The 53,381-nt window shown below is 36.6% G+C and carries 83 protein-coding genes (1 of these 83 running past the window's edge); 11 read left to right on the top strand and 72 right to left on the bottom strand.

All coding sequences use genetic code 11. From position 1 onward, the window contains the following. From NST14_RS30245 to NST14_RS30225, 5 genes are all read right to left on the bottom strand, one after another. Positions 1-10 carry the start of a hypothetical protein gene (locus NST14_RS30245; protein ID WP_100635115.1) on the bottom strand. It extends 188 nt beyond the left edge of the window, so 10 of the gene's 198 nt are visible here — the first part of the coding sequence; its start codon is at positions 8-10; its stop codon lies beyond the left edge, outside the window. 14 nt (positions 11-24) lie between these two features. Then, complete coding sequence (locus NST14_RS30240; protein ID WP_100635116.1) at positions 25-222, bottom strand: hypothetical protein; 198 nt, start codon at positions 220-222, stop codon at positions 25-27. 1,095 nt (positions 223-1,317) lie between these two features. Then, positions 1,318-1,689 (bottom strand): ArpU family phage packaging/lysis transcriptional regulator, encoded by a 372-nt coding sequence (locus tag NST14_RS30235; RefSeq protein WP_000441077.1) that lies wholly within the window; start codon positions 1,687-1,689, stop codon positions 1,318-1,320. 62 nt (positions 1,690-1,751) lie between these two features. Continuing rightward, positions 1,752-1,961, bottom strand: a complete 210-nt coding sequence (locus NST14_RS30230; RefSeq protein WP_073340231.1) for a hypothetical protein — start codon at positions 1,959-1,961, stop codon at positions 1,752-1,754. A gap of 320 nt (positions 1,962-2,281) precedes the next feature. Further along, the gene (locus NST14_RS30225) at positions 2,282-3,400 is read right to left on the bottom strand and encodes an RNA-guided endonuclease InsQ/TnpB family protein (protein WP_061685242.1); all 1,119 of its coding nucleotides are present in this window, start codon (positions 3,398-3,400) and stop codon (positions 2,282-2,284) included. Positions 3,401-3,494: 94 nt separating this feature from the next. Between NST14_RS30225 and NST14_RS30220 the strand changes: the two genes are divergently transcribed. Further along, positions 3,495-3,662, top strand: coding sequence for a ribbon-helix-helix domain-containing protein (locus tag NST14_RS30220; RefSeq protein WP_073340224.1), 168 nt, complete (start codon positions 3,495-3,497; stop codon positions 3,660-3,662). Between the two features lie 174 nt (positions 3,663-3,836). On the opposite strand, the gene recU is transcribed toward NST14_RS30220, so the two are convergent. The 28 genes from recU to NST14_RS30080 all read right to left on the bottom strand — a co-directional run bounded on the left by recU (position 3,837) and on the right by NST14_RS30080 (position 16,687). Continuing rightward, a complete protein-coding gene (recU, locus tag NST14_RS30215) occupies positions 3,837-4,466 on the bottom strand; it encodes a Holliday junction resolvase RecU (protein WP_270704679.1) in 630 nt (209 codons plus the stop codon). Between the two features lie 2 nt (positions 4,467-4,468). Next, positions 4,469-4,645: a hypothetical protein gene (locus NST14_RS30210; RefSeq protein WP_341119578.1), complete on the bottom strand. Its 177-nt coding sequence runs from the start codon at positions 4,643-4,645 to the stop codon at positions 4,469-4,471. Between the two features lie 17 nt (positions 4,646-4,662). Further along, positions 4,663-4,995 carry a hypothetical protein gene (locus tag NST14_RS30205; protein ID WP_098672027.1) on the bottom strand — a complete coding sequence of 111 codons (333 nt, stop codon included), beginning with the start codon at positions 4,993-4,995 and terminating at the stop codon, positions 4,663-4,665. Positions 4,996-5,473: 478 nt separating this feature from the next. Next, positions 5,474-5,851 (bottom strand): hypothetical protein, encoded by a 378-nt coding sequence (locus NST14_RS30200; protein WP_000273554.1) that lies wholly within the window; start codon positions 5,849-5,851, stop codon positions 5,474-5,476. Between the two features lie 393 nt (positions 5,852-6,244). After that, positions 6,245-6,466, bottom strand: a complete 222-nt coding sequence (locus NST14_RS30195; RefSeq protein ID WP_001216585.1) for a hypothetical protein — start codon at positions 6,464-6,466, stop codon at positions 6,245-6,247. A gap of 501 nt (positions 6,467-6,967) precedes the next feature. Further along, positions 6,968-7,180: a hypothetical protein gene (locus NST14_RS30190; RefSeq protein ID WP_046952021.1), complete on the bottom strand. Its 213-nt coding sequence runs from the start codon at positions 7,178-7,180 to the stop codon at positions 6,968-6,970. Positions 7,181-7,459: 279 nt separating this feature from the next. Continuing rightward, the gene (locus NST14_RS30185) at positions 7,460-7,972 is read right to left on the bottom strand and encodes a dUTP diphosphatase (protein ID WP_100635075.1); all 513 of its coding nucleotides are present in this window, start codon (positions 7,970-7,972) and stop codon (positions 7,460-7,462) included. A gap of 13 nt (positions 7,973-7,985) precedes the next feature. Beyond that, positions 7,986-8,153 (bottom strand): hypothetical protein, encoded by a 168-nt coding sequence (locus NST14_RS30180; protein ID WP_163258469.1) that lies wholly within the window; start codon positions 8,151-8,153, stop codon positions 7,986-7,988. Positions 8,154-8,163: 10 nt separating this feature from the next. Further along, positions 8,164-8,412 carry a glutaredoxin family protein gene (locus NST14_RS30175; protein WP_341119575.1) on the bottom strand — a complete coding sequence of 83 codons (249 nt, stop codon included), beginning with the start codon at positions 8,410-8,412 and terminating at the stop codon, positions 8,164-8,166. A gap of 87 nt (positions 8,413-8,499) precedes the next feature. Beyond that, positions 8,500-8,994: a hypothetical protein gene (locus tag NST14_RS30170; RefSeq protein WP_284992854.1), complete on the bottom strand. Its 495-nt coding sequence runs from the start codon at positions 8,992-8,994 to the stop codon at positions 8,500-8,502. Beyond that, positions 8,991-9,125, bottom strand: coding sequence for a Fur-regulated basic protein FbpA (locus NST14_RS30165; protein WP_200730688.1), 135 nt, complete (start codon positions 9,123-9,125; stop codon positions 8,991-8,993). The genes NST14_RS30170 and NST14_RS30165 overlap by 4 nt, the downstream gene beginning before the upstream one ends. Positions 9,126-9,133: 8 nt before the next feature. Further along, on the bottom strand, positions 9,134-9,556 hold the full coding sequence (locus tag NST14_RS30160; RefSeq protein WP_284992855.1) for a hypothetical protein: 423 nt from the start codon (positions 9,554-9,556) through the stop codon (positions 9,134-9,136). Then, positions 9,553-10,119: a nucleoside permease gene (locus tag NST14_RS30155; protein WP_341119573.1), complete on the bottom strand. Its 567-nt coding sequence runs from the start codon at positions 10,117-10,119 to the stop codon at positions 9,553-9,555. The genes NST14_RS30160 and NST14_RS30155 overlap by 4 nt, the downstream gene beginning before the upstream one ends. Positions 10,120-10,129: 10 nt before the next feature. After that, positions 10,130-10,396, bottom strand: coding sequence for a hypothetical protein (locus NST14_RS30150; protein ID WP_341119572.1), 267 nt, complete (start codon positions 10,394-10,396; stop codon positions 10,130-10,132). Next, entirely contained in the window at positions 10,393-10,638 is a 246-nt protein-coding gene (locus NST14_RS30145) for a helix-turn-helix domain containing protein (protein WP_141543462.1), read from the bottom strand. Before NST14_RS30145 ends, NST14_RS30150 begins: the two co-directional genes overlap by 4 nt. Further along, the gene (locus tag NST14_RS30140; protein ID WP_109631666.1) at positions 10,595-10,858 is read right to left on the bottom strand and encodes a hypothetical protein; all 264 of its coding nucleotides are present in this window, start codon (positions 10,856-10,858) and stop codon (positions 10,595-10,597) included. Before NST14_RS30140 ends, NST14_RS30145 begins: the two co-directional genes overlap by 44 nt. 15 nt (positions 10,859-10,873) lie before the next feature. Beyond that, a complete protein-coding gene (locus NST14_RS30135; RefSeq protein WP_227572148.1) occupies positions 10,874-11,632 on the bottom strand; it encodes an ATP-binding protein in 759 nt (252 codons plus the stop codon). Then, positions 11,616-12,455, bottom strand: a complete 840-nt coding sequence (locus tag NST14_RS30130; RefSeq protein WP_341119570.1) for a replication protein — start codon at positions 12,453-12,455, stop codon at positions 11,616-11,618. The genes NST14_RS30135 and NST14_RS30130 overlap by 17 nt, the downstream gene beginning before the upstream one ends. Next, positions 12,456-12,677 (bottom strand): hypothetical protein, encoded by a 222-nt coding sequence (locus NST14_RS30125; protein ID WP_098255101.1) that lies wholly within the window; start codon positions 12,675-12,677, stop codon positions 12,456-12,458. Beyond that, a complete protein-coding gene (locus tag NST14_RS30120; RefSeq protein WP_276105320.1) occupies positions 12,677-12,853 on the bottom strand; it encodes a hypothetical protein in 177 nt (58 codons plus the stop codon). The genes NST14_RS30125 and NST14_RS30120 overlap by 1 nt, the downstream gene beginning before the upstream one ends. A gap of 14 nt (positions 12,854-12,867) precedes the next feature. Next, on the bottom strand, positions 12,868-13,680 hold the full coding sequence (recT, locus tag NST14_RS30115; protein WP_341119567.1) for a recombination protein RecT: 813 nt from the start codon (positions 13,678-13,680) through the stop codon (positions 12,868-12,870). Positions 13,681-13,694: 14 nt separating this feature from the next. Next, positions 13,695-14,630: a YqaJ viral recombinase family nuclease gene (locus tag NST14_RS30110; protein ID WP_341119566.1), complete on the bottom strand. Its 936-nt coding sequence runs from the start codon at positions 14,628-14,630 to the stop codon at positions 13,695-13,697. Between the two features lies 1 nt (position 14,631). After that, positions 14,632-14,832 carry a hypothetical protein gene (locus NST14_RS30105; protein WP_341119564.1) on the bottom strand — a complete coding sequence of 67 codons (201 nt, stop codon included), beginning with the start codon at positions 14,830-14,832 and terminating at the stop codon, positions 14,632-14,634. Positions 14,833-15,037: 205 nt separating this feature from the next. Beyond that, the gene (locus tag NST14_RS30100; protein ID WP_001992059.1) at positions 15,038-15,178 is read right to left on the bottom strand and encodes a hypothetical protein; all 141 of its coding nucleotides are present in this window, start codon (positions 15,176-15,178) and stop codon (positions 15,038-15,040) included. Further along, positions 15,168-15,290 (bottom strand): hypothetical protein, encoded by a 123-nt coding sequence (locus NST14_RS30095; RefSeq protein ID WP_001992058.1) that lies wholly within the window; start codon positions 15,288-15,290, stop codon positions 15,168-15,170. The genes NST14_RS30100 and NST14_RS30095 overlap by 11 nt, the downstream gene beginning before the upstream one ends. Before the next feature lie 16 nt (positions 15,291-15,306). Continuing rightward, entirely contained in the window at positions 15,307-15,564 is a 258-nt protein-coding gene (locus tag NST14_RS30090; RefSeq protein WP_341119563.1) for a hypothetical protein, read from the bottom strand. Between the two features lie 13 nt (positions 15,565-15,577). Further along, a complete protein-coding gene (locus tag NST14_RS30085) occupies positions 15,578-16,414 on the bottom strand; it encodes an ORF6N domain-containing protein (protein WP_341119562.1) in 837 nt (278 codons plus the stop codon). Between the two features lie 63 nt (positions 16,415-16,477). Then, positions 16,478-16,687 carry a helix-turn-helix domain-containing protein gene (locus NST14_RS30080; RefSeq protein WP_229180596.1) on the bottom strand — a complete coding sequence of 70 codons (210 nt, stop codon included), beginning with the start codon at positions 16,685-16,687 and terminating at the stop codon, positions 16,478-16,480. 163 nt (positions 16,688-16,850) lie between these two features. On the opposite strand from NST14_RS30080, the gene NST14_RS30075 reads away from it, so the two are divergent. Beyond that, positions 16,851-17,183 (top strand): helix-turn-helix domain-containing protein, encoded by a 333-nt coding sequence (locus NST14_RS30075; RefSeq protein ID WP_229180595.1) that lies wholly within the window; start codon positions 16,851-16,853, stop codon positions 17,181-17,183. An 11-nt stretch (positions 17,184-17,194) separates the two neighbouring features. On the opposite strand, the gene NST14_RS30070 is transcribed toward NST14_RS30075, so the two are convergent. From NST14_RS30070 to NST14_RS30060, 3 genes are all read right to left on the bottom strand, one after another. Next, positions 17,195-17,320 carry a hypothetical protein gene (locus NST14_RS30070; RefSeq protein ID WP_262737428.1) on the bottom strand — a complete coding sequence of 42 codons (126 nt, stop codon included), beginning with the start codon at positions 17,318-17,320 and terminating at the stop codon, positions 17,195-17,197. 150 nt (positions 17,321-17,470) lie between these two features. Further along, a complete protein-coding gene (locus NST14_RS30065; RefSeq protein WP_229180594.1) occupies positions 17,471-17,626 on the bottom strand; it encodes a hypothetical protein in 156 nt (51 codons plus the stop codon). 6 nt (positions 17,627-17,632) lie between these two features. Beyond that, the gene (locus tag NST14_RS30060) at positions 17,633-18,796 is read right to left on the bottom strand and encodes an AimR family lysis-lysogeny pheromone receptor (RefSeq protein WP_229180593.1); all 1,164 of its coding nucleotides are present in this window, start codon (positions 18,794-18,796) and stop codon (positions 17,633-17,635) included. A gap of 487 nt (positions 18,797-19,283) precedes the next feature. On the opposite strand from NST14_RS30060, the gene NST14_RS30055 reads away from it, so the two are divergent. The 6 genes from NST14_RS30055 (at position 19,284) to NST14_RS30030 (ending at position 24,073) form a co-directional block, all read left to right on the top strand. Next, positions 19,284-19,631 carry a helix-turn-helix transcriptional regulator gene (locus tag NST14_RS30055; protein ID WP_001992053.1) on the top strand — a complete coding sequence of 116 codons (348 nt, stop codon included), beginning with the start codon at positions 19,284-19,286 and terminating at the stop codon, positions 19,629-19,631. 193 nt (positions 19,632-19,824) lie between these two features. Further along, positions 19,825-20,256 (top strand): DUF3862 domain-containing protein, encoded by a 432-nt coding sequence (locus tag NST14_RS30050; protein WP_341119553.1) that lies wholly within the window; start codon positions 19,825-19,827, stop codon positions 20,254-20,256. Positions 20,257-20,808: 552 nt separating this feature from the next. Further along, positions 20,809-21,867, top strand: coding sequence for a replication protein (locus NST14_RS30045; RefSeq protein ID WP_341119551.1), 1,059 nt, complete (start codon positions 20,809-20,811; stop codon positions 21,865-21,867). Positions 21,868-22,013: 146 nt separating this feature from the next. Continuing rightward, entirely contained in the window at positions 22,014-22,544 is a 531-nt protein-coding gene (locus NST14_RS30040) for a DUF3967 domain-containing protein (RefSeq protein WP_341119550.1), read from the top strand. A 159-nt stretch (positions 22,545-22,703) separates the two neighbouring features. Beyond that, positions 22,704-23,687 carry a ParM/StbA family protein gene (locus NST14_RS30035; protein WP_341119548.1) on the top strand — a complete coding sequence of 328 codons (984 nt, stop codon included), beginning with the start codon at positions 22,704-22,706 and terminating at the stop codon, positions 23,685-23,687. Continuing rightward, entirely contained in the window at positions 23,684-24,073 is a 390-nt protein-coding gene (locus tag NST14_RS30030; RefSeq protein ID WP_341119546.1) for a hypothetical protein, read from the top strand. Before NST14_RS30035 ends, NST14_RS30030 begins: the two co-directional genes overlap by 4 nt. A gap of 67 nt (positions 24,074-24,140) precedes the next feature. Here NST14_RS30030 and NST14_RS30025 read toward each other — a convergent pair whose 3' ends face one another. Together NST14_RS30025 and NST14_RS30020 are read right to left on the bottom strand one after the other, a co-directional pair. Next, positions 24,141-26,693: an ATP-binding protein gene (locus NST14_RS30025; RefSeq protein WP_341119545.1), complete on the bottom strand. Its 2,553-nt coding sequence runs from the start codon at positions 26,691-26,693 to the stop codon at positions 24,141-24,143. 1 nt (position 26,694) lies between these two features. Further along, positions 26,695-27,048, bottom strand: coding sequence for a hypothetical protein (locus NST14_RS30020; protein WP_341119543.1), 354 nt, complete (start codon positions 27,046-27,048; stop codon positions 26,695-26,697). An 84-nt stretch (positions 27,049-27,132) separates the two neighbouring features. Here NST14_RS30020 and NST14_RS30015 point away from each other — a divergent pair, with 84 nt between their 5' ends. Further along, positions 27,133-27,612, top strand: a complete 480-nt coding sequence (locus NST14_RS30015) for an HNH endonuclease (RefSeq protein WP_341119541.1) — start codon at positions 27,133-27,135, stop codon at positions 27,610-27,612. Between the two features lie 9 nt (positions 27,613-27,621). On the opposite strand, the gene NST14_RS30010 is transcribed toward NST14_RS30015, so the two are convergent. The 29 genes from NST14_RS30010 to NST14_RS29870 all read right to left on the bottom strand — a co-directional run bounded on the left by NST14_RS30010 (position 27,622) and on the right by NST14_RS29870 (position 47,900). Then, positions 27,622-27,975 carry a glycosyltransferase gene (locus NST14_RS30010; protein WP_341119540.1) on the bottom strand — a complete coding sequence of 118 codons (354 nt, stop codon included), beginning with the start codon at positions 27,973-27,975 and terminating at the stop codon, positions 27,622-27,624. 126 nt (positions 27,976-28,101) lie between these two features. Next, positions 28,102-28,452 carry a hypothetical protein gene (locus NST14_RS30005; protein ID WP_341119538.1) on the bottom strand — a complete coding sequence of 117 codons (351 nt, stop codon included), beginning with the start codon at positions 28,450-28,452 and terminating at the stop codon, positions 28,102-28,104. Positions 28,453-29,021: 569 nt separating this feature from the next. After that, positions 29,022-29,843 carry a GH25 family lysozyme gene (locus NST14_RS30000; protein ID WP_341119537.1) on the bottom strand — a complete coding sequence of 274 codons (822 nt, stop codon included), beginning with the start codon at positions 29,841-29,843 and terminating at the stop codon, positions 29,022-29,024. Positions 29,844-29,846: 3 nt separating this feature from the next. Further along, positions 29,847-30,056 (bottom strand): hypothetical protein, encoded by a 210-nt coding sequence (locus NST14_RS29995; RefSeq protein WP_341119535.1) that lies wholly within the window; start codon positions 30,054-30,056, stop codon positions 29,847-29,849. A gap of 2 nt (positions 30,057-30,058) precedes the next feature. Beyond that, positions 30,059-30,340 (bottom strand): hypothetical protein, encoded by a 282-nt coding sequence (locus tag NST14_RS29990; protein ID WP_341119533.1) that lies wholly within the window; start codon positions 30,338-30,340, stop codon positions 30,059-30,061. A 53-nt stretch (positions 30,341-30,393) separates the two neighbouring features. Then, positions 30,394-30,864 carry a hypothetical protein gene (locus NST14_RS29985; protein WP_341119531.1) on the bottom strand — a complete coding sequence of 157 codons (471 nt, stop codon included), beginning with the start codon at positions 30,862-30,864 and terminating at the stop codon, positions 30,394-30,396. Continuing rightward, the gene (locus NST14_RS29980) at positions 30,864-31,163 is read right to left on the bottom strand and encodes a hypothetical protein (protein WP_341119529.1); all 300 of its coding nucleotides are present in this window, start codon (positions 31,161-31,163) and stop codon (positions 30,864-30,866) included. Before NST14_RS29980 ends, NST14_RS29985 begins: the two co-directional genes overlap by 1 nt. 11 nt (positions 31,164-31,174) lie before the next feature. After that, on the bottom strand, positions 31,175-31,948 hold the full coding sequence (locus NST14_RS29975) for a hypothetical protein (protein ID WP_341119528.1): 774 nt from the start codon (positions 31,946-31,948) through the stop codon (positions 31,175-31,177). Between the two features lie 15 nt (positions 31,949-31,963). Next, positions 31,964-34,060, bottom strand: a complete 2,097-nt coding sequence (locus NST14_RS29970; protein WP_341119526.1) for a glycosyl hydrolase family 28-related protein — start codon at positions 34,058-34,060, stop codon at positions 31,964-31,966. Between the two features lie 12 nt (positions 34,061-34,072). Next, the gene (locus NST14_RS29965) at positions 34,073-34,813 is read right to left on the bottom strand and encodes a DUF2612 domain-containing protein (protein ID WP_341119524.1); all 741 of its coding nucleotides are present in this window, start codon (positions 34,811-34,813) and stop codon (positions 34,073-34,075) included. Beyond that, positions 34,806-35,993 (bottom strand): baseplate J/gp47 family protein, encoded by a 1,188-nt coding sequence (locus NST14_RS29960; RefSeq protein ID WP_341119522.1) that lies wholly within the window; start codon positions 35,991-35,993, stop codon positions 34,806-34,808. Before NST14_RS29960 ends, NST14_RS29965 begins: the two co-directional genes overlap by 8 nt. A gap of 3 nt (positions 35,994-35,996) precedes the next feature. Next, on the bottom strand, positions 35,997-36,356 hold the full coding sequence (locus NST14_RS29955; protein ID WP_341119520.1) for a hypothetical protein: 360 nt from the start codon (positions 36,354-36,356) through the stop codon (positions 35,997-35,999). Continuing rightward, the gene (locus tag NST14_RS29950; RefSeq protein ID WP_341119519.1) at positions 36,353-36,859 is read right to left on the bottom strand and encodes a Gp138 family membrane-puncturing spike protein; all 507 of its coding nucleotides are present in this window, start codon (positions 36,857-36,859) and stop codon (positions 36,353-36,355) included. Before NST14_RS29950 ends, NST14_RS29955 begins: the two co-directional genes overlap by 4 nt. Next, entirely contained in the window at positions 36,856-37,683 is an 828-nt protein-coding gene (locus NST14_RS29945; RefSeq protein WP_341119518.1) for a phage protein, read from the bottom strand. The genes NST14_RS29950 and NST14_RS29945 overlap by 4 nt, the downstream gene beginning before the upstream one ends. Further along, positions 37,680-37,988 (bottom strand): phage baseplate plug family protein, encoded by a 309-nt coding sequence (locus NST14_RS29940; RefSeq protein WP_341119516.1) that lies wholly within the window; start codon positions 37,986-37,988, stop codon positions 37,680-37,682. Before NST14_RS29940 ends, NST14_RS29945 begins: the two co-directional genes overlap by 4 nt. A gap of 8 nt (positions 37,989-37,996) precedes the next feature. After that, positions 37,997-38,416, bottom strand: a complete 420-nt coding sequence (locus NST14_RS29935) for a phage baseplate protein (RefSeq protein ID WP_341119515.1) — start codon at positions 38,414-38,416, stop codon at positions 37,997-37,999. A gap of 14 nt (positions 38,417-38,430) precedes the next feature. Next, complete coding sequence (locus NST14_RS29930; RefSeq protein ID WP_341119513.1) at positions 38,431-38,730, bottom strand: hypothetical protein; 300 nt, start codon at positions 38,728-38,730, stop codon at positions 38,431-38,433. A 238-nt stretch (positions 38,731-38,968) separates the two neighbouring features. Next, on the bottom strand, positions 38,969-41,101 hold the full coding sequence (locus NST14_RS29925; RefSeq protein WP_341119512.1) for a hypothetical protein: 2,133 nt from the start codon (positions 41,099-41,101) through the stop codon (positions 38,969-38,971). A 227-nt stretch (positions 41,102-41,328) separates the two neighbouring features. Then, entirely contained in the window at positions 41,329-41,583 is a 255-nt protein-coding gene (locus tag NST14_RS29920; protein ID WP_341119510.1) for a hypothetical protein, read from the bottom strand. Between the two features lie 32 nt (positions 41,584-41,615). Continuing rightward, positions 41,616-42,014 (bottom strand): phage structural protein, encoded by a 399-nt coding sequence (locus NST14_RS29915; RefSeq protein WP_341119509.1) that lies wholly within the window; start codon positions 42,012-42,014, stop codon positions 41,616-41,618. Between the two features lie 24 nt (positions 42,015-42,038). Beyond that, the gene (locus NST14_RS29910; RefSeq protein WP_341119508.1) at positions 42,039-43,043 is read right to left on the bottom strand and encodes a DUF3383 family protein; all 1,005 of its coding nucleotides are present in this window, start codon (positions 43,041-43,043) and stop codon (positions 42,039-42,041) included. Continuing rightward, positions 43,036-43,536, bottom strand: coding sequence for a phage neck terminator protein (locus NST14_RS29905; protein WP_341119507.1), 501 nt, complete (start codon positions 43,534-43,536; stop codon positions 43,036-43,038). The genes NST14_RS29910 and NST14_RS29905 overlap by 8 nt, the downstream gene beginning before the upstream one ends. After that, entirely contained in the window at positions 43,533-43,886 is a 354-nt protein-coding gene (locus tag NST14_RS29900; RefSeq protein WP_341119505.1) for a hypothetical protein, read from the bottom strand. Before NST14_RS29900 ends, NST14_RS29905 begins: the two co-directional genes overlap by 4 nt. 10 nt (positions 43,887-43,896) lie before the next feature. After that, positions 43,897-44,523, bottom strand: a complete 627-nt coding sequence (locus NST14_RS29895; protein WP_341119503.1) for a hypothetical protein — start codon at positions 44,521-44,523, stop codon at positions 43,897-43,899. Then, complete coding sequence (locus NST14_RS29890) at positions 44,523-44,822, bottom strand: head-tail connector protein (RefSeq protein WP_341119501.1); 300 nt, start codon at positions 44,820-44,822, stop codon at positions 44,523-44,525. Before NST14_RS29890 ends, NST14_RS29895 begins: the two co-directional genes overlap by 1 nt. Positions 44,823-44,825: 3 nt before the next feature. Continuing rightward, complete coding sequence (locus NST14_RS29885; protein WP_341119500.1) at positions 44,826-45,056, bottom strand: Rho termination factor N-terminal domain-containing protein; 231 nt, start codon at positions 45,054-45,056, stop codon at positions 44,826-44,828. Between the two features lie 57 nt (positions 45,057-45,113). Next, positions 45,114-45,968, bottom strand: coding sequence for a P22 phage major capsid protein family protein (locus NST14_RS29880; RefSeq protein WP_341119499.1), 855 nt, complete (start codon positions 45,966-45,968; stop codon positions 45,114-45,116). Positions 45,969-45,981: 13 nt separating this feature from the next. Then, positions 45,982-46,650 (bottom strand): DUF4355 domain-containing protein, encoded by a 669-nt coding sequence (locus NST14_RS29875; RefSeq protein WP_341119498.1) that lies wholly within the window; start codon positions 46,648-46,650, stop codon positions 45,982-45,984. A gap of 107 nt (positions 46,651-46,757) precedes the next feature. After that, the gene (locus tag NST14_RS29870) at positions 46,758-47,900 is read right to left on the bottom strand and encodes an HNH endonuclease (protein ID WP_341119497.1); all 1,143 of its coding nucleotides are present in this window, start codon (positions 47,898-47,900) and stop codon (positions 46,758-46,760) included. A 144-nt stretch (positions 47,901-48,044) separates the two neighbouring features. Between NST14_RS29870 and NST14_RS29865 the strand changes: the two genes are divergently transcribed. After that, a complete protein-coding gene (locus tag NST14_RS29865) occupies positions 48,045-48,188 on the top strand; it encodes a ribbon-helix-helix domain-containing protein (RefSeq protein ID WP_341119496.1) in 144 nt (47 codons plus the stop codon). 9 nt (positions 48,189-48,197) lie between these two features. Here NST14_RS29865 and NST14_RS29860 read toward each other — a convergent pair whose 3' ends face one another. The 4 genes from NST14_RS29860 to NST14_RS29845 are packed head-to-tail and all read right to left on the bottom strand — an operon-like array spanning position 48,198 to position 52,453. Further along, entirely contained in the window at positions 48,198-49,124 is a 927-nt protein-coding gene (locus tag NST14_RS29860) for a phage minor head protein (RefSeq protein ID WP_341119495.1), read from the bottom strand. A 10-nt stretch (positions 49,125-49,134) separates the two neighbouring features. Then, positions 49,135-50,505, bottom strand: coding sequence for a phage portal protein (locus NST14_RS29855; protein WP_341119494.1), 1,371 nt, complete (start codon positions 50,503-50,505; stop codon positions 49,135-49,137). A gap of 14 nt (positions 50,506-50,519) precedes the next feature. After that, on the bottom strand, positions 50,520-51,749 hold the full coding sequence (locus tag NST14_RS29850) for a PBSX family phage terminase large subunit (protein WP_341119493.1): 1,230 nt from the start codon (positions 51,747-51,749) through the stop codon (positions 50,520-50,522). Next, entirely contained in the window at positions 51,746-52,453 is a 708-nt protein-coding gene (locus NST14_RS29845; RefSeq protein ID WP_341119581.1) for a hypothetical protein, read from the bottom strand. The genes NST14_RS29850 and NST14_RS29845 overlap by 4 nt, the downstream gene beginning before the upstream one ends. A gap of 390 nt (positions 52,454-52,843) precedes the next feature. Here NST14_RS29845 and NST14_RS29840 point away from each other — a divergent pair, with 390 nt between their 5' ends. Beyond that, positions 52,844-53,023 (top strand): hypothetical protein, encoded by a 180-nt coding sequence (locus NST14_RS29840; RefSeq protein WP_341119492.1) that lies wholly within the window; start codon positions 52,844-52,846, stop codon positions 53,021-53,023. A 47-nt stretch (positions 53,024-53,070) separates the two neighbouring features. On the opposite strand, the gene NST14_RS29835 is transcribed toward NST14_RS29840, so the two are convergent. Then, on the bottom strand, positions 53,071-53,319 hold the full coding sequence (locus NST14_RS29835; protein WP_332869283.1) for a hypothetical protein: 249 nt from the start codon (positions 53,317-53,319) through the stop codon (positions 53,071-53,073). Positions 53,320-53,381: the final 62 nt, after the last annotated feature.

Raw genomic sequence — 53,381 nt, 5'->3', positions numbered from 1 at the left:
GTTCACTCATTATTATCCTCCTATTTAAATGTCCATTTTATCCAATTCAATCTTATATCCATCCACTTCAGTAATTTCTACGGCATGCACTGACGCTACCCAAACGCCCTCATCATCTAATAGTTGTTCATATTTCTCTACTGCTTTTTCTTCACTTTCTGCAACAACCAATCCTGTAGGATCATAATCAATCGCGTTAGCGTAACACATAAAAAGTTTCACGATTTCACCTCTTATTAGGTATTCCTATTCGTTCTAATATGCGGACAAGGATTTGCACCTCGCAATGCAACTACTTTACTGGTCGATTTTACCGTCATGATTCGGTAAGTTGCAGGAATTTCAGTTAGGTTTCACCCTACACACCGATAACCTTATAGCGTCTACCTATTCCGCCACCGCATAATTGTTTAATGTGTAATTTCTATATAACAAACAAAAAGCCATCACCGAAGTGACAGCTTTCAAGGGGATGGGAGGAAAAGAGAGAAAACAAATGGCAAAAGTTTCTCTTAGATCAAGGCTGATTACTCTCAACCTTCTCCAAGCCACCGCATCAACTAGTATGGCTACACGCCCTGTGTTCGGTGGCTTGGAGAAGACTAAGAATCTTCTCGTTTATACTCCATAGAGTCGGCTCAATGCTTCAGCTACTTAATGTCATTTTCACCCTTGCTGGCCAATTTCGCTTGATAACGTGATTATATCCAGAGGGAATATGTTTATTCCGTCCCCCTGTTTGAACCAACACATAGAACTAAGGGGGAAGTTCAGTTGTATTAGCTCAAACAAAGAGCGGAAGCTCTCTGCACAACGAAAGATGTGAGTAATTCGTTGAAAGTGTAAATCATTTCGTTCAAATTGATGAAGAAGCCTATTTTAATATTTGTTTTCTTTCCATAAACGCGATGTTCATTCAATCATGAACAACCACCCCATTCCATTTCCAGAAACAAATAACAGAGAGTAATAGACTTATATTCACTATCAACCCAGAGGACGCATTCTGGGCTGAATGGTAAATATAATAAAAACAGCATGACGAATGCGAGTTATCTCACACCCGCCACACTGGAATATGTCATTATAATTATTCATTGGTCTTTTCGTCTTAACGCGGGTTCTTACCGCCTTGCCCGCCCTACTATGCGGTATACGTTACCGTGACATTCTCGCATAAGAACGTTTCACTGATAGGTGTACTAATCCTCTTCGATATGCGGTTGTCAAAGAGCTTGTACATATAATTTATCGTTTTTCCCATTTGCAAAAACTCCCCAAAAAATATGCTATTTCTCTGCGTTTTCTCTGCCATTTTCAAATTATTCCTAATGTAGTAGCGATCAGTTTAATTGCACTTTTCTTCTTCTCGTAAAAATATGAGTTTTTCATCATCAATTCGTTTTGTACGAATGAATCTTTAACTGGCTTATTATCTAAGAACTTCATAGTAATAATGTTTCTTTCGTCTTCATCCAGAATGTTATTCAACGCTTTTTCAATTTGTTGTACCTTCATCCTACTCGTTACCCTTGAATCACGTAATTCAGGGAATAAACTGATTCCTTCTTGCTCCACTTCATTACTAAACCGCATCTTAAGCGCTCTATATTCTTTTAAAATACTTACTACTTCCTTTTGTACTTTCTTATCATCGATAGCCGGTAATAATGTTAATTGTCTCTCCATGAAGGAATCCCCCTATTTCTGAATTTGTCTTTTTACATTCACATCAGGTACGTGAAATTTTACTACTTTACTTTTAATTGTTTGTCGTGGAAATTAACAACTTGATTATCAGGGATGTAATTTGTAATGATAATTAACCCTAGAGATTTCAATTCGTTTACTCCTTCTATTGATCCGCTCACTTTATCGAATGTCTTTTGATTCATATATAATCTATCTTTGCTTTTTAATTCATTTACAGCATTAATTGTACTTTGCAATTGTTCAATCATTTATCCCACGCTCCATCTCTTTGTTGAATAAGGGAACATGCATAGCGAGTAGCTCGTTGCCAGCATTATAAATTTTATATATTTAGGCATTGATGACTACAATACAGCCCGTTGCCAAAATCTATAAACTTTTATACATTTAAACAACGATGCTTAGTAAAGTAGCTCGTTGCCAAAACCCTATAAAAATCTATAAAGTTTGTTTGCTTCCTGCTTCTACGTGTCCGATTTTGCCGAAGCTACTTTCGTTTGATATAACACTCCACAGGCGTAAATTCGGATACAACGAATCCTACATATTAACAGTAACTTTCATAGTGTTATTCTGCTAATTTATATCGTGATAAGTTTATTGCGGCATTTAAGTCCCTATCAATTACGTTTCCACAATCACATTTGTAGACTCGATCAGATAGTTTTAAATCCTTTTTGATATTTCCGCAACATGAACATATTTTTGATGAAGGATACCACATATCAGCTTCTACAAATTCAATCCCATATTTTTCGCATTTATACTTCATTTTTTCTTTAAAATCATGGAATCTCTGTTTTGCTATAGACTTCGAAAGGTGTCTATTCTTCATCATGCCTTTCACATTCAACTTTTCCATAACAATCCTGCAAGGCTTGGTTATCGCAATTGCATTTGTTGTTTGGTGAATGTGATTATCACGTATATTCGTTAATTTCCTGTATAACAACTTTATTTTCTTTTCGATTTTTATAATATTGTTGGTTTTGACAAACTTTGTTCCAATCTTATTCATTTCGTATTTCCGAGAAACTTTCCGTTGTAACATGCGAAGTCTCTTTTCGATTTTCTTAACAATAGATGTCTTATTGATATTTTTAAATATTTGCCCGTCCGAGCATGTTGCTAATTCTTTAATACCTATATCAATGCCTATACTTTCATTTGTTAATTGTTGTTTTTCTGTCTTTGTTTCGATTCCTACTGAAATGAACCAATACTTCCCATCAAAACTAATACGAGGATTTGTATACTTATCTGAGTTTGGTATTTTTTCAACAGTTTTAACCCAACCGACTTTTTCAATAATGACACTGTTTTCTTTTACTTTTAATCGTTCATTATCGTTATAAAATGTAGGTTTAGAATGTTTACGGCTCTTAAATTTCGGCTTATTTGATTTGCCTGTGAAAAATCTTTTGTAAGCTTCACATAAATCCTTTATGGCTTGTTTAGTAATATTGTTCGACACATCATACAACCAACTGTATTCATTCGTTTTCTTCATTGTTGTTAGTTCTTTACGAAGCACACCATGAGAAATGAATTTACCTCCATCTTTATATGATTCTTCTTGCTTTTCTAGCGCCCAATTATATGCCCATCTTGCAACACCAGAGGATTTCCAAAGTTGTTTTTCCTGCTCCTCTGTTGGTTTTAAACGTACTTTTTTTGAAAGAATCATTTGTTACTCACCTCCATAATTCAATTATACATTTAACTACATGTAGTTGCAAGTAGTTTTGTTTTATGTATAATTTATTATGAGGTGATAATTTATGAATAACCGAGGACTAAAAAATCGCAAAACAATTTCAAATGCTATTGATAAAGATCTACATGAACGTTTTGAAAAACTAGCTCAAGAAACACGCATACCTAAATCCAAGTTATTAGATGAAGCTATTGAAGATCTTTTAAAGAAATATCAAGACTCTACAAAATAATTGTAGGGTCTTTTCAAAGTAGCCCCCACCATCCACTCTGCATGGTTCCGTTATCCATTAAATAATTACTACCAACGCAACATGTGTTGTAGGAAAGTTATAACCTCTAGGCATCGTCTCAATGACGAATTTAACTTTTAATTTGTATGGTTTCACTAAATCCCACTCTCTCCATTAAGCTTTTAATAATTTGCGTTTCTTGTTAGCCATCTTCTCTTTTGCTGCTTCAATGTTATCTGCTACCTTTTTATGGTCCTGATCAAATTGAATCATGCCATCAAACATAACTGGTGCTACTGCTTCATCAATGTATTGCAAGTAATCTATTGGTGCTCGTTCTGTCTGTTCTACTAAGTATCCATAAATATCAAAGTCTGCTCTTGGTATCGACTTCTTACCTTTTGGTTGTTGTGACATTCTTACATAGGATTGAATGACTGACAGTGGTATTGCGAATGTTGACTGATCCTTGGTAAATCCAATAAGGAAGAAACAAATTGCCCCCATCTTCTCTGCTTTCTCCAGGTAATCCAATTGGTGCTGCGCGATGTTCTTTAAATCAAATCGATTAATCTCATTTGTAGACTTTGCTTCAAACGCTATAGCTCTTCCTCTATATACGCCATCATAATCTACTGTACTTTTAGATTCGTAATAACCATCCTTCACACGACCATATACCATTTTTAACACCTTCACAGGAGTTGGACGCTTGTTTATAAGCGCCACTCCCTCACGTTGATACATTTCATTTGATAGATTGATAAGCTTCTCAAAAGCCATTCCACGGTTACCTTGTCCCATTTTTATTCCTCCATTTCTTTCTTGCACTCTTCAAGGAAATCAATAACTTCCTGCACATGCTCCCTTGTTGTCATACTCTCCATCACGTATCCCGCATCGTTATAAACATTAACCTTATCCCCTGTAAACTCCATTCCACACATTCCGTCTGCACCTAATAGCTTTATATTACCTTCCATTCTTTTAACCTCGCTTTCTATTCTTCGTTTTTCACATAAAATAATTTCATATAGAAAAATGCCATTGCAAAAGTAACCAATTCTGCGCCAACTTTATAATATTCAGCATGCATCATATAAATTGCAGCTGCTAACGCTGCAAATACAGGGCCTACTGTGAAAACAATTACCGCTAATTTATTTGTGTACCCATTACGAAGTACAATTGTTATTCCTACTACTATCAGTAAATTCCCTATATTCCCTACGATCCTAGGTGTGTTTAAGTCATAAACACTTATTCCTAATGATGATATTGCGCTTGCCCACATTATCGCTAAAATTGTATTCACTAATTTCGGTGAAAACATATGTCCACTTCACTTTCTATTCAAAGGATTATTTTGTTAAAAACCCCGAAGATATTTTCTTGTCAGTAAACTTTTTCTGATAATTTCATTTGCTAGGAAAATAAGGATTATTAGTTTCATACATCAAAATACTTATACATATTCATTACATACAAAATGTTAATTTTGTATGTTCCCTTATAAAATTAAACTTAAGAAAGGGTGATAATATAATGCTTAAGTTTTTTCTAACCTTAACTGCTAAAAACGATCAAACAATAACATGGAAGAAATACTATTATGAAATTGTTAAAGCTATGATCATTTATAAATGAATCGAATATATTTCCATGAGATTCAATCAAATTTTATTGAACAGATTTACAATCCTTACTGAATAAAACTCAATATTCCGTCAATACTGTAAACAACCCATTAAGTTACTTTCTCCTTGTTCCCCCTTGGAGAACCGAGCAGTTAGCTTTTGCTAGCTGCTCTTTTAATTTTTAGGAACTTCAAATTTCGCTTTCAATCGTTCATAAGTTATTTTTTCCTGTTCTTCTCGTTTTCTTTTATATTCCTCTTGTTGTTTTTGTTGTTCTAATCGTCTTTGATTCTCATACTCTTCAATTTCTTCATGAGATATTATTCCTTTTTCATGCAATGTTTTTCTTAACCAATCCTTTTTTAATATATAAGCTCTAGCGTTGCCTTTACTGTAAGCATGAATTTCACTGTGATCATCTTCGCGCCATTGCTCAACTACAAAGATTCCCTTATCCTTTGTGACAATCGTAATAGCTTCAGCAAATTGAGCCATGTGTGTAAAAGCTATTTCTTTTCCGATTAAATCTTCTTCTTTATCAATAAAGTACATTTAACATCTTCCTTTTCTACAAAATGAAATTTTTATACTAATTTCTATAAATATAATCCGTTGTTACTCCATTTTTATGATCATAGTCAACAGTGAAGGATATATCGTTTTCAATTAGATAAACTATCAAATCCATATATATTTCACTTTCTTTTTTTGAAAACGATAATACTCCTTTAGTTTCCAGTTGTTTCACTAATGTCTCTATCTTTAATCACTCCAAAATAGCGTTTTTGTTCAAAATAATACTCCTATCCATTTGGACACATTTACCAGTATTTTTACCAAAAAATTCATGATATAGTTATTTAGTCGAGTACGTCATTACTTGACAATTACCCTTAGGAACTCCGCAGACAAACGGGGTTTCTTTTATTTAAATAACGATTTTGTTTAATTTCTAACTTTTATCACATTAGTTTTAAATGCTTCACCCTTACGGTTAAAAGATACAATATTCATACCATGATAATCTCTGTGCCACCGGAAAGTTGGATCTAATCTATTATTAAACTCTCCATCAAACTTTCGTATCGTTGAAATTTTGATATTCTTCATTCCCATAAAATTTTCTTCACCTATTTTTGTCATTTGTCTATTTCTTGTATGTCTCATCCGTTCCATTCCCCTCCATATCTTTTATCACTAAATGTAAATATTAAGTTGTAAATTTAATTTACTTAGTGCTATAATTCGAGAGATCGATAGTTACATTCACTGATCAACCTCATGTAATTTTAATAAAAGTTCTCGAGATTCAGCCCCTAACAGCGCACCGTTAGGGGCTGAATTCTTTCCAAATAAAGATTTTATTGTACAACTACACATACCTAAACAACATGCATACATTATGGTGTGTATTCATTCAATATAAGTTTTGGTAAGAGAGTTCTTTGGCAAGAGCTCTCTATTTTTAAAATAAGAATTTTGTTTTAATACTCTACGCAATCCTCACACCAATACAAAATTTTGTTTTTATAACTCCAATCATTTATGCCTCGGATCTGGTTTATATTTAATTTCTTGTCACATAAGTAACAAGTTTTAACTTTTGTTTTTCTCCATCTTTGTTTCTTCATCGCCGCTCCTCTTTTCTTATTCGAATAACTATTTTGTTTAAATTTCTATGCCTTTTATCGCTTTTTCGATTCGTTCGTCTAGTTCGTTATATTCTTCATAAATATCTCCGACTACATTATCGATAGCCTTTTCAACCTCATACCAAGGAACTGCCTTTTCTGTCCATTTCTGATGTAAGAGCCAAGATTCAATATCATTAGCCTTTTTCTTGAGTGCATCACGTTTCTTCAAAGCTTCCGAAAGAATCATATCCATTCCCCTTTTCGATTAAAATAACGCTTTTGTTTAGTTTTCTTTTAATTCCCTGCCACACATAGGACAGAAATTTATTCTTTCTCCAAATAAAGAAAACTTAACGTTTCTATCTCCAACTTCACTATCCTCTAAATAATTACAACTGTTTATAGAGACGTAATAATCGCCTTTACCGTTTTGCATCAGTGGCTTTCGTTTATACGAATTTCCAGTACAATACTCACATTGTTCCATCCCTTATCCCTCACTTTTGTACAAAATTCAAATTTTGTCTTACTTTACACCCGTAGATCCGAACCCGCCTTTTCCTCTCTCACTATCCGATAACTCGTCCACTTCATCAAAATGAGCTGTTATTACTGGCGCTATGACGCCTTGAGCAATTCTGTCGCCCTTACTAATTTTGATCACTTCATATTTCACTGGCTTTGTAATGGCAAAATCGTTATCTCCTGCCAGAATCCCTGCGTTGAACCTTGGCATAGATGCGTATTCGATTAGCGATACATTATCTACAATCACTCCAACTTCTCCCCTATAACCACTATCGATAGTCCCTAAGACTACTCGTATTTTTGTTTTACGTGACATGCCACTACGTGGTCTTATCTGCATTTCATATCCTGGTGGGATTTCGAACGCAAGGCCCGTAGGTATTACCTTTGTTTCACCCGGATTAATAATTACATCCTCTGCTGCTACTAAATCAAAACCAGCATCAAATTCTCTAGCATATTTAGGCAATTCCACATCTTTCACTCTCTTAATTTTCACTCGTAAATTCATCCTATTTCGCTCCTTATAAGTAACTTTTCAATTTCTCTTTCTGTTTCTTCAACACTTCCAAGGAAAGCTTCGTCTTCCGCTTCTCGTTATTCAATCCAACCAAGTGATATTCCATTTTACGAATCTCATCCTCTACTACATCGAGTTCACTTTGCACCTGCACCGCAGTTTCTTTCTTCATGCAATCCCTCCTACAGTCCTAAATGCTCCATGATCTTGCCAATGTTCTCATCAAAACCCCTATATACATTTCCGCCTATAATGAAAGTTGGTAAAGTGTTAGATTCATAAACTTTAGTCAGCACTTGTCTATGCATTGGAACTTCATCAACATTTAACTCTTCCATCTCAACCTCAACCGGACAATTCCCTAACATTTCTTTTGCTCTCTTGCATTTACCGCAATTATCACCTGTATACATAATGATCTTAGTTGCCATTCTCTTCAGTCTCCTTCGCTTCTGCTAATAATTGAGTTACTTCAAACGCTCCGTGTTGTGTATGTTTCATATCATTCTCTCCTTTTTTTATATTTTCATAGTTTTATCGATTGCCATTTTAGCAGTAGGATCGTATTGACCTTTTGAATTGTGCCAATCATTATGTTTAACTTTGTTATAAATATCATTTTTGGTATTCTTGTATTGTTTTTGTCGTTCGTTTTTGATTTCATTAGCTGTCTTGTTCGCTTGAATAAAAAATTCTTTTTTATATCCATGCTTTTTAAGTTCATCCATTAGAATGTCGATCATTATTTTGTTTACATCTGTTTCTCTTTCTTGATGTTTTAACAATTTTAAATATGAATTAACCTCTCCAATTTTTATGCCTAATAGGTGATTATCCATTTTCATTCTTTTATAAGTTGATTCATGCGCTCCTCTTTGTTTTAATTTGTTAATTTTCGCTTGTATATTATCTTTTTTCTTCACTAATTCATTTTTTTCTTCCATCAATCGTTCTTGCATAGAATCTGTAGATAACACTGGTGTATTACATTTAACACATCTAACTAAGTTCATTTTTCTCCGTCTCCTTCTTCCAACAGCCCCGCCAGTTCCTCGCAACTCCCTTCAAATAAGTCGCGCCCATCCGGTAGCTTGTAAATGTGATTATCGATTAATTTGTTGATTAAAACGTCTTGCCTGTCCATGTTGCCTCCTAGCTGATTTGTTTCTTTTTCGCGCTTCCGCGTTTGTCCTTGGGCTTTGTTGCTGCTAAATACGGATGCATGCCTCTTTCAACTCTTTTATAGAAGCAAATATCGTTTATTCCGTTTTCTCTAGCAAGTTCCAAATGTATAGAGTGACCTTTTGGTTTTGTGGCTGCTTCTTTTGGATCCATACCGTTCTTAACTCTTCTGTAATAAGTAGACGGGCTAATTCCATTGTGTTGAGCAATCGCTAACATCTTTCCATGACCGTATCTTCTGTTGACGTTCCTTTTTCTAACCGCCTCTGTTATAGCGCGTTCAACTGTCCATCCATAAACATGAACCCTTTGATACACACGATATTTAGTGATCCCTTTACTTACTGCCTTCTCGTAATCCTCATCAGTGATAACAGGTCCGTAATGCTTCACGATACTCCCTCCTTATCTTTCACAGAACAACGTCTTCCTGTATTAATTACTGGTGTTGTCGCCGCTCGTTCAATGTCCCATTTTTGAGTGTGGATCCGCGAAAGGAACGTATGATATCCAATGCCGTTGTTCTTTGCGATATCTAACCACTTTTTCTCTATTTCACCTTTTCGTCTCACTGGTTTAGTTGCCGCATCTTGATATGTCCAACCTAATCTCAATCTGTTATAAAAAGTACGTTCCGGAATGCCATTCTCTAATGCAGTTTCCTTCCATTTCCCATGTTTACGAATCCTTCCCCTATGCGGTTTTAATGGAGTCGTTATCGCTTCCTCTACACTCATCCCCATATCGACAATTCTTGCGTATGCAGTTTTGTAAGATATTCCATTTGATTCTGAAATTTCTCTCTCTTCTTTTGTGAATATCCCCCCTCGTACTGGAGGTGTTGTTATCGCTTCTTTTATCGTCCAACCACTTCTAATCCTGTCGTACAACGTGTGGTAGCTAATCCCGTTGTTTAATGCTTTTTGTAAATTTTCTTCGCTTATCCAACTCGGCATTTTCTCCCTCCTAATCTAGCTCCATAATTTCTTTTAGAGTCCGATCTGAGATGTATGTGTTAACAATTTGTATCTCTCCGTATTTCTTTTTAGCCATTCCCTCGGCTTCGCTCTCTGTCTTTGCTTCAAACCACCTTATCTTTTGTCTTAAATCTTTATCGAAGAAATCCACGGCATAAGTAGGGATTCCCTGTGTCTTTGCTAAAAATTGTTCGGACGTGCTTGTTGCTGCGTAATCAAAACTGCCTACAACATCCTCCAGTGTCAGTTGTTTCATGCTCCTAACCCCATTGGGCGGGATTTAATCAAATTTTTATCTGCCTGATCCATAATCAAAGCGGCGATTTCTAGCTGATGTCTCCCTAGCTCTTTTGCGATTTCAAGGATTCCTTTGTCTTTCTTCCACATTTCCTGCAATCTAATAACTTCACTTTCATCAAATACCAGGTCTAACTCTTCTAAAGCGATATATAGGTTACGACGCGATTTCTTCATGTACTTTCTCTGCTGCAACGCCATTGTGTAATTTTCCTTTTCCAAATCCGTTCCAAGTCTTGGCATCCCATTTCCCCTCCAGTTGTAATTGATGAATCTCTCTTAGTTCCGCCATAACGGCATGACGCTTTCTATCCACTTCCTCAGGCGTTTGATTCCCCGCTTCGCAAATACATGGTTCAAACTGATACATACCCGTTCCAATGTCGTTCTGAATTACTCCCGTTCCGTTACATGCACACATTTCAATTTCCCCCTTTTAAAATGGTAATGCCTTTCTTCTGTAATCCTTTGTTTCTTTGAAAGTGATCGTTCTGAAATTATTGAGAATACGCGATACAATCCGTTCATCGTATGCCTCGTCTAAACGCTTCCCTGTGAGGTTTGTCGTGAAGATAGTAGATTTACCTTGCCTGCCATCAAAAACATCGAATAGCACCCTATTAATAAAGTTTGTTGCTTTTGTATTTGCATCTAACGCGCCTAACTCAGCTCCTAAATCATCAACTATTAATACTTCCGCTCTCACTAATCCTCTTATAATTGCATCTTCAGTTAATGTAGATTCTTTACTGAAAGTACTTTTTATTTTCCGTAGCAATTCACCGACTGTAACGAAGACAACTGACTTCCCTGCTCCTGCAAGTTGATCCGCTATAGCGTAAGCAAGATGCGTTTTCCCTGCCCCGCAATTCCCGGCCATAATTGTGTTAAAAATCTTTCCGTTGAGATAATCTGTTGCGATGACCTTTGCGAGTTCAAGGTTCTTCGCTCCTTCATCGCTAGTAGGTTGGTAGTTATCAAAGTTAGCTTTCTTAATGTTGCTATCGGCAATCATGCTTTGTTGGTGGAACATGAACTTCTTCTCATTCGCTTTATCTGCATCGTATTTTGCTTGTTCCTGCTGCTGAAGCTTCTTACTTTCGTTTTCAAGGAAGCATCGAGGGCAAACAGCTTGTCCGCCAAACTTCATCTTATTCATGCCGTGCGTATCACACACATCAGAATCCATAGTCATATTCACCTTTTTGGCTATATCGGTTGGTATTGCTAGTGCCGCTCTCTGCATTGTTCTTCGCTCCTTTTTTAGAATTCATTTGAATAGTAAGTTGATCGAACTTCTCACGTAGCTTTTTAGGAGATAAAATGTTACCTTGCCAGAATGGATCAGCTTGGCACCAATCGATAACATCTTTAATCTCTTGTGGTTCCCTGTTATCACGTTCTCGCATTAATCTAAATTCATTTGCCCAATTATCGAAGTTAGGCTCTTTTTGTTTAGGATTATTACCCTTAATTTTTTCAAACAAATATTTAGCCCCGTTGGTGTCGCAAGTTTCAAACTTGTGACGAGAAGGTTTTTTCTTTGTAGTAATCTCTGTTGTAGTCTTTGTAGTAATCTCTGTTAAAGAATTAACCCTTTCGGTAAGTTCCATTTCACCCAAAGGGGGATTTGGATTTTCCCCAAAGGTCAAAATGGATTTTACCCTTTCGGTAACTTCGGAAATGATTAACTTAATGTGATTTGTAGGAGCTCCGTTAAATTTGAACTTCTTCACTTCCACAAATCCTTTTTCGATGAGTATTTTGATAGCTCGATCATATTGTTTAGGTGTAATTCGAATTTCATCTTTCCAATCTTCACGGCTCTTCGCTAACCAAAACTCACCATTCTTCTTAACTCGCAATTTGCTCTTTCCTTGTTCATTAGGCATATACCAATAAACGATTTGCCCTAATAAGATTCCAGCGATTAAATCACCAGTTATATCTACATAAGCGAGTCGCACCATATATCCGCTTCTTGCAAATGTTTCTAGTTGAAATATGTTACTACTCATTTAATTCACCTTCTTCATCCAACATTCGTAACTTGCACGATCTTCCATGCCTGTAAATCGAATTTTGTCCTTTCCTTTAAACTTTCCATCGTTATAAAATGTCTTTTCCGCTCTATAAACCTTCTTGATTGGCGTTACGTAGTCATAACCTCTTGCTTCTAAATCGCGAACTGCTGTTAGCATTTCTTTCATTGATCCACGTCTTACAGGCACTTGAAACATTACGCATTCTCCCTTTCGCATATCGCAATATCACCGTTAACACTTAGTATTTTGTATCCTGGATAGCGATCGGGAGTAATGTACTCAATCGCCTTTGCTTTTGCTTCTTTTTCATTTCGTACGCCCTTCCACACCCACGCCGGAAGGACGACTTTTGATTGATTTTTATCTAACATAGGTTTTTCACTCCTTAGTTTGTTTGCTCTATCACTTCAACTTGTTCTTCTGTTTCTTCCGCTTCAATAAACTCTGGCTCCGCTGTAATGTCTTTTCGTACTACTTCGTCATGCTGTGCTTGCGTTTGAACTTCAATACTAATCGGTAAGTATTTGAACATTGCCCTCACAACTGTTTTCTTTGCCATTTCTTCATAATCACTATCCCAAGGGCTATAACTCTTCGTCTTAGATCGATTTCTTCGTTTTTCAATCTCGCTTTTTGGCATAAATTCCATTTGATACCCACCATCTTTAAAGTGAGCAACTGCATAAGCACCGATAAATGCACCACGATCACCGAATGAGGGTTTATGCTTTAAAGTAGGATGTAATCCTAACTCGTATTCGAATTCATCATGTTCAAATACTGCATGAGCATAAATGCTTTGAATATGACCAGAACGTCTTGCTAAGTCAATCATTCCTTTGTATCCGATGATAAATTGAACTTCTTTAACCCACTGAGGATTCTGTTTTGTACCTGCATTTTTATTAAACGGAAGCAAGTAGCAATGACCAAGTAACCCTGGTTCTAATCCGAGTTGCACCGCCTGCATCACAGCCCCCATAAGAGAAGGGACAGTGCATTCTAATAGCATTGGGTTAGTGCGAATCGTAGTAAGTGCTATGCGGCTCATACGGTCCATATCCATGTGCTTTGGTAACACTTCAGCCATTCTTGGGCCCATTTTTTTCATATAAGCTTCAACCGTTTGCTCAGGACTCGCTGGTTTGTTTTCTGTACGGCTTGCTAACTGATTTTTAATAGATTCATTGTTTGCCATTGTTCATTTCCTCCCTATTTAACTGTGAACTTTCTGCTTTTAGATTCTTTTGTATACTGTTTGTACAATTCCGGTTGTTCCTCTTTTAAACGCTTGCTATCAATCCGATTAGAAACTTGTGTTTTCCAAGAAATCTTGTAGTTCTCCGTTTTGCCGACTTCATTTGATCCAAGCTTTGCTTTAATTTTGTTTTCGTACTCTGTTTTCTGTTCTTCTAGTGCTTTAATTTCTTTATCTACTTGGTCACGAGCTTCTATTAATAACTCCACTTCATTTCCTAACTCGACTTCGCTATCTTCAACCGAATCTGGATACATTTCTTTAAGCAAAGTAGATGATGCTTCCGAACCATCGAACATTGGTGGAATTCCCTTCTCAACGTGGTTTAACCAGAAGTCTTTTTCAATATCGATTAGGTACTGAATGATTTCTTCATCACGTTCAATCTTTTTATAGATGAATTTGTTGCCACCGATTAATACTGCTATCCACCATGCTTTATAACCCGTTACAGCCATATAGTGTTGGCACTGTAGAAGGTAAGAAGCTGGAATTTCTTCACCTTCCCACTCTTTCTTTAGGTATTCAGAAGCCGTTTTACACTCAAGTCCTACCTTTTCACCAACAACTAGCCTGTCCACATTTGCTAGCATCCAAGGGTATTCAGGATGCTGTAAGATTGCGTTGCATGTTCTGACTTTCAAATTAGTACGTTTACTGAATTCCTCTGCTACGATTTCCTCTAGCACATTACCGAAGTAAGCTGCTTCGCTTAGTAATTGATCTTTAACCGTTTCACTTGTTTTGTCGTAGTAAACTCCAATTGGAGAACTCCATTTATTTAAACCCGCAATAGCTGCTGCATCAGAACCGCCAATACCAGCTTTTCTAGCTTCTAACCATTGTTCATGGGCCATATCTTCAGTTGTAATAAGTACGTTTGCTTTCATCTTATTCACCCGCTACTTTCGTAATTGAATGCTCAACTACATACTCTTCAACGCATTCCGTTGAGTTATGGATGTAATCTCCTTCAAAATCCAAGTACTCTTCACCCAAATAAATCTCTTGAGAGCATCCTTCGCAATTACCAATAGAATCAATAGCTGATGAGTCATGATGATTACCAATTAATATTCCATTTTCAATCATTTCCACATTCCTCCTTATTTACTTGGAAGAAACAACGTTGTATAATAGAGGTACATAATAATCTGTTGTTTCTCAAACCATTCGATTAGGCGTAGTCGAATGGTTTTTATTTTGTTTTGATGCTGTACGCATCATCATGACCAGAAACGAGGTGGAGGGGAAAGGGTGTCCGCTCCTGATCATGATGACAAGCACAACGCTTGTCCTATTTAGCTAGGGTAATAAACTCCTTATGCATTTCCTCAACCTTATCTGCGCTGTTATGTATCCCTCTAGCTCTTAAATCCTTTATGATCCATGCGAGTTTCTTTTGTTCGTATTCATCACGCTGTTCTTTATTTGTCATCTTCAAGCCATCCTGCTCTCTTTGCTACAACATCAATTCGGTGTACTAGGTATACGAATACACATATTGCCGCTGCTACGATTCCTAGTGATAATGTGCTTTCTTCCATCATTTAAATCGCTCCTGTTCTAAGAGATTGCCATTACTTCTTCATGGATTTTGTCTACTTCTGTAATTAACAGTGCTTTAATATCACACTCAAATTCTTCATTTTTATCTAACAAAATATTTATCTCTTCAACAGATTCCATATTTAACTCGTTTTCATCACTTTCTAACATGTCATCACGTTGAATCATTAATGACGTTGATACATCATCTAAATGTTTTAGTAAGTCGCTAAAAAGTTTTGCTTTCAATACTGAGTTCACGCTTACGTTTGCCATTATTGTTCCTCCTTTATATAGCCTCGTTAATGTTTACTTGATAACGAATTGCCATTTCTTTCACAATAGCTAGGTAAATCTCTAGTAACCGCTTATCTTCACCTATGATGTCTAAATTAGATACCTTATCGATTTTGGATTTTGAAACGCCCTCTAATGCCATGATTTTTTTCTTGTTGTTTACACGAATACTCAATTTAGCGCTGGCTCTTTGCTCTAAGATCTCGTAACTTTCGTTTCGAATCTTTCTGTACATTTCGAAACCACCTTGTTTACGAGCAATTTTGTTTAAAATTAACGTTGTATCTTTTCGCCAATCCGTAGAGTTCAAAGCTACAATTTCACTAATGTTGTCTACCTTCTGTTCCAACTTCTTCTGGTTTAATTCTTGAGTAGCTAATGTTGTGAAAAGCGTTTGGAACATTTGAAGCTCTGGGCTTAGTTGAGTTGTGTCTATTTGTTGTTTCCTCATATTGAAGTATCCGTCAACAAATTGATCGTATAATTCCCAAGCTGTATCATCTTCGAGGATTTTTAAAAGTTTTGCGTATCCTCGTTCTGATAGGAGGTAGATATTATTTGAATTAGCAACAGATTGTCTGCTGAATCCTAAGTCCGTAAAACTCAGTGGCTCAAACCCACTCACTTTTAAATCGATAATATCTACGCCATCTTTAAATCTTTTTCTGTTATCATTGATTCGTCTATTCACTTCTTTCAGTGCTTGTCCATGAATTACAGCGATATCTTTAACTAGCATTGCTTTTTTCTCTTCACCGAACCCACCTTCTATTCCAGTGAATCGATAACCAGCGATATATTGTTGTCCAATGATTTGTAATTGATTCATTTTGTTTCCTCCTTTTATATAGTTTGCTTCAAGCAAACCTTTTGGTAAAAAAAATAAAGTCTTCTATGATGACTCTTTCAAAAGTTCTTCTGTTTTTACATCTAATAATTTAGCTAACATAACCAATCTAGTTATACTCGGTTGTCTATTACCTAATTCTAAGTTGCAATAAATTGATTTGTTTTTATATCCAATGTTGCGAGCTACATAGCTTTGACTATAACCTAAGTCAGACCGCAACTTTTTAACCTTTTCTGTATCTAGTATTAGCATTGTATCACCTCGTGTGCTTCGTTAATTTGATTATACAACAAGGGGTTTGCTTAAAGCAACCCCCTAAAATAAAAAATAAAGGTTGTCTTGTAGCAAACCTTTTTGTTACCTTTTATATAAGGAGTCTTATTGAGAGTCTATAGTTAATTAAGGGGAGTTTAAAATGAACAATAACGTGATAGGCATTAGAATTAAAGAAATACGTGTCGATATGTTAAAAATGAGCCAAAGAGAGTTTGCTGAAGCTTTAGATGCGAAGAAAACGATGATTTCATTGTATGAAAACGGAAAAAGAAATCCGTCAAGGGAAACTGTTGAAAAAATATCTAGGCTTTCAAATGTGTCTGCTGATTACATCATGGGTCTATCAGAACATAGAACATTAAATGCTGAAAAATCAAAGAATGCCACAAACGACACAAATGAACTGTTAGAACAATTACAGAATTTAGATCAGAAGAAGTTAAAAAGAATAATGGAGATAATAAACGAATAAAGAGATGGGAGCTAGTTGCTACCCATCTCTTTTTTTATTTTTAAGATTTTATCGATTGCTTGTTGATCCCCGTTATGTACTCTTTCGAATAATTCTTTAATTTCCTTCGTTAACTCTACCATATCTACACTGTTCATCCCCAACATCCTCCGATATCTTCATAGTAGTTTGTGAATTAATTCGCATTCGTTGAACTTTATTGTATTTTTACTAAAAGTTCAACAACCCCGAAAATGACGAATGACGTCTTCCGCAAGAGAAGACGTCATTCTAATATATCTATTAAATTAGATCCCTGTTCCAGGGCCCATTTCTGAGTACAATGTAATTTGTTCTTGAGCTTCCTTAGCTACTTGCTTCGGCTGCTCTTTATTATCAGCGGGAGCGAATAAAAAACCTCCAGCTAAAGCTACGCTTGTGATTAGCGATAGAATTTTTTTCATTTAGCATCACCCAACTAAATTATAGCATTTTTGGGACATTATGCCTAGATACTTCTTCGGTAAATATGAATAAAAAATATTTTGTGACTGTTCGAATAAATGTAAAGCTTCGCTTAATATTTTCTTGTCTCCACCTTTAGCGACACCAAGGTAAAAAGTTTCATATGCATCTAAATGACCGTTTTCCCTTAAAATTTCCATTAGAATAGCAATCGCTTTCTCGTTATTACCTTTTTGTATCTCTAAATAAGCTTTCTCTGACTTGACTATAGGATTAATTAAATGCAAATCAACTTTCCAATGAATGTTTAAAAAGTCGATGGTATTTAAAATCATATTTTTCCGTTTTTGCATTTGTTCTTTTGGACCGTTATCTATTACTTTTAACGCTAAACGTAAGTAATGTAATGACTTAGTGTAGTTCGTGAAAATGTATGATTGCCCTAACACTCCATATGCAGTTGCTCTAAATATAGGAAAATATCGTTCTGAATATTCATCGTTAATTATTTCAAAGCAAACTTTCCTTGCTTTTTCTATTTCTGCGCAAGTTAATAAACCATAAATAATAGCTTCTTGTATTTTAAACTCTAAGAAATCTTTAATATATGCATTTTCAATTTCTGTTGTTTGTTGTATAAGTTCTTCAGACAATCGAACCATCTCTTTATAGTTCTCTTGATCATATCGAACGTGAAGCATTACTATTCCACATAAAACCTTCATTTCGTCTGTTTTTACTTTGAAGCGACTAGTTTCTTCATTCAATTTATCTTGCAACTTATCTCCCGATAATTTGCCGCTATATCTGAGGTATAACAGATCACAAATAACAGCCCATTCACGATACTTCCCGTTTTTCTCTTTGTCAATTAATTCTTTTAGCAAATCTAATTCTCCATGCGCTAAAAGATAATACATCGCAATTCTCTTATTTCCTGGCCTTTTCAAAGTAGAGGAATAAATTTTACACATTTCTCTTCTAACCCTTAATTCTTCTGGGTATACTTCTTTCAAAATTTCTCCGTACTTGTTAAAAGTTAATTGATACTTTCCTTTCAAAAACCTTGAAAGAGTTGCCCCATCAATTTTTAATTTTTCAACCAATTTTGTGCGATTAATATTTTGATTATCCATATCATTAGAAATTTTCGCTAATACCTTTTGCACAACTTTTGTCCTCCCTTTGGACAAAAAGACACGTAAACCCCAATTTATTACATATAAAGGAAAACGCGCCACTATTAATCTAAGATGTGTTATAATTATGTAAGAGATCCGCGACAATGTTCCCTAGGATGGTAGGGGGCAGTGTAAGAGTGCTCCAACACTACTTACACCGTGGGTCTTTTTCACGTCCGTTTATTTTATTTGTTATCATAATATCACATTTTTGGCAAATTTCAGTCATGCAGTTATCAGACAATTATTGAGAAAATTAAGAAATTCCTTATTATCAAGGTTTCTCAAGCGATGCAAAAATAAAATATGCAAATATGCATGGAACGTTTGAAGACCTCACATGCATATTTTACCACTAAACAAACATTCGTTCTATACATATTTATAAAGGTTGTAAAAATACCTAAATTAATTTAAAAAGTTAGAATATCGACCAATTATGGTATAGTGATAAGGCGATTATTATACTCAAACTATGAAAACTACAGTCGGACAAAACATTAAAAATCTCAGAAAGTCTTTCGATTTAACGCAAGAACAATTATCTGAGAGAACAGGTTTATCACGCGGACAAATTAAAAATTGGGAAACTGATCGTCATGAACCTGATCTTGAAAGTTTAAAGGTACTTGCATCGTTTTTTAACACCTCCACAGATGCTCTTCTTAACTTCGAGGACAGGAAAGAAGATGCGTTATTAGGATTACTATTCAATGATATCCAACGAGCTTATGAGGAGCTAGATGGACGTCAGCAAGGTCGTTTCGCTAAACAATTAGCGTTGTATGTCAAAATGTTACGAGATAACAAGGACATACTATGATTTGATTTCATTTTAGAAGAAATCATTTCCAAAGGAAAGAGGTAAAATTTTACATAATTTTACCATATTAACCAATGAGGGCTACGGCTCTCTTTTTTTATTTTCATTCGACAAGATATGACAAAATAGTTGTAACCGTTTCTGTTATGATAGTTTCGAAAATCTTACATTTTATCATTGGAGGAACTACATAATGGGTAAAATTTTTAAGTTTGGGTGTTTAGGAATTATTGCTTTAATCGTACTTGGCGCTATTGGGGCGGCATTAGGCGGAGGAGACGACGACAAGAAAGAAAAAGCTTCTACTGATCCAAAACAAGAAACACAAGCGCCGGCTGCTAAAGAAGAACCTAAAAAAGAGGAGCCTAAGAAAGAAGAAGCTCCAAAAAACAAACCTGGAATTAGTAAAGCTGAGTTCGATCAAATTCAAAACGGAATGAGTTATGACGAAGTTAAAGCTATTATTGGTAGCGACGGGGAAGTTTTATCAGAAAGCGGTCAAGCTGGCCAACAATTCCATACAATTATGTATAAATGGGATGGAGAAAAAGGATTTGGCGCTAATGCGAACTTTATGTTCCAAGAAGGTAAACTACAAAACAAATCTCAAGCCGGTTTAAAATAAAAAAAGAAAAGCTCCGATCGCTGGGGCTTTTTCTTTTTCTCAATGAACAATATAACTTAACGTGGTAAAATATTATTTGGATGAGAGTCCAATATATATTATTAAAATTAAAATGGTTCAAGTCGGAGGAAGGCACCTTAGGGTGTCTTTTCTTTATACAATAAAAAGCCCACCTATTTCCGTAGGTGGGTTATATGTGATTTTGCACTTGTGCACGATTGGATTTTATCAAGAACTCCTAATCCTCGTTAAGCTTCCCGATTTCTCTTCTTTTTTCGTCAATCTTCTGCTATGATTGAGGGTAGTTACATAGATTTTCAAACAAATACTTTTATATAAAATAAAAAAACCCCGGCACAGTTTTTAGATGGTTGAAGGTTGGTCGCCAGAACACCATTTAAAAACTCCAAAAGCAGAGGTTTTGTACGTTACGTCATTAAGTTGTTGCTATCTATATTGATAGTATCATAACTTCAAAAAAACGTAAATACAAATCCTCTACTTTCCTATACCCAATTTTAAGCCGGGGAGGAAAATGGAGGATTTTTTGTTATGTCTACAAGTCAATTACTAGCTGAAACACCTATGTTTGTTACCGAAGGTAAAGTTTCAAAAGAAGAATTAAGATTACCACAACATCACTTTGTAGCCGCAATGGATTGGATTGATAAATTAGGAGAATCAGCGTACTGTGATTATTTAAAACTATATACAATGGCTGATCGAAGCAATAAACAAAGAGAATACGATAAAGTCCCTCGTGCTCTTGCATCTATTTGGGACGAGTTAGGAAGAAAAGAAAAGTATTTCCGTCAGAAGGTACTTATCCCTCTTTGGGAATATGGTCTGATAGATTTAATTGAATATCAAGGAGAACGAAAACAGAAAACTGGACATAAACCAATGAACATTATTGTTTATCGTTATCCGTGTAATGATTTCAATCGCATGGTAAAGCCTTTAGAAAAGGTTCGCGATTGGAAAACAGATTATAAATCAGCAGCTAAGTTCTATGCAATCAAAGGCGGAAGACCTAAAAAAGATGTAAAGGATTCTGTAGAGAAACCTTTATCAAAGGATTCCACAGAGAAACCTTTAAAGGATTCCGTACAGAATCCTAATAATAATACTAAAGCAATTACTAATGTTTTAAATTACTTTAGTAAGTATGTAAGTATAGATATATCACCTTTAGAGTTTTTCAAACTAGCTATCTTAGAAAAACCGACTAAATATATAGAAAAAGAATTAGAGTCTTTAACAACCATTCATGGCAAAGACATTGTAAACGAATCTATAAAACGATTAGCAGATAAAGATACAACAAACTATGTAGCAACTATAAAAGGGATTATTAGACAGTGGGATAAACAAGGAATGCAATGTTTTGATGATATTGAGAAAGTTGAGACTGAATATATTAATCGTAAAAAGACAGGTGCAGTTAAACAACCTAAAACATTTTCGAAAAAACCAACTAGAGAAGAATTGCTTCCTTCTTGGGTGAAAGATCAAGATGATGAAAACACATCGCCTAAACAATCTGAGGATGAATTAGCAGAAGAACGCAAACGTTTAGAAGAAGTATTGAAGAAATACAAAAGAGCATAGGTTATTTTCGGATAACCTTTTATAAGTGAAATTTCACGCACCATATCTGTTGTGTAAATAAAGATTTTAGTCTTTAGGGGGATTTTTACGAAGACAAGGATTCTCCTCCTACCATCACGAATGCTATAACACGAGGTGATGGTGTTATGACAGATAAAACAGACAGCTCTCATTCCGTATATATCAGCAAAGACGTAGCAATGATGCTTAAGATTCAAGAATCAACTTTACGTAAGTACTGTATCATGCTTGAGGACCACGGATACCATTTCCATAAAAATGAGCACGGGCACCGTGGATTCCTTGATAACGATGTTATAACGCTCCGGAAGTTAATTGAAATCAAGTCACACCCTGATATGACGTTAAAACAGGCTTGTGGCGCAGTGATGACATGGGTTAAAGAGAAAAGTATGTCAGAGGTTGATACGGATGTTATAACGAAAAATGAGCAACATGACGAGCGATATAACGAGCTTAAAGAAATGATTCAGCAACAGAATGAGATGTTGAAGAAAATGGCGATGAAACTGGACGAGCAACAGCGGTATATCGATGAGAGATTAGAGAAGCGAGACCAGCAACTTATGGGCGCTATACGTGAGATGCAGGAAGAAAAGCGCGTGTTGTTGGAGACAGCAGCAACGAAAAAGAAAACTTGGTGGAGATTCTGGTGAAGAGTCTCTTTTTTATTTGAAATAAACTCTAAACAAACTCTAATTAAAGTCTATTTTAAGTTCGGTGTACATAAAATAAAAATTGACCAATGAAAAATTTGGCATTAAAATCAGATTAGAGTTAAATCAAACTTAAATAAAACTCGGGGAGAGATTTAAATGGACTTATTAGAAATCAAAACTTATTCAATTGACTTGGGGAATGGATATACGAAGAGAATCGTTAATGGCGAGTGTATTGTAGAACCTTCTGTAATCGCTGATGTGGAGAGTTATTTCAGTGATGATGTAGATGTTACAACTCTACAGTTAAGTGAAGGTGAAGCGTATTTCACTGGTGAAGATGTTGGTATTCTAGGATTAAAACCAATCTCTGCTCTTGGCGAACATGATATGGATCGTTATGAAACTCCTGAATTCAAAAAGATGATTTTCGGATTCTTAGCTAAAGACTTCAAACAAGATGTTGCGATTGAACGTTTAGTAACTGGACTTCCAGTGCAGCACTTTAAAACAAAAGGGAAAATTGTAGAAGAGTTATTAAAAGGACGTACAGTTATTAAAGTTAACAATAACGATATTATTGTCGATATTCAAAACGTATCAATTATCCCTCAACCAATCGGTACATACTTACATCTAGTAGCTAAGAAATCAGTTACTCCAAATAAAGATTTAACTTTAATTGTTGATTGTGGACATGGAACACTTGATGTAACTGAGTTAAAAGGAAAAACAATCGTCAAGCGCGCTGGTAACAATGAAGGCGCAAAAGAAGCTTACATTAACATTTATAATACATTAGTTGAAGAATACGGTTCATTAAAAGACCTAACTATTTCTAACATCCAGAACATTTTACTTGATGGGTTACTTGTAAGCGGAAGTCGTATCAATGTGAGAGCTAAAGCCGAAGTGCAAAAGATTCTTAAGAAACACTTCAACAGCATCTTTACATTCCTACAAGACAATAAATTTGATTTAAGATCATACGACAAAGTTGTATTTACAGGTGGAATTGTACATTTATACAATGATTACTTTGGAGAACGTGCAGAAGCTAACTTCTTAGTTGTTGAAGACGGCCAAACAGCAAACGCACGTGGATACCATGAATATGGAAAGGCGATGACTGCGAAGTGAAAGAACGATTGCAAGTCTATTACGATCCAGAAGTAGATGTTAAAGTGAATGCACTAATTGAGCACTTTGATGAAATTGGAAAAGGTAAACGAGGTTATACAACGGATAAACTTAAAGAATGCTTAAAAGTATATCAAATCCTATCTGAACGTTGCGGTACTTCTGAACCAATGGATGTGTTACTACATTATATCGATGGTAGTGAATCTCGCATCCCACGTTTAGAAAATCGCGGATTAGGAGATACACAAGGCTTACCAAGAGAAGAAAATCGTGGACTTGGCATTGATAGAGCCGAGAATAAGAAAGTTTCTGAAGAAGTAGATAATGGTGTTGCTGATTTACTTGGTGACGGTGGAGAATTCGAATTCGGAGAAAATATTTAAGCCCTGATTATTCAGGGCTTTTTTTATTCTATATCCTTATACAAGTACATAACATAAATATTGTCCATTACCCTTGTAACTCTTCCCAGCTTCGACCGTACAATTGGGTGTGCTGTTTAGTTAGGGAAGAGTTACTATGTTTTTGTTCAACTGGAGGTTTCATTTTACAGATAAATGCATGTTGCAGATCACCACCGGCTCTTACTGAAATGATTGCATGGAATCGTGGTAATCTTGCTGCATCATCGATTGAGATTGTTGGTTCTAGTCGGTGTTGGGACAACTCAAATGTTTTAATGTGGTCATTTGAGAAAAGGATTTGTTGCACTCCACCGCCTTGCAAATTCTCTTGTAAAGAGTGCGGCAATTTATTCCAATGATGGAATGCATATAACGCTCCAAGTCTCTCCTTACGCCCTTCTGTACCAATACGCCCCATCAACTTAGTTAATCCCTCTGTAGCGTACTGCTCAGGTTCATTAAAAACAACGAAACAGCCATTAGATTGTTCTTCTTTGCTCATAAGCATCCGTGTCATAAATGTTTTAAGTGTAATCCAGTGGACAAGTGTTTTAGATGCCAGCTCACCTAATTTGCGGTTTGGGATGCGGATAATAACAACTTTTCCTTCTTGCATCCACTTAGCAAAATCCACCTCTTGCTTTGGATCCTGCGAAAAGATGTCAAATAAGGTATCGTTACCAAAGAAATCATCTAAACGATTCAATACTGCATCTGCTTTGCTTCCTAACTCTTCATTAGTTCCCCATGAAAGCAACTCTTCTGCTAATCTTTTATTCCCTTCCTGGAGCAGCTGTTCAATTACGCTTATACGAAATCCTTCATCTTCTATAATTCTCTTGATATTAAACAAAGATCCACCTGCTGCCTTTGCTGCCGCTTTTAAGTAACGCTTAGAACGCGCCATTTTCTCCATGTCTCCAAAGAAATCCGTTACTTCGTCCGCGAATCTGCTCGCACCTTTTCGGCCTAACTTTGTAATTACTTCTGTAAGATCCATAGGAACAATATAATTTTCATCGCTCAAATCAATATCTATTATTTTGTCACTTGGCAGAGCATCCCTTATACCGTCAGCCATACCACGCTCTCCTGCTTCGCAAATTACTTCAGGAATAATAGCGCTGATACCATGATTTAAACATCCATCTACTACCCAATTTTTGATGGCAGTGTCTTTTCCAGAACCCTGTTGCCCAATAAATGTGTAACCTTTATACAATTCATCTGGATTTTTAACAGGGAAATAGATTGGTATTTTCTTATCTTTCAACTCACTCTCTCCTAAATGAATCCCATTCGGATCACATAATACACTTGGAATATCCGTTTCCGTTCTCTTTTTCACGCTTAATGCTTCCTCATACCGCCGTTGCAGTTCCGCTGTAGGCATTTGCATTGCTAACTTAGCCATTTCATCAGTAGAGATTAAATTAACATTACCGTTCATTTTCGTACGTTTGGAGAGGTGTAATGTATTTAACTCTTGGAGTACTTCTTTTTTCCTGCTCTGATTGTTAATTTTAACGCCATGTAATTCGTTATTATCCGCTATTTCGCTAAATGAGAGGGCTGACGTTTCACTCATCGTTTCGCGTGTCAGACGGTCTTGTGAGTGCGCTGCTATGCGTATATGACTTTTAAATACAGGATTGTTTAATTTTTCACGACTTGCATTACTGATATGACGCGAATTAATTTCATCCTCCAGGCTAAACGGCTTATCAACTACTTTTCCTTTTTCATATGACTTATTACTTTTGAAAAATGTATTTGATAAAGCGTTAAACAAATCCGTTATTAGGAAATTCACTTCATTCACGAAACCTCCAAGTGCCTGTTTTGAAGCCCCTATCACCATCCTGGAGTTTATTGTAGCTCTTTGCGGTACTTTTCCTTTAGAAAGCTTCTCATAAGCCCAAGATGCGTTTTTTATCCACTTCTGACGGTTCTCTGCTTCATTACAGATACTTAGCCTTGCAAAGTCACCATCAAACTGTAATTCGTCTATTGTGTTCATGACTGCTGCAATAGGGGTCTTCTGCTCGTTTGCATTTGTGTTCAAGCTAAATATATCGTGTTTAAGATATTTTAACTCCTGGACAATCGTATTTTCTTCCGGGACTTGTATTTGCTCAAGGGAAGCTTCTTTAATTGTGACACTCATCTTATTTTCTAATTTTCGTTTTAACTTGGTTGCTTGATATTCTGATGTAGAAACATAAAACTCAATTTTCTTCTGGCCGTTCTCTTGTTTAAATATCACATCGAACCAAAATAAATCCTTTTCACGATACATAAAGCGTAGTCCATCACGTTCTAAACGGGTCCCTGGCGACTCATACATTTCATACATCTTATAAATGGCTTTCCATAATCGGCGCGTGTTATTTGTAACATTACTGTGAGGAATAATACGATACACAACCATTTTGTTTTGCTCTACTTGGAAGAAATCAGACCACGCTATAGTTTCCGTTCGCTTCCACCACTTCTTTTTCTTCTTTGGTATTTCTGCCGGCACACCACCAAGATAAAGTGCAGGATAGTAAAACTTCTGCTCCTGATCCGGTAAATTTTCTTCTTTTTTCTCATCCACTTCACACACCTCCAAGTATGGTAAGAGCAAGAATTAACAGTGCTGTGTACCAACTTATCGTTTTCATCATGCTTCCTTTACCTAACATGGATGAAATAATGATGAATGCTCCTGCTGCAATTGTCGTGTACCCCATGATGTCGGGAAGACTCACAATAAACCAATCCCATAGCAATGAACCACACTCTTTTAAGAAATAACCGACGGGCTTTAAAATGAACTCCACTTCTGTATGAACAATACTATCGCTAAAACTATTTAAAGCATCCATAAATGAACCTTCTTTTGCTTTTTCTCCGATATAACCACCTGCATTCGCTAAAATCATTTGACCGCCACTTAGTACAAACTTCATAAATCAGTCCCCTTTCTTTGTTTCTATTGCTTTAAATATGTTACAATTTTCATACAAATATAGAAGGAGTTGGTTATTTAATTAATGAAAATAGAAACCTATGAACATATTAAAAAGTACATTCATTTGTTAAATATCGATTATGAAAATGGTGTAATTCTAAATAGAAGACCTCAAATCGTACAAGGTTACGCAAAAATAAAATTTAAACAAAAAATGATTGGTCTGCATCAAATTATTAGCTTTTTAAAATACGGTAAGGAAAATATTGATTTAATCGTCAATCATATTGATGGAGATAAACTTAACAACAAACCTTCAAATTTAGAAATAGTTACTTATAGAGAAAATACAATTCATGCATTTAACTTGGGTTTAAGAAAAGGTGTGGCACCAAAAGGTGAAGGGAACGCCTTTAGTAAATTGACAGATAATGATGTGAGAGAAATAAAAGCACTACTCGCTAAAGGTCTGATGAAGAAAGACATCGCTGCGAAATTCAATATAGACCCTAGTATAATAAGTCGCATAAATAGCGGAACGCGTTGGGCGCACATTAATTAGTGCGTCTTTTTATATTGTTCTGAGGAAGTCCCTTATGTCTATTGCGTGGCGAGCAATCAGATATCCACAAGACACACCTATAAGAATTTCTAACGCCTTTGTACGATGTCCCAAAGCCCAACTAGCTCCACTAAAAATAATGACAAGCACTACCCCTGCATCGAAGGCGTTCATAATCGCTCCATGGACATTTCCAAAAGTGCTATTAACAGTAGCCGCAAGTGCCGCTTTGGGTAGGATCATAATAAGAGATCCGGTAGTACCGGTAATAACTCTTTTTAATGCGGTAACATCGCTTTTCTTCTTGTTCTTGTAGCTTCCATCCATAAACGAACGAAACGGTATTACCTCTGTTTTCGCCATGATGTACACCTCTCACATGTTATTTTTTTTAAAATGGACATACTAACGGTAAATCCTTAAAAATGGAGGGATTACGAATGCATGTAGCTATCGCTATAGCAGTAGGGGCAGTTATTGGTACGTTAGTTAATATTTTTGTGGGCTAGATGGCATAAATGGCAGTGGGCTTATTGAAGTCTGCTGCTTCTTTGTTTGCGATTTAAGTTGTTGGATCCGTTCGGATGCAGTTGGTTGCGGTTTTGGTTTTGAAGATGGAGCAGGAGTTATTACTTTTTCTGTTTTAATTTTGATTTCTTCCACTTTTGGCTGTTCAGATTGCTTTGTATGCTCTTTTTCTACTTCCACGAGACTCATAGCTTCCCAAATTAGTTTCTTCACGTATCCGCTAAAATTACGACGTTTAACATGTTGTAGCATTAATCTATCTTTTTCGTTCTTCTCTGGATTAAAAGCCACTGGTTTACTGAATTTAGCCATCTATAACACTCCTTTTGGTAGTAGCGGTGATATCGCTTTGATAAATGATATTTCGTGCTGCTTGCTCAATATGCCAATTCTTTTTTGCAATTGCGTATAGTTTTTTGCATTTTGGACAAGGATGGTTAAAAAAGATTACGGAGGAGATTCATGTGTGGGGTAGAGGTATTGGAAGACACAAAACAAAGTTAGCTAAATTTATAGCTAACTACGATTATTCAATACAGGAGTTTTCCAAAGTTAGTAAAGTGAACAGAAATACGTTGGGACAGTTGTGTAATGATAAGGATTATGTACCTTCTCCAACTACCATGCAGAAGATCATGAAGATAGTTAGAAAACATGAACCAAGGAAGCAAGTCACTGACTTTTGGACTATGTAAAACGATAATACCGCTATTACCGAAAAAGACATAAAAAATAGCCCTACTTTTGCAGTGGACTTGTTTGTTAGCTATAAGCGCGCTGTACGCTATTAGCTATATGCGGTGGATATGCTTTTGTTTCCTGTACATAAAAAGTATTTTCCCAAATAAAAAAAGCCGCCCAATTAAGGACGGCTTTAACAATTACTTCACTTTGATATACTCGTAAAACCATTTTCCACCTGGTCGAGTATCCATCCACCAAGTAATTTTATCTAATTCTGTATTAGGTAATACTTCTGTTTGTAAGTACGCCACACCAGTTAAAGGATCAGATACAACCTTTCCTTTAATTCCACGCTCATTCATAGCATTTAGAACTTCTTGGGCCATTGAAATGCCAAAACCTCCTGATTTAACATATTGGTAACCACTATTGGCAATATCTTGTTCTGGCTGTTTCTCTTCTGTAAACCAAGCTAATGATTTGCTACCAATTAGAGAATTTAAATCACACTTCCCGATACCAGGAACATTACCTGTTTCAGTATACTGCCAAATATCGCATGGATAAGCTGGCTTATTACCTCCATAACGTGGAATCCATACAAAGTCACTCTTTACATTCGCCATACCAAAAGGCGCATACATATGATGGCCAACATATAAGCCGACTTTCCCTGCACCTAATCGGCGTAATTCATCGATAAATGCTTGTGTACCAGCTCTCATATCATCCATTGTTTTTACTTCTACATCAGCCACCCAAACCGTAGCGCTCTTATCACCACGGTTCCAGAAATCTTGTGCTTCTTTCTTTGCATCAGCAATGGAAATAAATCGGCAAAATGCATAGTTACCAAATGGAATGCCATGTTGCTTCATGGCTTGTACATATCCTTTATATAGTGGATCTGCGTAATTTGAACCGTCTTGCACACGAGCAATTACAAAATCCAAGTACTGTTTTGCAACTGGCCAATTAATATTCCCGTTCCATTTTGAAATATCTACAACGTGACCCATTATTTACCCTCTCCTTTTTTTATCTTGATCAGCGAACCATTTACCTGCGTTCGGATTCGAAATGACACCAGCAGCAGCTAAAATAAAGAGCAGTATATCCACGTACTCTTGATAACGCCCTAAATTAAAATGAGGGACGGTATCCATAAGGACCATCCCTAACAGTGCGAATAATGCCACCCACAAACCACGATTCTTTAATTTCTCTTTCATAATCAACCCATCTCCTTTTCTACATTATCTAAACGTTTATGGGCTTGCTTGGAACTTTCTTCTACCCTTGTAATACGCTCACCCAGCACAATCATCTGCTTTTCATTCGCCTTTAAATCAATGCGGATATCATCCACACCTTTACTGATGTACTCTAATTTCGCGTTTGTTTCTGCCCCTTGTCTACCATCTGACTTAATCTCTTTCGAGCGATTCAGTGAATAAGACATATACCCTATAAACGCTGATGCGATTGCAATAAGAACTCCTACTTCAATTGTCATTTCCTCACTCCTTTAAGCAAAATAAAAAGCCCACCATTGTGCGCTTGATTTGCTTAATATGAATAAATACCTCTTCCACGATTTCCTAACATAGGAATCTGGTATCCTCTTTTCTTATTGTCATACGCGGAATTGCCATCGCCATTTATTATCCAATCAGACCATATTTCTACCCACGATCTCGCTGCTGGATTCTTACTGTTGTTTACAGCTGGTGAAGTCATCCCTGTGACTGTTACGTCTTGTTTTCCTATCAAAGAAGCAGGTATAGAAAATTCGCCTAAATAATGAGCGGATTCTTTTTTTGTTACTAAAATCTCATCTTGTCCTGAGTTTGTCGCCGCTGAATATATCTGATTCCCCTCGATTTTCAAGGTGAATATTTCGTCAGCTTCATTAAAATCTCCAGATAACCATATTTTTACTTTACTGTCTTTGGTAATAGTGCTTGTCAAAGTGACGGGAGTACTAACAGCGGCACCGTCAGAAGCGTAATCTTGAGAAAGCTCTGCTACCTTATACATTACATTTCTACTCCGCTAATTGTCACTGCAATAGCATTTGCTGTACCTTGAATACCTGTGATTAAATCACCTGGTTCCAACACGCTTGATAAGGCAAGTACAATAGTTTCATTTGGTGGAACACTTTTAGCTGCAAGAATTTCAGTGCCGTCAAATAAAATGGTAACTGTCGCTGATGTACCAGATGTATTCGTAAGTGTGATTTCTTTCGCTATGGTTGTTTTTCCTAATACAGCTGTAGCTAATGTCGCTGATGTTGTACCTGGTTTGTTATTATATAACTTTTTTGGTGTAACCATTGTATCCCTCCTTATATACTCATCCAATGCATGACTTCATTATTTTTACTTCTTGTTTCATTATCGTTTGCTTGCGACTTCACTTCATTGATTGCTGCTACAATAGTGGTTTTAACTGCAGTTGTTAGTCCGGTTAAAATACCTAATTCACTGTCTAGTTCATTAATAGCAGAAACCAATGTGTTTTTTGCTGTTGTAGTTAGAGTAGTTAAAGAACCATGTTCACCATCTAATTCATTTACCGCTGCAACTAATGTGCTTTTGGCTGTCGTTGTTAATGTGGTGAGAGTTCCGACTTCGGAATCTAATTCATTGATCGCAGCTACAACTGTCGTCTTTGCTGTAGTAGTCAATGTACTTAATACACCTAACTCCTTGTCCAACTCATTGATTGCTGCTACTAATGTAGTCTTATCTGTTGTTGTTAACTCAGACAAATTTCCAAATTCTTTATCTAATTCATTAATAGCTATTACTAAATTAGTTTTCGCTGTTGTTGTCAATGTTGACAAAACACCTAGTTCTGCATCTAGTTCATTAATTGCCGCTACAATTGTTGCTTTATTTGTTGTCGTTAAATTAGCAAGTAACCCTACCGCATCTATGTGTGTCGCTTTCTCCTGCAACTCTTTTAACGCTTCATACGTCCGATTGAAAAACCAATCAAAATAAGAGGCTGGCGGCCTTTGTGCAACCTGCCAACCTGTATCTTTCAAATCTTGAGGCGGTTCTACACCTTTATCATGCCACTCAGGAAGTGGGTTGGTGAATTTTCCTACGACCAAAATACCCTCTCCTTTCTAATTGTAAATTCCATACGGTTTAAACAATGCGCTCCAATCTAAAAATCTCCATGTTACAGTACCATCTACAATACCTGATCCCGTTCCACTAGGTCCGTTAGTTCCACTAGTACCTTCTAAAATACATTCAAAGACAAGTCCACCTTTATTAACTTGTTGACCTAGCGTGTAATTTGTCAATGGTGACCAACTGATACTACATGCAATTCCCGACTGATAACATATCCACCCTAATGAATTTCCAACAGTGGGCGGTTTAGTTGATTTAACAATGTCGTTAGCTCTCCAAAAACCTTCTTTAGGTTCTGACATTCCATAACTTTCACTAATCCACCTTATCCCGTTAGGAGCATCTACTTGTTTATAAACCCTCCCGTACTTTACATCTTCGATTATTGATCCAACTTTCGCTTTCAATTGCAATAATGAATTTTTCGAACAACCATCTACTTGCATTTTGATATAACACGGACCTTCTAGATTTATATAATCTTCGAATATTGATTTGCTATTTTTATCTAATACATTTATTGTATTATCCGAAATTTGCAACTGATCTGTTGCATCATCTGTAGTTAAACCGCCATTGTAATAGTTTATGGCTTTTGATAATAGGGCTGTCTGTCTATCGTCAATAAATGTATTATTAATAACTTTGCTAGCAAAGTACTTAGGAATTCCAACAAGTTGTAGACCATCTGCCTTCTTGATTTGTCCAGGGTTTTTAATGGTGTTACTTTCTATAATTAATCCCTTTACGATAGAACCATTTGCCGAACCACCTAATTCCAAACGAATACCACCACTTATAGGATTAACAATTGTATTTCCGCGAATAATCATATTATCTATTTCATATAAGTGACCATTTCTGTACATAGGAACTAGTAAACCGTAAAATTTTTCTGTTGGATCATCTTGACCTATGTCTCCTTCAAAATTTGTATAGATCAAGTTGTTTGTTATTTCGATATTGGCTAATAATTTTATCCCCCATATCGGCCAAAAAGAAATACCGTTGCCACCTAATTTTAGCGACATCCCTTTTCTAGTCGGACTTAGATTTATCAAATTGTTTGTTATTTTAAGATTTTTCACCTGTACATCATCGCTGAACCAAGGCATGATTCCAACTTTAACATCTTGAAATGTATTCCCATCTACAATTACGCCTTCGAAATCGCCGTTACCAATGATTTCTTTATCATTAACAATGAATATACCTGAATTATATCCATCAACTATATTCCCGCTGCATATAATTTTATTTCCATGCAGTTCGATTGCGGTGTTGGCAAAGGCAGAACCTTTTAATATATTATTGGATATAACTCCTCCTAGCGCCCCGAAATATATTGAAGTTCTGTCATATGAAATGCTTGGAGATATTTTTGTATAATAAATTCTACAATTTTTAACATTACCACCGATTATTTTCCCTGATGTAATTTGCCATACACCACAGCAATCTTTGAAAGTTATATTATCGATATTTATGTCCTTACATTCTTTGTGTCGATGCCATATATATATGGCCGCTCGGTAGTTTTTACTAGTTTCGTTAGGTATGTTAGTCATCGGATTTCCAGTAGTGTTATCGTCAATGGTGAAATCCTTTAAAGTGACATTGTATAAATCTTCACTATTATTCAACAAACTATGATAATCACCAAAATTATCAGATATTTTCAATACACCGCTACCTGCAATAGAAACTTTTGATTTTAAAACCAATACCTTTTTCGATACACCGTCGTCAGTACAAGATTTTAGCAAAAATACTTTATCATCTGGTAAGATAATTGTACCGCCGTTCGGTAAAGACGCTACATAATCAATAGCTTCCTGTATAAACGGTCTATCATCAGCGACTCCATCCCCTTTTGCTCCAAAAGTCATTACATTAAAGTAATCCTTTTTATGAACCGCATTTTCTTGCAATTCTTTAATAGCTTCATAAGTTGTATAGTGAAGGAAGTTCATATATTCGGCTGGTGGTCGTTCATTCTTTTTCCATCCTTCATCTATTTTACTAAGTGGGGGTTCAATTCCTTGAGCGTTCCAACCGGGTAATCTTCTTTCAAATTCTGCCATACATATCCTCCTTCACCAAGGTTTTAATACTTCTTGTGTCCCGTCTTTGAATGTATTCATTTTAAAATACCCTCCTAGCTTTCCACCTTGTCCTTCTTCGTAATTTGCAAATCCTGTTTCTTTATCCATTTGGCTATCATTTGTACTACTGAAATAAAAATCTTCAGGATAGAAAAACTCATTAGATACAAATTGACCTAGACCAGAAACACTATCTATTTGTATTTCATCTTCATAGTCAGAGAACATGAAAGAACCCACAAAGTAAATGTCAGCATGAACACCACATACGACTAATTCGTTTACGATGTATCCGAAATCTTCAACTGCTATCCCTAAATTAAGGACAAACTCCATGTCGATTTCAATATACAAACCGACTGGTTCTCCAGCCTTCCATTTTTCTCGGATTCTTATATGATTCTTTTCTACACCCAAAATAAAAGACAAGAATCGTAGAATAGTTGGAATGGTACCATCAGAGTTATTACGAATAATTCTCGCTTTTATAAGCCCTCTGAAAGTATCATCATCAAATCCCATACGATCTTGCCCTATGTTGCGTCCTATATAATCAAGCGTTACTCCTTCTACTTGATCTATATCTCGCCAATCATGTATTTTGTTTAGTAAATCTTCATTTTCTTGAATATGATGTGCTGCTAACCTCATCATTTTTGAAACATTACTGTTATCATCTCGACGATAGTTATCTGTTATTCTTTTAATTAGTTTTTGATATACACTAGTCAATTTTAATCACAACCCTACGGTAATCCGTTGTCGGCACTTGCAATCGGTCTGTTTTAAAGTTTAAACTGTTCCATTTCACACCATCTTTTGATAGCTCTACAATACAGTCTTTCACACCAGGTATAGTAGAAAAGATATTTGCTGTAATCTTCCCTACAACAACCGTGTCTCCCATGCTTAAACCGTTGTACGTAACCCCGCTACTATCAAGTCCACCTATATATTTGATAACCTCTTTTTCAATCATCTTCTTACCCATAACGATTGCAGGGAATTCTCCGTCACGTTGTACAGTAACTCGTACATACACTTTAATTTCTTCAGCTCTACTGAATCCAATTGTATGCTCGTTACCTGCTTCATCAATTATTTCAAATGTTTTTTCGCCAAACGATCTTATTCCTGCTGGTTTCTTTTCTAATAATGCTTTTACAATCTCGGTATCCTCACCGCCATAAACAACAGCTTCAAATGAATGAGGGGGACGCCCGTACGTATCAGGGGAACTGTCTGTATTTTCAAAGACTACAGCCGTTCGTATTCCTGGTACTTCATTTAATAATTTTGTACGAATACCTTCCACTGTCGATGAGTTTGTAGAAAAGGAATTTGCGTACCTTCTACGGAATTCAATATCTGTTTCTTCCTCATTTCCGTATAAAGTTTGCATGGGATTAGTAACAGAGTTTACACCAACCGCTGGCGTAATGATTTCAGTAATGGTATTTGGCAATACATTCCCTTGTGTCCCTGGTATTAACGCTTTAATTGGAATGTCGATAATACCATCACCATCTTCATCTCGAATAAAATCAGTAGTTATAAATTCGATATTATCCTTTGTAGCGACAATCGTCCCTTTATTCACTGATATTCCTGGTTCCACAGAGAATCTAACTATACCCATCGCAGATTCAGCTCGATTTCGCTCCATTCCACGATTTTTAGCAGTATAGTCTAAACTTACTCCTTCAGCAGTAAAGTAATATGCACTATAATATATCTGTTCTGCTTGTTCGTTTTCTTCTGCTCTAGCAAAAGCAATGTTTTGAATAAACAATCCCAACGGGCCACGCTCTGATAAATTAACATCATTCCCCCATAACTTACGAGCTTGTTCTTCCATTTCCGTAATAAAATCAGCATACCGCTTGCGTATAAATCCTTGTGCAGTTAACACGCATTACACCCTCCCTTCTAATGTTTCTCCTGTTTCTTTTTTCGTGAATTTGAAATCGACAGAAAGCTTACGAATTGCTTTATTGTAGTCAAATGTAATGTCTTGTAAGTTTTCTACACGGTCATCTTGTAAAGCAGCTTCAAACAATGCATTTGTTACAAGTGCTTCATCATACTGTTTTGCTTGTACAGTCGTACGATCAAAACCATGACCATTAGGATTTAAAAACCATGAACCTTTCGCTGTTTTAAATGTTACAGTTACAGCCTGCACAAGTTCATCATCATCATGGACCATTTTGAAAGAGTTCTGTCCATCTAACTCAAGATCATTATTAGCAGGGTTAATGTATAAGTTTTTCAAAAGTTAGTCCCTCCCGGCTGTAGTGGCGTACCGTTCACATCAACTGACCCTTTTAAGCTGATGTTTCCATTAATAACAACATTCCCTCCGCCAATAGTAAACGTCGCGCTACCGGACTTTTCACCAACTACGAGTTTATCTGTATCTGTTGCAGGTAAATCATTTGTAAAAAGGTTAATCCCACACACTACAACAGCATCATCTACCGCGAGCATACGCTGGCTTGCAGGGTTGTTAGCCTGATACATAATGTTATCTATTTCCCTTTGCACAAAGACTACTAACACAGTATCTCCACGTTTATATGGCATTCTAATAAAGAACTCTGCGGTTTGCTGTATTCCAACTGGCACGGATTTAATAAGAGTGTCACCAGGAAGCAGTTTTACATCGGCTTTCGATTTGATAGGATCATAAGTAACTATCTCTCCAATCGCGCAAGTATTTAAGCCACCAACCATGTTCTTTTTAAATTTCTGAAAAAAGTCATTTGCTTCTCTCATACTGGATACACTTCCATTTCGGTAAAGTACGTGTTTCCGTTTGCTTTATGCCTACCCTTCTCCACTCGAAAAATGCCATTAGCCGTTTTTGATTTAATTTGAAGAATACTATCTGTTGTAATTCGGTGGTGGAGTAAAGATACTACCTTAAACCCCTTCATTACAATTTTCTTTTTACTCTCATCAATACCGACTTCATAACTACTTTCCACTGGTGAAGGTGTACCGATTAATCCATGTTCTTTGTCCAAGATAAAACCAATTCTATCACCGTCAAATTTATCTCGAATAAATATGCTTCCACGGTTCACATGCATTTTCGCTCCACAATCTTTTGCTACTTCGCCAATTGCTTGGCCTAGCATTGTTTTTACGGTTTTAGCATTCTTGTACACAATATTTATTGGCAAAACAAATGACCCAATCTGCAATCCGCTCATGCTGATTAGGTCACTTAATACTTGTTTTCCCGTTATATTTTCTGCATAGGTTTTATCCACCCACTGCTCCATCCATTTATCGTTCACATCAATCACATTAATCTTTGTAATTTTATCCACGCCACTCCATTCAGTACGGGGATTTCTTACAAACCCAACTAAAACAGCCCCCACATCTGATTGATACCCTGCATTTAAAATAACGGGTTGCCTATCTTGTATGCTATTAATTGTTGAGTCTTTTAAGTTGTATATCTCAATTTCAGATATATTCGGATCAGCTCCATCATCAAATGGAACATCAAAATTTATAGTAAAGTCTTCATTTTTAAAGACTGTATTGCCTATAATTACTTCATATTTGCGCCCCCATAACATACTCATAACAATCCCCCTATCTCTAATAACACGGTCTTACCGAAGTTTTCAAAGGTGACTCGTGTTTCAGTACCGCTATTATCTTTAGGAGTGACTGTTACTTTTGGAAGTCGCTTATCATTCAGCGCATAAAACAACGGTAAATCCAAAACTACTTTTTCTCCAGCGACAATAACCTGCCCATCTTTTTCAATACCAATTGTGAAAAAGTCAAATCGTTTATTGTAATGAACCTCGAATGTAAATAATTCTTTTGCTAGCTCCATTTCAAAACGGTATGGAATCTCTTCTTTTGTAATTTCAATATGCACTTTATCACCTACCCTGTAGGTTGTTTACGTCCTGCTGAAGACACCGCTTTTGTTTGCATCGCTTCAGCTAAAACAGACGGTTTAGCAATCCGCACTGCCACTAAGGTCATGCTGAATTTTAAACCGCCTTTTACATCTACATCATGTGTAGTATTAAAACTTTCAATAACAACGTTGTACCACCCATTCCGGTACACATAATTCAATAACTTACCTTGCTTTTGATACGAAATTAATTTTAATAATCGTGCTGCAGCATCAGGTCCAGTGAGAACCCCGCTTAAATCCATTTTATCTGTTTCTCTTTCTACATGATCTGCAATAGATTCTCCAGACTCAATTGGATGTTCTGTTACTTTCACCCCGTACTTAGGATTCTCACTGTAAACTGTATCTAAAATAATGTCACCTAGCTTTGCTTTTGGCACAAGACCACCTACCTCTATGTTGCTAGATTCATGTCATTCCAAAACTCTTCTAATGCTTTCTTTGCCGCTTCTTTCGCTTTTTGTGCAATTGTATCCGCACTATCTCCACCGCCGTTAATATGGATAACAACTTGCGGTGAAAATGCAGCATTTGAAGAACCACCACCGCCACTACTTCCACCAGACGGGCCATCTTTTTCAAGATTTAACGTTGGTCTTGATCCAGTTGTTCCTAATATTCCTGCATCACGTAAAGCGTTAGATTGCCGTGCGGTTAATACGGCTTCATCTTTATGAAGTATCGCTCGATACAATTTGTTATCCTAAAGGCTTTTTATCCTCTAGTTCTTACACTTCATATTAGTGCAAGTTCAGCGTACGTTTTCATCCTCATCTTTCATGTTAGGATGTCGGGCACTCTTGGTAGGATTATCGCTCCCTTATCGCTCACCTACTACGCGTTACAGTGACGAGTGGTGTTCTCGTTTACCTCGGCATTAGCATCTCAGCCTTTTACCGATTTTACCCGATTTTTCAAAATAGATTTCTCTATTAAGCGGCTATACAATAACCGTCGAACGGCACTTGTGCAAGACCTGTAGCGTGACTTCCATCCGCTCCACCGCCACCTAACCAGGATGGCAATGACGGAAAACTAAATGACGGCATCTTAAAGCTGGTTATTTTACCAACAAATCCATCCCAAGCACTTTTTGCCTTATCGATGAAGTTTAACAGCGGGCTGAAGAAATCCTTGATAGCTGCCCCGGCACTACTCATCGCATCACTTATGGCTGTTTTTATAGAATCCCAAGTGTCCTGTGTTGATTGTTTCACAGAATTCCATTTATCAACTATCCCTTGCCAAATTTCTTGTGCCTTGTTAACAACCTTCGTTTTTGCTTCATCAATCGCAGTACCCACATATTCCTTCACGGCATTCCATTTTTCCATCGTATCGGATTTTATGGATTCCCACTTTTCTTTTAAACTAGCCCACAATTCAAGCGCTTTTGCCTTTACTGTATCCCAGTTTAGATAAAGTAGTACACCTATAGCAATCAGAGCTGCAATAGCTGCAATGATCCATGTAATAGGGTTTGCCCACATCGCGGCATTTAATCCCCATTGAGCAATTGTCTGCATCAATGTGCCTGTTCGCCATGCCATCATCAATGTATTTATCACACCGATGATTTCCATACCTAACATAGCTAACTTAAATGCCCCTACACCAGCCGCTAAACTAATCAGGATATCAGAAATCGGACCCCAATTGTCTATAATGCTTATTCCTATATCGGATAGCATTTGGAAGAATTCTTGCACTCCCTCTGACGTAGCAAGGAAGTTTGTTAAATTATTGATTAAACCAAGCAATTGCTCCCCTAGTGGAGCTAAAGCTATACCCACATTGACGATGAAATCAACTAGGTTCCCTAATATTTCCATCAAAACAGGGCCATTTGTTTTAACATACTCAATGAAATCTTTAAATCCTTGTGACTCTCCTACACTGGCTGCCCAAGTCTTAAACTTCTCAGTTAGGCTCAGTAAACCTTGTTCCATTTGCTGTCCTAGTGGCGTAAATGCTTGCAGTAATTCGAAAATACCAGCAAATGTATTACCGAATATATGCGCCCAGTTATAAAGGCTACTAGATGCCGTTGTGCTTAACCATTCAAAGAAGCTATTTAATCCGCCACCAGACATGTACTTGTTCAACTCTTCTAACAGTTGCGTAAACACAGCACTTACATTACCGATTGTAGGGGCTAAATTCGTTAATGTAGCTTGTGTTAACTTTAACCCTTGGTTGAAAGCATCGAATATAGGATTTTCAAATTGCTTTGTGAAGTCTCCCCAGAACGATTTAAATTCCTGTAATTGCGTCAATGCATCCTTTTGTGACTTACTCATATCATCGTAAACTGCCGCAAGTTCCTTCTGTGCCGCCAACTTTTCTTTTGCGGTATCTGCATTTGCTATTTTTTCTTCGAGTTTGGATACTTCATCAGCTTTTTCAAATAATTGACCAAGTACAGAAATAGAAACAGCACCAAATGCAGCAACTCCAATACCTGCCGCTGTAAATGATGCACCTAATCCTAATATGCCTGCTACAAGTGGAGCAATAGCAGCCGAACCAACTGCGGTTAATGCTACAAGTGCGGTTGTAATGAGTCCTATTTTTAAAGCTGACGTTTGAGCTTCATCGCCAACATTATCTACTTCTCTCGCTGCGCTTTGAGCTGCCCTTTCAAGTTCTCGCATGGATGCACTACCCGTTGCGCCCAATACCACAATTTGTGTCGCCGCATCATTTGCTTGATCTCCTATTTCATCAAGTGCACGGCCTGTCTGGTCTGCTTGGGTTTCAATTCCATCAAGCATTCCATCACCAACGGCTGCCAACTCTGCAAGTCCTGCTACTGCACCTTGCGCTTCATCACCGATTTCATCAATGGCATTTGCTGCACCATGTGCTTCTGAAGATATTTCATCAAATGCTGCACTACCAACTGCTGCGATTTCAGCGAATTCAGCCATTACCTCATCTATTTCATTGCCCATTTCTTCCAGGGCATCTTCTATATCATCAACATCTCGTTCTATTTGATCTAAGACAGCTGTATTTACATTATCAAAGTCAATACTGACTAATAACTCGCGTAATGATCCCATTATTCACGCCCCTTTACTTTGGGGTTTTCGGCATATTCTTTTTCGCGTTCTTTTCTGTTATGCCAATCGCAGCTAAAGACTCCATAACATCCTCTGCATCCCATGTTTTCACTTCCTGGGGACTAATGTTATAGTGGGCAGCAATTATATGCGCCCACCAAAACCTAGCTGCTCTTTTAATATAGAGCTTGTCAACATGTTCAATGCCAGCAAGCTCTCGTAATTCCTTATTTTCCTTGTTGAAATCGGATAGCTGATAACACCACATCATCCAGTTCAGCTGAATCCTCGAAATCATCAAGTGTTACTTTAGGTTGTACAACAATATTTTCTAATACTGCTGCATAAAGAGATCTACGTTTACTCCCTTTGTTTTCATCAACCTCATCCATAATATCTAACCAAGAAGAAGGTGCTACCTTTTGGAATACAAATTCTTTCTTCCCAACTTTACTAGTATGTTTCTTTTGCTTTGCTGCCATATTATAGGCCCCTCTCTATTTTTATTTATCTATTAAACTGCTGAATAATCAGCTACATAAATCGGAATTTCTACACCACTTACTTCTGCTCCGAATTCTTGAGTTGGTGTTTTGAGAATACGACACTCATTTCCGCCAGCTTTAAATTTGCTATCATTCGCATCGATAACTTGGACTGGGAAGTTACGTTTTTCTGTTGATAGTTTACGTAAATGCGCTAATGAAGAAGATGTATGCTTTAATGTAATTGTAATTGTTGCTGTATTATCAGCACTTTCAGCAAATGTCACATCACCATGCGCCCCAACATGAGGAATCACGTTATCTTCATTTTTTTCACAGTTTACAAAAGTACCATCCATGAATCCGACCATAAACTGACCATCCACAATGACACTTACTTTCTTTGGATCATAAGAATCTACTGCCATATTGTATGAACCTCCTTAGAGTGATTAAAGTTTTAATACACCATTGATTTTCACGTTCTCAATTGCACCAGCAATCGTCGCTTCCCATTTCACATCAGGAAGAATTCTTTGTGCTTTATCGTTTGTACTTACCTCTGCACGATTTGGAGCAGTAATTGTATAAAGTGGGTTTCCATCTAAATCAGTAGCAATAATTCCTTGATTTACACCCATCTTCAACGTTTTTTCTACTTCTGCTACTACTAATGCAATACCAGCATCCGTATATGGAATTTTAGGAGTACGCACTAATAACCCGAATACATTTTCCGTCATTCGAGCTTTTAAGAAATATTGTCCTTGCAGAATATCGATATACTCACCTGATGTAGTAACACCCTTTGAAGTAATATTCACACCACCCTCAGTGATATAAGTTGATGCATTATTTGTTTCAATCTCTCCAATTGCTGTCACATCGTACTCAGCCGAGGCAATTCCATTTAGTGTTTTAAATGTCCATGTGTACGACCCTACTTGTTGTGGCGCGCATACACCCACCCAAGCTGCTGCTGGATATGTTTCTGGAGCAGGATGCACAAGAATGACAGTATTTTGCGAGTTTAATGTTTTCGCCAGTGTTTTGTTGACTGTTGATGCAAAATAGAACTTTTCTTGTGTGTTAATCCATTTAGAAAGTTCCGTAACAACTGGATCAGTTTGATTAGTGCAATGTAAGTAAAAGAAATCATTGTGCTTCTTCACTAATTCATTTAACTCTGAGCTTAAATCTGTTGGTATACCCGTCTCAGTGTAAGTAACACCTAGCACAGCTAACTTCTCTGGACGTGGCGCTTGTCCTAAAATAGCCGATGCCATTTTATACGTTTCAGAATTAGTGCCATAATCGGTGCCAATCCCATCAATTTCCGTATATTCTTTGTAATCTAGCTTCTTATCTGTAGATAAAATAAGCGGTAAACCAAATCCTTTTTGGCTCACCGCTTTTGTTTGTCTCGTGATAGTTACACTAACGTAACGATTACCCATTCGAGATTCCTCCTTCTGTTATCACAGCGCTATCAATCCACTCAATATCTTTTAGCTGCTGGTGAGGTATTCTTAAAATCACATCAAAACCGTTTCTGCGCTCATAATCTTCTATTACAAATGCATCACGGTTAATAACATCGGTTTGATCTGCAACTGCTACACCGATGCTTTGTAGTACATCTACTCCAGCAAAAGAGAACCAGTCATATATTTTCTGCGCTAAAGTAACAGAATCGTCATCATCCATCGCATAAGCAGTAAATGAGATAGTAGTTTTGTAATCACTTAATCTCTGTAACTTATATTCACCATTGATAACAACGCCTGTTTCTTCTGCTTGTCCGACTGCTTTTCCATATGGAGTAGTTAATTTGTATGTTGCATGTGGCACTTTCGGTCTTTCTCCCATTTGATCAGCCATAATAATAGGAGCCCCACAATGTTTTTTTATAGCTGGGATTAGAACGGCTCTTAATTCTTTCACATTCATCCGTCTATCCCCTTTGCATAGTACATATATACATCTGCATAATCTTCATAATCTTTATTCGTATCGATGGTATACATTTGCTTTTTATATTCAATCTTCTGCCCTATTTTTAACGGTGCTAATGTGTAAATCTTGCGGTCTTTTCTCGTATAGGTACCATTTGCTTCCTTTTGCAATTCATCCGTTGTAAGAGGAAGAATGATGCCTATCATGTGCTGTGGTTGTGCTTTTTCACCTGGAATCCATTTTCCATTATCGTCATAATGTCCTTTTGTTTCCTCAACATGAACAATAAATGACACCTGGAATTCTTCTACAAAATCAGCAAATTGAAATGCTTTTCCACTCATTATTCACCCCTCACTCCACCTCATGTCGGATGGCCCCAATCATGCGACCAGTATCATGTAGAGGATTAGAAGAACCTTTTACGTTTTTTGTAGATGCAGCATTAGGCGGACTTTTTACAGTCCTAGCATGACGTTGTATCATGCCAGCGAATTCCATACCAATCATATCTACAAACACATCAGGATCAAGACGTAGATTAACTACATCGTCTAAGAATGATTCGATTTTGTCTCCGATTTTATCGACGTTACTATCAAACCCTGTTCGAATAAATGAACGTTCTGGAATCGTAACCGACCTCATAAGAGCAAACACAGGCTTTATATTACCGTTATCAACTAAAGCCAAAACACCATTACTTCCATCTTGAATCCCTAGTGCTACTAGCCCCGGGAAGTCAGAAGCGCGTTTGTTTTTCGCTTCAGGAATAAGGGGAATCGTTAACCACTCACCTTTTTTCGGCAATATAGTGGTACCAAACTCATGTACTGCAGCAATAGTAACTAGGTCTGCATCATTCGGATATTGATAATTATCTTCACCATGAATGCCGACTGTAATTTTCTTACGGCCTAACTTTTCCAATGCCCTCTTAATACGATTGGTATTACTCGTACTGCGAATAGTTACGCCCATTATCTAAACCTAACTTTCCGATATGGCTTTAACAAGCGATGAACCTCGTTTGTTGTACCACCCTCAAAGAAAGATTTAGACATATCGCCAAGGGATTGGCTTTGCACGTTAGAATTTTCTTGATAAGACCTAACCATCTTTGCTACTGCTTGTTTTACACCACTCGGTAATCCTTCTAGAAATTCATTCCGGCAGTACTTTTTTACGTAATCAATCGCATCTTCAAGAGCTACTTTCAAATAATCGTCCTGCTCATTACCAGTGATTTTTAGTCTAATTTTAAGTTCATCTAACTCCATGAATTATTCACCACCTAAAAGCTCAATTAACTCATCACGATTTAAATTACTGTACCCCTTGAGCCCTCGCTCTTTTGCTAATTCTTTTAATTCAGATACAGTTAAATCATTCAAATCGACTTGTCCTTTTTGTGGCTCGTCAATAGATATAAAGTCTTCATACCTTAGCAATCGACTTCCGTGTTCTTCCGATACACACCAAACGTGACCCGTCTTATTATTTTGAATCCACATCATATCAACTCCTAAAAAGAGAATAAGAGAGCTATATAAGCCCTCTTATGATAGTTTTTATGCACGTTTTGCACTTAATACCGCTAACGCTTCTGGGCGTGTTACCTTTGCACCATATAAGTGAAGACCTTTCACCGCATCAGCAAAGCGCTTCTCAGGACGGTATCCCTCAACTTGAGTTGCTTGCTCTGCATAAGACCAAGCGATATTATGACCAGCAATAATTTTCGAGTTCTCAGTTGCACCTGTTCCTGCTTTTGGTGTGTTGTTAGATTTTAATACAAGGAACCCAGCAGCTTGTCCGATTACACCATTTAATAAACGCTGATCAGAAGGTAAGTTTCCTGCTTTTACAAAACGGTCGTCCTTTAGCATCATACCTTCGTACCAAGGTGGAAGAACAACCCATCGACCTTGTTCCGGTACATCTGCTTCATCTAATTTCACTGATAAATCTACAAGGTATTCATATGCATCGTTTTTAGTTGGAACAACCGGCGTAGTATCGTCACCAATTACATGAGCAGCTTCTACATAATGAGATGCAATAAATTGATCCGCTTGATTTCGTAAAGCGTAAGCGGCTTCTCTCATCGCTTCATCCATTAACTTAGGATTTTGCTGGATTTTATCAACATCATCAATTTGGAAGTTGAAGAATTTAGATTGATCAATAACAAGACTACGAGTAGCGTCTGTTAATGTTTCTGGATCACTCATATTTCCGTTCTTCGTATAATTGCCAACTGTTACTTTACCAATGTTGTTGATTTTCACTGTATCACCAGCAGATCTAATCTCACCTTCATAATCACGATTAACAACTCCTGGTTGTCCAAATACTAATGTCTTCTGTAAATTTTGAAGTAAACGAGCACTCCAAATTGTTGGGATAAAATTATTAATTGCCATAGCTTAACTCCTCCTATTGTCCTTTTAAGTAGTTTTCAATCTGCTCCCAATTTGCATTAATTTCATCAGGAGACATTTTTTCAATAGCTTCTTTTGTTAATGCTTTCCCTGGGGCACCTGGTGGTTTTGGATCACGTCCACCTTGTTTAAACTTTTCTTCAACTGCTTGCTGTACAGCTAACGAAAATACTTCCTCAAACGTATCAAGACCCTTAATTGTCTTTTCTTCATCACTCCCAATAAAGTAGTCAACTAATTTAGTAGGTAACCCCTTTTCGGTAGCAATAGATAACGCTTTGTTTTTAAGAGTCTCTTTCTGTTTTTCTGCTTCTAATCGTTCAAACTGTTGTTTCAGATTACGTAATTGTTTTTGGTCTTCAGTTTCAGCAGGGAAACGTTTTGCGATTTCATCTTCAATCTTTTTCGGAAGTGTTTTAGTCTCATATGTTTTAATAGCATCCGTCACTCGTGTATCAGTGAGTGATTGCAACCACTTCTTCCCATTATCATCATCATTTACAAACGACTGAACCGCTTCAAGTGTTATTTGTAGTGGTTCTGGGCTTGGTTCTGGTGTTGGTGTAGGGTTTGGCTCCGGACTTGGATTAGGGTCACTAAAATACTGCATGTTCCCCAATCTTAAAACCGGCTGATACATTTTTTTATATAATGATACTTTCATTTCGTAGTAACCTCCTTGCCCTCCATAGTTACCTATTCAGTCCCTATTGAAGTTCAATGTTTTTTAGCAGTTTAACGTCATGCTTAGGACAAAATAAAAAGCACCCGTCATAGGATGCTTAACTGTTGAGATTTATTTTTAGTGTTATACCCAATCCATTTATGAATTTTATCAAGTCGTTTTTGATCAAAAAATGATTGGTTAAGATACCATTGTTCTAAATCATTGATATATTTACTGTTATTGCATGAACAACAAGCAGGGATTATATTTTGTCTTGTATAACTCCCACCTTTTTTCAGTGGAATAACATGTTCTTGAACTAACTCCTCATTCCTTCCGCAATAAGCACATTCGTGATTGAAGTATTCAAGTGTTTTATCCCATATTTCGGCATTATAATATTGTAGTGAATGTTTTTTTCTTGTTCTTCTTTTTTGGTTGTTTATCTTTTTCAGACGTTTCCTATTTCCTGTTTTTTCGTATTTCCGATAGCATTCTTTACACATATGGTAATGTCCGTCTTTCACTGATGAACACGAATTGAAGTTGCTATATGGCAATTCATTAATACAAACAGTACATATTTTGTGACCCTCTTTAACTTCATATACCTTGTTCGGTTGTTTGACACCATATGACTTTCTTCCTGAACAAATCTTACAATGTGAATGTAAACCGTCTTTCTTAGTCTTATCTGAAGTGAAGTATTCTTCTGTAGCTGGTAATTCCTTCATACATAAAGTGCAAACTTTGAAACCATCTTTCTTAGCTATAAAATCAGTTTCTTTAAATCTTGATCCCATGCACACTTTGCAAGATGATTCGTAACCATCTTTTCTCTCGCTTCTTCTTCTAAAATGAACTGTGTCCATTGGTAATTCTTGTTTGCACTTAGAACAAACTTTATACCCTTCTTTAGCTTTATTCATTATGTGCATTTTACCTATACCGAATTTACCACCATTACACTTCTTGCAACAATAATAAAATCCATCTTCGTATGCTTTTGAATTTGTGAAATAAACTTTATTAGCAGGGAACTCTCTTTCGCATATAGGACACAGTTTAAGTGTTTTTCCCTCTTCCGTAGTTTCTTTTTCAAGTTCGTACCCTCTGCACTTTTTACATACATGTTCTAGCCTATCTTTTGCTGTATTATGTTTACGAAAATGAATGGAATCAGCAGGAAGTTTATTTTTACATTTGCGACAAACTTTCATTTCTACTTCAATCGTGTTATTATTCAATTGTCAACATCTCCTTGTTAGGTGTTGGTCAAAGTCTTGGGTGTTACCGCACCGCAAGGCTTTTCTTATGTCTTAATTATACAATAAATGTATTGCATGTACAATAAACACAAAGTATAATCTTAACTAAAAGGAGTTGAATTTATGCGCAAAAGAATAACATTTTCACTACCAGAAGAAATGATTGAACAATTAAAAAGAATATCGGAACAAACAATGATACCTCAAGCTCGATTAGTAGAACAAGCGATAAACCAAGTTATTGAAAAATATAACAAGTCAAAATAATGGCTTGTTTTATTTTTTTACCCTTTCTTTCTTCCAATCTTCAAATGCCATCTTCTCTAACTCTTTATGATTAGGTTTTTCAACCCTCTCAATAGAGAAAGTCAAGAAACAGCGGCAATTGATATTTTCAGAAGGTGCAACCCCTAATTGCCCTGGTGCAGGTCCTGTTCCGAGTTTCCCAACAAAGTTTTCTTCAACGGGAATCGTTTTATTATTTAACATGCGGTGATTCGCAATGCCTTTTTTATTTTTAGCAGGACGAACACGTTCATCTTCTAATGTGTTCCAAGTTTTAAGTGTGATAATTCCATTCTTCCGCGCATGATAAGCCGCGTCTAATTTCCCCGCCTCTTGTACTCGATGCCCTTCTGTACGAACAATACGAGTAGCTTTGACAACATCGCCTTCTAATGAATCCTTTAAGCGTTTTGCCATTTTAGCATATGTCTCATTCTCCTGTAAGCCTTGCGCGACTTCCTGCTGGATTTTATGAATAATATCTGCCCGGTTCTTTTCTAAACGAGCTTTCAATGTTAATCCTGCCACTGGATTCTGTAGCATTGCAGTAAGTGATTCTGGTCTCACGGATGCATATCCTAGTTTGGTACGTGTAGTTGTTTCCACGCCCCATGCTGTTAGGTAGTACCCATCTTTATATACTTCTCCTAACACTTTAGTCATTTGTTTACTGACTTCTTTATGATTAACTCCCATAATCCAGTTAATCCGTTTGTTCAGCTTTTTCAGCCGATCATATTTGAGCATTTCTTCAAGCGTTAACTCTCCGTTTTGCTCATACTTTTCATATTGCTCTGCCATCAGTTTTCTAATCTCAACTAATGTTTTCGCATATTGACGAGCAATAGCCCGTTCTGCCTTTTTAATTAATTGACCAATACGCCGATTAATCAGTTTGAAGATTTCAAACAGGTTCATATCTAATCACCTACTCAATTTCTTCTTCATTGTCATCTGGTGGTAAATTATCTAAATCGATAGAACTCTCTTTTTCTTCTTCCATTAACTGCAGCTCATAGTCTACATCATCGATATAAGGTATTTGCTCCAAAACTGTTCTGTCGCTATGAATACCTTTTAATTTTGATGCAAAATCAGCAACATATAAGAGATCAATCGGAAGATTCCTCTTAAACTCCCAGAACACATCTAAATAGTTGATATGAATCTCTTTCTTTGTCCATGCACTACAAAGAACTTTAAACTGTTCACGTAGCCCTTTTCCGAACTTACGTGCTTTTGTTCCAGCTTTATTCTCAAGTTCGATAAGTTTCCACTTACGACTTTCTCCTGTTTGTGCAGCACCGGAAAACTTCTCATCGGCCATATCAACAGATGCAGAGAACTTGTGTATGTCTTCATTTAAGTTTTTTCGGTTATTTTCTACAAAGGTATCATTGATATTTTTGGTGATAAAGTCTACATCGCCTTCTTCAGGGACTTCAAAAGCGCCTGTTTGCTTTGCATTATCAATAACTTCCTTGTCAACTGTTGTACCTTTAAATTTCATATACGCATTAGCAAATGTTTCTATTTCATTAACTGAATCACTACGATTCTTGTCATACGCATCAATTAAAGCTTCTACCTTTTCGAAATCGCCCTTCTCTTCGTTGTTGTTTTGGAAAAGGATAACTGGCACGTAATTAAACATGTGTTCTTTTACATCTTTATTATCTTCCTGATCTGCAACGAATTTACCATCCTCATTCTCAATGAAAAAGTAGATGTTTTTAGAATCATACCACTCTACTTTCGTGCGTTCTTTTTGTTCATTTCCTACTATTATAGGAACCGTATAGTACCGGATAGCATGACTAATTTCATTTTTATCTTGGATAAACACAACTTCCCAAGGATTTAGATTCATAACTCTCTCAGTTCCACTTTTATCAACATATAAAAGCCTTGCAGCATAACCACAAATACTAATTAATTTCCCTAACTCGCTGTCTAAATCATCGATAACATTAAGCGTATTAAAGTTAGCAAGATGACTAGTAAATGTTTCATGCTTTTTCTCATCATATTTCATCTTATCAATTTGATATGAAATCGGTTTTCCAAACAAATAACCAACTGATTGATTAATAATGTATCCTCGATAATCATGCGGTAATTTATTATTTGGTTTCTTCGGATCCGGCATTAGGCGCTTTTGTATTTCCAATCCCTCTTGGTCATAACGGTTGTACAAACTTAAAGTAGTATTTTTTGAAGCAGAATGCAGTTTAATTATTTCTCTAATCACATCACTGGTTGGATTATTAACTGACTTTCTAATAGTTGACCTTCTCATTATTTCACCTCACTTTAATATAGGGATGGCACTGCTTTCGCTTTCTTTTGCCCACTCTTTTCTGTATAAACGGCATATCTTACTGCATCTAATACATCGTCCCATTCTTTTACTGGTTCGCCCGTGCGTTCATTCCACACATACATGAAAACTTCTTTTTTAAACCGTTCTACACGTTGTGTAACTGCTTTAAACTTTTGCAACTTTATATATTTAGCTACTGTTTCAATGCCAGAAAGAACGGATTTATCAGCATTTCTCGCCTTTATCCCTTCTCTTTTGAACCTCTTTACATGCTCCGGTCTTGCCGTATCGCAATAAAAAAAGATGTTACCATAGCGTTCTTTCACACCTTTGGCCACATCTACCCAGTAATCTATTTCTTCATGTTGCTGTGCATGTTCTTCTAAAAGATATAAGTTTTCTTCTACATCTTCACCAATAACAACGATGGACCCGAAATGTTCATAGCCCCAATCGACACCAGCAAAGTATTTCGTGAATTTAACATCCTTTAGTTCAGTTTCTTCTATATAATGTACATCCTTATTGAAGTCTTTATATACAACTCCATCAGCACTACACCATAGACCCTTTATGTTACGATCATAAAACATCCCGTCAGGAGTAGAAGCTTTAATACGTTCTCTATATCTTTCGTTTAAAAATGTATTATCATCTAACTCATATTGAAACGCCTTAATTGTTACGCTGTCATCTTTATCAATGTAATCAACCTTCAGCCAATGTTCAGGATGATCCGGGTTCGTATCAACTAGTATTCGCGCACCATCACCACTACAGCGTGATTTAATCTCATCGAATACATCCTTATGAGCAAGAGAACCTTCATTCACATAAGCTCCATAAGCAGTCATACCACGAATAGTATCTAAATGACTTATCTTAGAATGACCAGTGCAGCATACCAAAACTCCAAACAATTTAAATCGATTGTATTTATCCATTTGAAAATCAATACCATATTTGTTTGTAAGTTCAATAAGTACGTTCTTTGCTAATGTACCTAACGATGCACCAGCAAGTATATACTGCGGTAAATCTACACCTTCATTATCAGCAATTCGTCTCACTCGCCTCAACTCAGCAAGGAATAAATCATTGTTTAAGATTGTTTTACCAGTACGCTTTGCTCCGTGTTGTATTAACATGAAGTAATCATTATTGTAAACGTAATCCAACACTTGTTGTTGCTTCTCGTTATACAGTTCGTTCATACTCATTTCTTAAACGCACCTTCTAACTTGTCCAAGTATTGACCAATCTTATCTTCAGCAGGATTTTCAACTTTTAATTCTTTTCTAATCTTATCTATTTGAGCTTGCATTAAATTTAGTTTCTTTTCATGTTCTACCTTTTGTAATTCTAACTTTTCTCGTTCCATCTGAGCTTTGTTAATACGCGTCTCAATCTTCGAAATCATATCGAGCGCCTTATTAATAGCTTCTACATAGAAGTCATCTTTAAGATTATATTCAAAAGCCCCATCCGGGACGATAGCGACACCTTTTAATCGATGTTCCTTTTGTTCTTGAATTAACTTAGCTAATTTAAAACGAGCAACCTGTAGCTCTTGCTCTTGCCCTTCGATATCTTGAGATAAGTCAAACAGTCGTTTATCTGATGAAGATAAATGCTCATAAACAACAGTGGCATATAACCCGTGAGTTACTGCATTACCATTCCCTTTTGGTGGACCATGCCCCACTGCATTCTTATTACCCCATTTAGGATTCTTATTACCTGAATTGCCCACCGCATTCTTATTCCCGATGGGTGCACCTGTTTTCTTGGTTTGGGTGCATCCTTTTTCATCATTTGGGTGCACCCCTTTTCGATTCCAACCATGCCTTTTTCTCCAGGACTTAATCGTATTAATACTAACCTCATATTTCTCAGCTAGTTCTTTATACTTCATACCTTGCATGTAATCTTCTTGAGCTAACTCGTGTTTTTGCTTAGTCACGTCACACCACCACACCACCTCTATATTAATAGGAAGGAACTTATTTCATTCCACACCTTTTATACAATCTATCTATACTAGTGAGAAACGTCTTACGCTTCATCACAGGCAGGATAGTCTCACCATTCACGATCTTCATGTAATAAGAAAAAGAGACCTTCAAATGACGGGACAATTGCTCATCCGTCATTTCTAAATCTCTCTTCGCTACTGCTATTTGATTTTGGAATTGTTGGTTATTAATATCTACCACCTCACGCTAATCGCTTTGTAAAATAAAAAGCATCCACTATATGAACGCTTCGTGTTATTATATTTAAGCTATATTAATTCAGATTGTAGGTGAAACGAATGGAAAACAAACAACCTGAACAAAAGTACGATCTAAGCAAGATATACACGTACAAAGAGTTCCCTGACAAAATCAGCGGTCGCTGTGATAATTGCGGAAATACCGCATTCAAAAGTTCCGTTAAAAATTTCATCTATTTAAGAGAATGCCGTAAATGCGGCATGAAGAAAAGTATCTAGCCCAGGTAGGGCTTTTTTCTTTATAAACTAAAAAAACAGCAGATTCGCTACTGTAATTGTTCAACTATCTCTTTAAATAACTGATGTCCTTTTTCCGGATATCTTTCTAATCCACCATCAGCAAAGTATTCACCTTCACTATTTATCATTTCAATTAACACTTCACCCTTCTCCCAAACCTGCAAAGAGAATGCTACACATGATTCAAATTCTTTTAACGCTTCTTCTCTGTCTGTGGTAGCTAACATAATATCTGTATCTGCAAAGTCCCACATCACAACTGTATAGATCAGCATGAAATCACCTCAAAAGAATCTTATTTTAAAAAATCCATAACGAAAACTAATTTATGCAGGGG

The organism is Bacillus sp. FSL W8-0519, from assembly GCF_038005585.1.
GTDB classification, from domain to species: domain Bacteria; phylum Bacillota; class Bacilli; order Bacillales; family Bacillaceae_G; genus Bacillus_A; species Bacillus_A paranthracis.
Note: the sequence above shows the minus strand (reverse complement) of the source record. Positions and strands in the feature narration are given on the sequence as shown.

Coding starts and splice junctions, on each gene's coding strand:
- NST14_RS30235 (WP_000441077.1), bottom strand. CDS start 1,689: ATGGAGAGACAATTAACATTATTACCGGCTATCGATGATAAGAAAGTA.
- NST14_RS30230 (WP_073340231.1), bottom strand. CDS start 1,961: ATGATTGAACAATTGCAAAGTACAATTAATGCTGTAAATGAATTAAAA.
- NST14_RS30225 (WP_061685242.1), bottom strand. CDS start 3,400: ATGATTCTTTCAAAAAAAGTACGTTTAAAACCAACAGAGGAGCAGGAA.
- NST14_RS30220 (WP_073340224.1), top strand. CDS start 3,495: ATGAATAACCGAGGACTAAAAAATCGCAAAACAATTTCAAATGCTATT.
- recU (WP_270704679.1), bottom strand. CDS start 4,466: ATGGGACAAGGTAACCGTGGAATGGCTTTTGAGAAGCTTATCAATCTA.
- NST14_RS30210 (WP_341119578.1), bottom strand. CDS start 4,645: ATGGAAGGTAATATAAAGCTATTAGGTGCAGACGGAATGTGTGGAATG.
- NST14_RS30205 (WP_098672027.1), bottom strand. CDS start 4,995: ATGTTTTCACCGAAATTAGTGAATACAATTTTAGCGATAATGTGGGCA.
- NST14_RS30200 (WP_000273554.1), bottom strand. CDS start 5,851: ATGTACTTTATTGATAAAGAAGAAGATTTAATCGGAAAAGAAATAGCT.
- NST14_RS30195 (WP_001216585.1), bottom strand. CDS start 6,466: ATGAGACATACAAGAAATAGACAAATGACAAAAATAGGTGAAGAAAAT.
- NST14_RS30190 (WP_046952021.1), bottom strand. CDS start 7,180: ATGATTCTTTCGGAAGCTTTGAAGAAACGTGATGCACTCAAGAAAAAG.
- NST14_RS30185 (WP_100635075.1), bottom strand. CDS start 7,972: ATGAATTTACGAGTGAAAATTAAGAGAGTGAAAGATGTGGAATTGCCT.
- NST14_RS30180 (WP_163258469.1), bottom strand. CDS start 8,153: ATGAAGAAAGAAACTGCGGTGCAGGTGCAAAGTGAACTCGATGTAGTA.
- NST14_RS30175 (WP_341119575.1), bottom strand. CDS start 8,412: ATGGCAACTAAGATCATTATGTATACAGGTGATAATTGCGGTAAATGC.
- NST14_RS30170 (WP_284992854.1), bottom strand. CDS start 8,994: ATGAACTTAGTTAGATGTGTTAAATGTAATACACCAGTGTTATCTACA.
- NST14_RS30165 (WP_200730688.1), bottom strand. CDS start 9,125: ATGGACAGGCAAGACGTTTTAATCAACAAATTAATCGATAATCACATT.
- NST14_RS30155 (WP_341119573.1), bottom strand. CDS start 10,119: ATGCCGAGTTGGATAAGCGAAGAAAATTTACAAAAAGCATTAAACAAC.
- NST14_RS30150 (WP_341119572.1), bottom strand. CDS start 10,396: ATGAAACAACTGACACTGGAGGATGTTGTAGGCAGTTTTGATTACGCA.
- NST14_RS30145 (WP_141543462.1), bottom strand. CDS start 10,638: ATGGCGTTGCAGCAGAGAAAGTACATGAAGAAATCGCGTCGTAACCTA.
- NST14_RS30140 (WP_109631666.1), bottom strand. CDS start 10,858: ATGTGTGCATGTAACGGAACGGGAGTAATTCAGAACGACATTGGAACG.
- NST14_RS30135 (WP_227572148.1), bottom strand. CDS start 11,632: ATGACTATGGATTCTGATGTGTGTGATACGCACGGCATGAATAAGATG.
- NST14_RS30130 (WP_341119570.1), bottom strand. CDS start 12,455: ATGAGTAGTAACATATTTCAACTAGAAACATTTGCAAGAAGCGGATAT.
- NST14_RS30125 (WP_098255101.1), bottom strand. CDS start 12,677: ATGTTTCAAGTGCCTGTAAGACGTGGATCAATGAAAGAAATGCTAACA.
- NST14_RS30120 (WP_276105320.1), bottom strand. CDS start 12,853: ATGTTAGATAAAAATCAATCAAAAGTCGTCCTTCCGGCGTGGGTGTGG.
- recT (WP_341119567.1), bottom strand. CDS start 13,680: ATGGCAAACAATGAATCTATTAAAAATCAGTTAGCAAGCCGTACAGAA.
- NST14_RS30110 (WP_341119566.1), bottom strand. CDS start 14,630: ATGAAAGCAAACGTACTTATTACAACTGAAGATATGGCCCATGAACAA.
- NST14_RS30105 (WP_341119564.1), bottom strand. CDS start 14,832: ATGATTGAAAATGGAATATTAATTGGTAATCATCATGACTCATCAGCT.
- NST14_RS30100 (WP_001992059.1), bottom strand. CDS start 15,178: ATGACAAATAAAGAACAGCGTGATGAATACGAACAAAAGAAACTCGCA.
- NST14_RS30095 (WP_001992058.1), bottom strand. CDS start 15,290: ATGATGGAAGAAAGCACATTATCACTAGGAATCGTAGCAGCGGCAATA.
- NST14_RS30090 (WP_341119563.1), bottom strand. CDS start 15,564: ATGGCAAACGTAAGCGTGAACTCAGTATTGAAAGCAAAACTTTTTAGC.
- NST14_RS30085 (WP_341119562.1), bottom strand. CDS start 16,414: ATGAATCAATTACAAATCATTGGACAACAATATATCGCTGGTTATCGA.
- NST14_RS30080 (WP_229180596.1), bottom strand. CDS start 16,687: ATGCTAATACTAGATACAGAAAAGGTTAAAAAGTTGCGGTCTGACTTA.
- NST14_RS30075 (WP_229180595.1), top strand. CDS start 16,851: ATGAACAATAACGTGATAGGCATTAGAATTAAAGAAATACGTGTCGAT.
- NST14_RS30070 (WP_262737428.1), bottom strand. CDS start 17,320: ATGAACAGTGTAGATATGGTAGAGTTAACGAAGGAAATTAAAGAATTA.
- NST14_RS30065 (WP_229180594.1), bottom strand. CDS start 17,626: ATGAAAAAAATTCTATCGCTAATCACAAGCGTAGCTTTAGCTGGAGGT.
- NST14_RS30055 (WP_001992053.1), top strand. CDS start 19,284: ATGAAAACTACAGTCGGACAAAACATTAAAAATCTCAGAAAGTCTTTC.
- NST14_RS30050 (WP_341119553.1), top strand. CDS start 19,825: ATGGGTAAAATTTTTAAGTTTGGGTGTTTAGGAATTATTGCTTTAATC.
- NST14_RS30045 (WP_341119551.1), top strand. CDS start 20,809: ATGTCTACAAGTCAATTACTAGCTGAAACACCTATGTTTGTTACCGAA.
- NST14_RS30040 (WP_341119550.1), top strand. CDS start 22,014: ATGACAGATAAAACAGACAGCTCTCATTCCGTATATATCAGCAAAGAC.
- NST14_RS30035 (WP_341119548.1), top strand. CDS start 22,704: ATGGACTTATTAGAAATCAAAACTTATTCAATTGACTTGGGGAATGGA.
- NST14_RS30020 (WP_341119543.1), bottom strand. CDS start 27,048: ATGAAGTTTGTACTAAGTGGCGGTCAAATGATTTTAGCGAATGCAGGT.
- NST14_RS30015 (WP_341119541.1), top strand. CDS start 27,133: ATGAAAATAGAAACCTATGAACATATTAAAAAGTACATTCATTTGTTA.
- NST14_RS30010 (WP_341119540.1), bottom strand. CDS start 27,975: ATGGCGAAAACAGAGGTAATACCGTTTCGTTCGTTTATGGATGGAAGC.
- NST14_RS30005 (WP_341119538.1), bottom strand. CDS start 28,452: ATGGCTAAATTCAGTAAACCAGTGGCTTTTAATCCAGAGAAGAACGAA.
- NST14_RS30000 (WP_341119537.1), bottom strand. CDS start 29,843: ATGGGTCACGTTGTAGATATTTCAAAATGGAACGGGAATATTAATTGG.
- NST14_RS29995 (WP_341119535.1), bottom strand. CDS start 30,056: ATGAAAGAGAAATTAAAGAATCGTGGTTTGTGGGTGGCATTATTCGCA.
- NST14_RS29990 (WP_341119533.1), bottom strand. CDS start 30,340: ATGACAATTGAAGTAGGAGTTCTTATTGCAATCGCATCAGCGTTTATA.
- NST14_RS29985 (WP_341119531.1), bottom strand. CDS start 30,864: ATGTATAAGGTAGCAGAGCTTTCTCAAGATTACGCTTCTGACGGTGCC.
- NST14_RS29980 (WP_341119529.1), bottom strand. CDS start 31,163: ATGGTTACACCAAAAAAGTTATATAATAACAAACCAGGTACAACATCA.
- NST14_RS29970 (WP_341119526.1), bottom strand. CDS start 34,060: ATGGCAGAATTTGAAAGAAGATTACCCGGTTGGAACGCTCAAGGAATT.
- NST14_RS29950 (WP_341119519.1), bottom strand. CDS start 36,859: ATGAGAGAAGCAAATGACTTTTTTCAGAAATTTAAAAAGAACATGGTT.
- NST14_RS29945 (WP_341119518.1), bottom strand. CDS start 37,683: ATGAGTATGTTATGGGGGCGCAAATATGAAGTAATTATAGGCAATACA.
- NST14_RS29925 (WP_341119512.1), bottom strand. CDS start 41,101: ATGGGATCATTACGCGAGTTATTAGTCAGTATTGACTTTGATAATGTA.
- NST14_RS29920 (WP_341119510.1), bottom strand. CDS start 41,583: ATGGCAGCAAAGCAAAAGAAACATACTAGTAAAGTTGGGAAGAAAGAA.
- NST14_RS29915 (WP_341119509.1), bottom strand. CDS start 42,014: ATGGCAGTAGATTCTTATGATCCAAAGAAAGTAAGTGTCATTGTGGAT.
- NST14_RS29910 (WP_341119508.1), bottom strand. CDS start 43,043: ATGGGTAATCGTTACGTTAGTGTAACTATCACGAGACAAACAAAAGCG.
- NST14_RS29905 (WP_341119507.1), bottom strand. CDS start 43,536: ATGAATGTGAAAGAATTAAGAGCCGTTCTAATCCCAGCTATAAAAAAA.
- NST14_RS29900 (WP_341119505.1), bottom strand. CDS start 43,886: ATGAGTGGAAAAGCATTTCAATTTGCTGATTTTGTAGAAGAATTCCAG.
- NST14_RS29895 (WP_341119503.1), bottom strand. CDS start 44,523: ATGGGCGTAACTATTCGCAGTACGAGTAATACCAATCGTATTAAGAGG.
- NST14_RS29890 (WP_341119501.1), bottom strand. CDS start 44,822: ATGGAGTTAGATGAACTTAAAATTAGACTAAAAATCACTGGTAATGAG.
- NST14_RS29885 (WP_341119500.1), bottom strand. CDS start 45,056: ATGTGGATTCAAAATAATAAGACGGGTCACGTTTGGTGTGTATCGGAA.
- NST14_RS29880 (WP_341119499.1), bottom strand. CDS start 45,968: ATGGCAATTAATAATTTTATCCCAACAATTTGGAGTGCTCGTTTACTT.
- NST14_RS29875 (WP_341119498.1), bottom strand. CDS start 46,650: ATGAAAGTATCATTATATAAAAAAATGTATCAGCCGGTTTTAAGATTG.
- NST14_RS29865 (WP_341119496.1), top strand. CDS start 48,045: ATGCGCAAAAGAATAACATTTTCACTACCAGAAGAAATGATTGAACAA.
- NST14_RS29860 (WP_341119495.1), bottom strand. CDS start 49,124: ATGAACCTGTTTGAAATCTTCAAACTGATTAATCGGCGTATTGGTCAA.
- NST14_RS29855 (WP_341119494.1), bottom strand. CDS start 50,505: ATGAGAAGGTCAACTATTAGAAAGTCAGTTAATAATCCAACCAGTGAT.
- NST14_RS29850 (WP_341119493.1), bottom strand. CDS start 51,749: ATGAGTATGAACGAACTGTATAACGAGAAGCAACAACAAGTGTTGGAT.
- NST14_RS29845 (WP_341119581.1), bottom strand. CDS start 52,453: ATGCAAGGTATGAAGTATAAAGAACTAGCTGAGAAATATGAGGTTAGT.
- NST14_RS29840 (WP_341119492.1), top strand. CDS start 52,844: ATGGAAAACAAACAACCTGAACAAAAGTACGATCTAAGCAAGATATAC.
- NST14_RS29835 (WP_332869283.1), bottom strand. CDS start 53,319: ATGCTGATCTATACAGTTGTGATGTGGGACTTTGCAGATACAGATATT.